This is a genomic window from Leptolyngbya sp. 7M, assembly GCF_018128485.1.
Window position 1 is genome coordinate 2,073,229 of the sequence record NZ_CP070897.1, and the last position, 57,671, is coordinate 2,130,899.

Consider the following 57,671-nt stretch of genomic DNA (forward strand, 5'->3'; position numbering starts at 1 on the left):
CCGTTGTACGTGTGCCCGAAGCATCTGATCCCGCTTGAGATTCAGTCAGTCCCCACGCCCCAAAGGACTCACCCTGTGCGAGCGGAACAAGGTAATCCTTCTTCTGCTGCTCTGTACCGAACATATAAATGTGGTTTGAACAAAGCGAATTATGCGCGGCGACGGAAAGCCCGACAGATCCACATACGCGGCCAAGCTCTTCGATGATAGTGGCATATTCCACATAACCCATCGCTGCGCCGCCATATTCCTCGGGAAAGATGATCCCCATCAGGCCGAGTTCGGCAAGCTTTGGCCGCAGCTCGATGGGGAAGTGCTGAGACTCGTCCCATTCCATCACGTTCGGGCGGATCTCGCTTTCCGCAAACTCTCTAATGCTGTATTTGATCTGCTGTTGTTCTTCCGATAGTTCAAAATTCATATGCATATAAGGAAATATTATGATTGCATAATGCCAGCTTTCAGAGCAAATTTCTTCTGCGAAATTGTTTCGCGGATCAGCGAACAGTTAGAATCACAAAATGCAGAAAATGGGAAGGGAACTTACATCCGACGATGAGATCCGCGGATTGCTTCATGCAACAAGGGAGATCGCGGTTCTTGGTATTAAGCCGGAAACGCACGCAACACAGCCGGCGTTTTATGTTTCAAAGTATATGCAGGATGCCGGATACAAAATTATACCGGTGCCGGTTTATTATCCAGAAGTTACCGAAATACTAGGAGCACCTGTATTTCGAGATCTCCGCGAAATTGATTCGGAGCTAGATATGGTAAACGTCTTCCGCCGTCCCAACGACATCGACAAGCATATTGATGAAATAATCGCGGCAAAACCAAGATCGGTCTGGTTTCAGTTGGGCATCAGGAATGAGGCTGCTGCAAATTCATTCATTGATGCTGGGATCAATGTTGTTCAAGATAGATGTCTTTTGGTTGAGCATAAGGCTCTAATGCGATGAATAGCTGGCTTTCTTTGACGGAAAAAGCGAACGGATCTCATCTTCTCTGAGCCTTCGGTAACGTCCGACCGGGAGTCTCGGGTCGTCGATCGAACCAATTCGAATACGGCGAAGCTTGACGACCGAATGGCCTATTGAATCGAACATTTTCCTTATCTGCTGATTGTGACCTTCGTAAAGCGTTACCTCATACCAACCATTCTTGTCGGTAGGCTTAAGAGTCTTGATCTCTGCTGGTGCAGTCTTAAATCCATCCTTTAACCTAACTCCTCTTGTGAGCTTTCGTATCGCTACATCGGACGGCAAACCCTTGACTTTTACGAGATAAACCTTCGGGATCTTTTTCGAAGATGCAACAGCATTCGTAAATTCACCATCGTTGGTCAAAATGATAAGCCCTTCGGTATTGAGATCCAGCCTGCCGACGGGGTGAAGTTTCCCTAAGCCTTTTACGAGATCCGTAACCACCTTTCGGCCTTCGGGATCGGCAACGCTTGAGAGGTAACCTTTAGGTTTGTTAAGCAAAATATATACATTTTCGCGATGCGCCAGGAGCGGATTGATGAGCTTGCCGCGGACCTTGATGTGGTCTTTTTCTGGATCGGCCTTTGTGCCGATTTCTCTGATGACCTCACCATTTACCGTCACGTCGCCGCAACGGATCAGTTCCTCAGCTGCGCGACGCGAAGCGATCCCGGCCTGTGAGATCAATTTCTGTAAACGTTCCATCTTATTCAAGGCTATCCGAATGATCTTCAGCTATACTCCGAAGACGTTGGATTTTTGGTGGTTTCGCTCGCGCTCCTTTTCACCGGCGTCGCTGGCGGAAAGGCGTGGTGGTGGGCAATGCTTTTTCCTTCATTCTTTGCATTTGCCAAAGGCATTTCTGAAGTGTTGAGATCGCGAAAAATGGAAAGTGCTATTGCAGTTGTCTCATCGCAAAGTTTTGCAAAGATCAGTAATGCACCCGAAACCTCAGCATTACCTCCCATCCGAACAAACTACATCGAGCCGGATTCTAGATATAAGACCGGCGATCTTGTCCCGCCGAGCGTTACGGAGACCACGACACGTCACCTTGAATTGGACCGCGAGAACGAAACGATGGCGTTGCCAAAGAATTGATACAGATCCTTATCGACGGATCAGCGCTCGGGCGTTTCCTATATTGCCGACCGAATCGAATACTCGCAGAGTAACGGAAATTTCCCGAGCCTCTCCTAGATCGAATTCGACCATATATCTTTCCTCCGGACTGTCAGAGATCCCGTCCTCCGCGGTCACGCTTTTCCACGAACCTCCGTTAATACTGTATTCAGCCTTTACTAAATAACCGGAAGCGTCACGTGCTGCGAAGGTTACACGTCCGCGTCCGCCGCTGACCTGCGGTGTTCCGATGAGCGAAACCACAGGCTGCGTGTTATCAATATCAAATGGCTCGCTAACTATTTCGCCTGAAAGACTTTGCCCGGCAGGGTTCGATGGCGAGTCTCTGGCAATGATCTTCAGTCTGTAACGTCCATCAGCGAGTGAGAGACCATCTAAAGTGATGAAGTTCTCCGATAGGCTTGATCTCAGGAGTTTGAACTCGGTATCATTTGCTTCCTTCAGATAAATATCAAACACTAAGGAATCACCGTTCCTGTCTTCGGCCACCCACTGAAATGCCCGTGCACCGCGTTGATAGGCGCGCCGCGGCGGGATCGGTTGGTTCGGGATGCCAAAGACCGCTGGGGCAATCCCGGAAAGTTCGATGTTCGGATCGATCGGGGCCGGCGGGTTTGGAAGCAAGCCAACGTTCGCCGGCAGGATCGATACACTGAGAAGTTCCGGAGCGAGATTCCTACCAGCAAATGCCAAGTTGACCTCATTCAAAACAGCCGCAGAGCTCCCGGGCCTCAAAACAGCACGCCACTGGATGAATCGCGAACTCGGAACGCCTACCCGTCCGCGCGTCCCGCTTGAGCTAACTTGGGTCCACGGGCTCCACGTTTCGTTTGGGACCTCGGTATTGCCGCTCCGTGTTTCGATGAGCACATTGCCCGCCGAACGCCACCACATGTCACCCCAGTTAGCCTGTGTCTTTGCGTCAAGCACGGCTGATCTGAACACGCCTTCTGCCGCCGATTCCGGCCCGATCGACATTAACATGCCTTGATTGCTGGTCGCTGCGTAGATCGTTGCATCGCGTCGAAATAGCCGGGATATCTGCGCGGCATCCGTTTGCAAAAGCAGTGTTTCACGCCCTTCATTAGAGATACTATAGAGCCTGCCCTTGTCTGATGTTCCAAGTAACACTCCGCCCCCATCGACCTTTGGTAGCAATGAGAATCCTACAACATTTGGGGATGACCACAGGAGATCATGCGAGCCGTCTGACAAGATTCTGTAAACCGCTGATTTTGCTCCGGAAAGATCATACTTGCTCTTTGCGGGTTGCGGTGGTGCGGCGAGAGAAGGACGTTCAACGGAGACCGTATTGTTCGCCGGCTTCTCATCAGAAGACTCAGCCGACTTTGCTGATGAGACCGAATCGGCTAGGGACAAAACATAGAGCGAGCCATCAGACGCGTAAACTAGGTCGCGTATTTCTCTTAGCGGAGAGTCCAAAAGAGCGAATGGTTTCCCATTCGCATCTATCCGTAGAACCAGCCCTCCGGGATCGGTTCCGGCATATATTTCTCCGTTGCGGCTTGCGGCAAGACGGAAGATATGCGTTTCGCTTGAATCAAGAATTAGTGAGGACTCCGGAGACGCATTCGCCGACCGAACGCGATAGAGCTTTCCCGCATCACCAGTTCCGACGGCCAAGCCTCCGTCCGCCATCACCGCAAGCGACCAAATGTACTTTTCCTTCGGGTCGAAATATACCTCAGCTTTCCCTGTGGAATCGATCTTATAAACCTTTCCGTCGGGTGAGGTCCCTGCGAAAAGCTCACCGCCGCGACCGATTACAAGAGCGGAAACGTTAAGTTCTGGTAGATCCGAAAAAAGTGTCCCGCTACCATTCGCTGCTACACGATAGATGCGGCCCTCGCTTCCTGTTCCGATAAAAATGTTTCCCGCCGCATCGATCGTTGTTGACCAAATATAGGGCTGCCCAGTCTCATAGGCCGTAGAAAGCTTAGGTGCGATCGATACGGCCCCGTTCTGATCGATAGAAACGCCCTCGGCATCACCTTTAAGAACATCAGCACGAGAATTTACTGACCATATAGCGGTTTGTCCGAAAACAGCGGTAAAACCAAAAAAGATGAGCAGGATCGAAGCAGAAAAAGTATTCTTCATGGGCTATTTGGATAAAGTCACTTGAATTCGATTTTAGATCATACATTACCAAAAGGCACACAGTAACTTCCGTTTGAAATTAAGAGCTTTCCTATATTTTTCAATATATGCTCAGGCCGCACACCGTGCCATCTACTATATTCATTTCAGCCGACGTAAAATATTCTTGTCGCCACTGTAGGGGTAGCCAATAATTGCTTAAGCCCAAAAACAGACATACAACATTCCACCTGCTCAAGCTTGTCTTTAATTCCAGCCTTGACTGCCATCTGCCTTATAGGTCTAACCAATGCGATCTGGATTCTTCGGCAAAAAAAAACGGGTCACCTGATCCCGTCTTTCAAAACAAATAGATTGGTGGCGGGGGGGAGGATCGAACTCCCGACCTTGGGGTTATGAATCCCACGCTCTAACCATCTGAGCTACCCAGCCACGAACATTTGATTATAGTTTCACCTCCGAAAAAATCAAGTTAATTGGGGTTTGGGGGCACTCTCCGCTATGCCGAGAAACCCGATCCAGACGCGGTACTCCGCTCGTACGCTTTGGTGTTTTGGAATTGTTAAACAGCGATTGCTAGAATATCACGTCACAGTTAGCATAACTGGACTTATCGTTATATGCCCGTAATATTTGCCGCCGCGGTCGAACACGCGAGCGTACTTCTTGCCTTGTTCCTGATGATCGCGGCCGCGAAGCTGATGGCCGAGATATTCGAACGTCTCCGTCAGCCCGCGGTCGTCGGTGAGATACTTGCCGGGGTCATAATCGGTCCCAGTGTTCTCGGATTAGTAAAACCGTCTGAATTAATAAGCATCGTTGCCGAGATCGGGGTGATCTTTTTGCTCTTTATGGTCGGGCTAGAAACGAAGCCCCAAAGCGTTTATCGGGTCGGGAAAAAGGCCTTGCTGGTTGGTACACTCGGTGTAATTCTGCCGTTCGTGGCTGGTTACTTCATCGCGATGGCATGGGACGGCTCGTTCGTCGAAGCGATGTTCATCGGTGCTGCAATGGTTGCGACGTCGGTCGGCATCACTGCCCGGGTGTTAGGCTCGATGGGTCTTTTGGATAGGGAAACGGCGAAGATAATCCTCGGTGCCGCAGTCATTGATGACATTCTTGGCTTGATAATACTTTCGATCGTTTCTGCTCTTAGCAGCGGAACGGTCAATTACTTGGAACTCGGTAAAACGGCCGCGATGGCGATATTCTTTGTTGTGTTGGTCGCGACCGTCGGATCGCATGTTATCAACAAACTGGCTCCGCGTGTAAGGCAGTTAAAGCTTAGCAAGCCATTCTTCAATCTTGGATTGATTTTGTGTTTGGGGCTTTCTGTGGCATCGATATACGTAGGTGTTGCCGCGATCATCGGTGCCTTCCTTGCCGGAATGGCATTGGCTGAGGCAACGGAAGGAAACCATAAGATGCATCAGCTAACCTCCGGCGTAACGGAATTCCTTGTTCCGTTCTTTCTGGTAAATATAGGGATGCAGTTGAACATCGCGGTGTTCAGGGATTGGTCCGTGGTGCTTTTGGCAGTGATCATCACAGTCGCTGCAGTTTTGACCAAATTTGTCGGCTGCGGACTCGGTGCGTGGGGAATGTCTCGCCGAGAGATGGCACAGGTCGGCGTAGGAATGGTGCCGCGCGGTGAGGTCGGCATCGTCGTCGCTCAGATCGGCCTGAGTCTTGCGGTCATAACAGAGACATTCTTTGCGGCTGTGCTGTTCATGGCCGTTGCGACAACGCTCATTGCGCCGCCTTTGATCAAGATGCTCTATTCAGAAGATAAGGATCAGGACGGTATAGACGACGTAATAGTAGAGACGGATATATCAGAGATGTATCCAAGGATCGGATAAACCCGCGAGTCTCCGGCTGCATCGATATAGTGTGGGAATGGTTCGCTTTCGCAAATCCTTTGTGGTCTTTGTGGCTGTATTCGCGTTGTTTTTGGCGGAAACAGATCTATTCGGTCAGGCGGCAGCCGGCCCATTGACCATAGTTTCGGAACCTAAGGCGTTGGTTTGGATCAATGATATCAAATTCGGCCAGACCGGCGATGACGGAAGATTCACTATCCCAAAACCTCCGCCAGGTCGCAAAACGATCCGCGTCAGAGCGTACGGTTTCAAAGAAGCGATAAGGAATCTTCTCCCGACGCAGATCGGTGAGATAACGATCGGCTTGACAAAGACCAATGACGAGGCCGAGCTTGCATTTCAGGATGGCGAACGCCACACCTCGATAGATCGAAACAAAGCTGCCGAATTTTATAGAAAAGCTATTGGTCTGCGCGCCAATTATCCCGAGGCATATCTTGGACTTGCCCGTGTAGAAGCAGACATTGGCAACATTGAAGAGGCGTTCAAGGCGGTTCGTTCGGCGCTTCGTTTAAGACCCATTTATCCGGAAGCTTCGGCAGTCGAAGGCCGGCTTCTGAAGGATACGGGCGATGAGCAGAAGGCGATCGCGGCTTTTCGCCGTGCGATCACTCAAGGAAGAGGCGTCCAGCCTGAAGCTCATACCGGTCTTGGAATGCTTTTTCAGGATCGCGCCGAACAGGCATTAGCCGATGGTGAGATAACCACGGCCGACGCCTCCTATGAAGAAGCCGCAAAGAATTTCTCGGCGGCGATAAGACAGCTTGGGTCGGCTCCCGATGCCGGAGTGCTTTACCAAATGCTTGGGCGCATTCTTGAGCAACAGCAAAAATACAAAGAAGCGATTGCTCTCTACGAGCGATTCTTGACTGACTTTCCTGATGCGGTGGAGTCTCCTGCCGTACGTTCGTTCATTGTTCAACTAAAGAAACAGCTTGAAGAAAAGCCTTAGATTTTACCCTTGTGCAGAGGCCACTCGCCACAATAGGAAAGGTCTGCTCGGCCGGTGATGAGCATCTCATCGTCGTCGCGCCAAAGAAATTCGGTCGTGCCGCCGACCGCGTGAACTGACACTTTTCGACCGGTGCGACCTGTAAAAGCTGCCAGGACTGCTGCACCGCTGGAACACGTTCCTGACGAAGATGTCTCGCCCGCGGCCCTTTCCCAGATCCGGATCTCAATGTTCTCGCGGTCAACCACCTTAACAAAAACGATGTTCGCTTTCTGCGGAAAGACCGAATGAATTCGGTCGTCCAGTTTTCTAGATCCAGGACTACTACATTTGCCGGGGCACGGCGCAGCTCTGCCAGCGTTTGGCAGGGCCGGACATTTTGAAATCCGCGAGCCTTTAAGCCTCGAAATTCTCTTGTGTCTTGGCTTAATTGAGGGAAGTGTTTGGCAGAGGAGGGTGTTCCAAGTGAGAGGAAGGTGAGGAGCGGCGGAGAGGGAGAGATGAGGCAGGAGGGTGTCCCAGGGAAGGGGGAGAAGGGGAAGAGCATCCATAGAAGTTTGACAGTGGAGAAACGGTTGCCATTCGGACAAGGTCTGCTGCTCTAGTTTAGTGGTCTCTTTGCTCTGGCTTGACTGTTTGAGAGAAAATGTTTATGCTATGAACACTTTTAACCCGTTTCAAGGATGTCTGCTGAACCTTGAAAACCGCATAACTCCGTTGACCTGCTTGAATCGCTCTCCAGGTCTGGGTTTGGGGTTTATTCTCCACTGGCCTATTAGAAGCGATTCTCATTTATTCAGCTGATCATCTGACCTCCTTGAAAATGTTGTCTAGGAGCTTTGCTACATAATCATTCTGGAGGGCGCTATGTTTGATTCCTTTCCCCGCAAGGGGACGGAAACGATTTCCTTATGGTTCTTAGGGTTTGCATGAGTATATGTTTGATTCCTTTCCCCGCAAGGGGACGGAAACCAATACGGCTCAAAGTCCCCTTTAGCCTCTTGGTAGTATGTTTGATTCCTTTCCCCGCAAGGGGACGGAAACACATTCTTCACCATATTCTTGACTGCCAGCGACTCTACAATGTTTGATTCCTTTCCCCGCAAGGGGACGGAAACACAACACTGTCTACAGTCTCTTGAAGCCTCTGTAAATCCTATGTTTGATTCCTTTCCCCGCAAGGGGACGGAAACTTCTACGTAAATAATAAAGGAATCGAACTCTGTGTTATGTTTGATTCCTTTCCCCGCAAGGGGACGGAAACCCGAAAACTGCTGATAAGCAATCCAGTATTAACGTCATGTTTGATTCCTTTCCCCGCAAGGGGACGGAAACATTGATCCTTTTTGTTTACGCGATAGCTTTCGCTGTTTATGTTTGATTCCTTTCCCCGCAAGGGGACGGAAACAAGGGATACGGGTAGTACTCCGGTAGCATGTAGAGATGTTTGATTCCTTTCCCCGCAAGGGGACGGAAACTCGTGAAGAATTTGGTTGACCAGAACCTTAAACGGATGTTTGATTCCTTTCCCCGCAAGGGGACGGAAACTCTGGGTTGTTCCAATCCAGAGGCTCTAGAGCCTTCAAGATGTTTGATTCCTTTCCCCGCAAGGGGACGGAAACTGGTGGATATGATGCCCAGTGGTACAGCTATTCTCTTTATGTTTGATTCCTTTCCCCGCAAGGGGACGGAAACTAAAGTAGCCTCTAACAAATCGTAGGCTAAGCTGTATGTTTGATTCCTTTCCCCGCAAGGGGACGGAAACAATCTGCTAGAAGCTCGTTAAACCGATCTGCGACTTCAGATGTTTGATTCCTTTCCCCGCAAGGGGACGGAAACATTCGAAAGGAATTGAAGTCAAAGGTAGTTCTTGGTTATGTTTGATTCCTTTCCCCGCAAGGGGACGGAAACATAGAGTAGATAGGGCCTGCACACTTCTGAGTTGTACCATGTTTGATTCCTTTCCCCGCAAGGGGACGGAAACAAACGAGCTGACTTGAATTTGGGATAGCCTGACTTGAGATGTTTGATTCCTTTCCCCGCAAGGGGACGGAAACAAGTCAGGTATGTCAGGCTTCGACGGCTCCTACTAATGTTTGATTCCTTTCCCCGCAAGGGGACGGAAACTAAATAGGCCCTGTCGTAGTCTTTTAAGGTTATTCGGTATGTTTGATTCCTTTCCCCGCAAGGGGACGGAAACTCTTCTTGACAAATAGTGCCTAGTTCATCGTGGACTATGTTTGATTCCTTTCCCCGCAAGGGGACGGAAACCCCTCTAGAACTAAGCCTAGGGTTTCTGCGTGGGGTATGTTTGATTCCTTTCCCCGCAAGGGGACGGAAACTCTTCGTGGCACTTCCTAACTAGCTGTTCAATTCATGTTTGATTCCTTTCCCCGCAAGGGGACGGAAACACTCCGAGGCCATGTACAGGTACCAATCTGCACCCTGATGTTTGATTCCTTTCCCCGCAAGGGGACGGAAACAAGTAGAACGTGTAGTCCACGTACCGTACCCCGGGATGTTTGATTCCTTTCCCCGCAAGGGGACGGAAACAACAAGCTAATTTTTGTTATTTGCGAGGCTTTAGATGTTTGATTCCTTTCCCCGCAAGCGATTATGTTGAAAGTCAAGAAATCAATGAATGATTAAGGGGTTGAACAAACGAATGCAAAAAATGTTTTAGAGCAGGATAAATGAGCGACTCAAGCAGACACATGAGCCACACTATCTCCAACATGATTGACGAATCAATTGAGATAAAGGCGAGGATTATCTCTCCATAACCTGGTGGATAAGAAACCTGGTGGATAAGATAACAACACTGACCCCCTGAACAAGGTGGGCGATCGCCCCTAATTAGGTAGAAACTTGCCAGGGTTGGCGATCGCGGATTATCGCATTGAGAATTCGCAGCAACTTGTGCATACAAGCCACCAATGCCACCTTCTTGGCTTTCCCCTGCTCCAGCAGACGGTCATAAAATGCCTTGATCTTGGGATTAAACCGCACCGCCGACAGCGTGGCCATGTAAAGCACCGATCGCACATTCGCCCGTCCTCCCCAGATCGTGCGATTACCGCGAAACTTGCCACTGTCGCGGTTAAACGGAGCCACCCCCACCAAGGCGCTGATCCGTTTATCACTGACGTTACCTAGTTCCGGCAACGCAGCGATTAAGGTCGTAGCCACCACCGAACCCACCCCAGGCACACCCTTCAGTAACGTCAGGTGCGATCGCCATTCGGCTTGTGCTTGAGCGAGTTGCTCAATCTCCTCCTCTAACTGTTGAATCTCCTCTTCTAGCCATTCAATGTGACGATCCACGTTCTCTCGCATCTTGCCCCGCAGACTGCTGCGACGATTTTTCTCCGCACTCATCATCTCCACCAGTTGATGGCGACGGGTCACTGCGTCTTGCAGCGCTCGGTCTTGATCACTGGCTAACACCGTAATCGGCGGTCGGAGCGCTTCTCCAAAGTGGGCTAACACGGCAGCATCAATGCGGTCGGTTTTGGCTAATTTGCCACTGGCTTTGGCAAAGTCTCGTCCTTGCCGAGGGTTGATGATGGAAATTGCTAGCCCTGCATCCTGGAGCGCTTGGGCAACTTCTAGCTCTAAGCCGCCTGTCGATTCCACAATCACCTGTCGAATCTCAAACGCTTGCAGCCGTTGCACCAACTCTGCGATCGCTGATGCTTGGTTAGACACCTGAAACTGTTCTCCACTGGGTCGTAGGTAAACCTCTAGGGTTGCTTGACTGACATCAATTCCAACCCACTGCGATTCGGCTTGATTCACACCCTGACCTCCGAATTAAATAAAACAAAATTAAGTAAAACAAATCGAAGACTGCACTCTCTCTGGCTCCATGCGGGCTTAAGCTCCAGGCGATTTTACGAGTTCTCAGCACTTCGAGCTGGTGTGGCGACCCAAGCTTGCGGACGGTTTTGGAAACCGGGGGGATTGCGGTCTGCCACTCTCTCAACATACCAGGGGAATTGTTGGGACAATGCTGTAGCCGAGAGTTTCTTTGGTACAGTGAAAACAGAATTAGTTCATCTACGAGATTTTGCCACAAGAGAAGACGCCAAGACGACAATAGTGGAATGGATAGAGGTATTCTACAACCGAGAGCGGTTGCAGTCGACGTTGAACTATCTTTCCCCGGTTCAGTTCGAGGAGCAGTATTGGTCATCCCTGCAACAATCCACCCAGGCCACAGCAGCTTAACTAAACTGTCCATTTTATTGGGGTAAGGTCATCTTCTGACTTGCGCTGCATAGTCGCCCTCTCAACCTGGCAGGTTCTCCCGCTTTTTTACTGTAAGCTTTTCTTCAGTCGCTTTAGGGTAGGAGATGAGGAGCGAACGATATGTTAGTAGACATGAATACTGTCGCCCAATGCATGGTCGTCTCCTCTGCCCTTTCTAGTGTGCGTCTCCCCATAATTCAAATGCAGCGGACAGTTGAAATCTACTGGTGCTGAGTTCAAGGTTGGTTGCCGCCGCTGATTTGAGGCGTTAGACCCCGCCAGCGGTTTCTAGTTTCTCTGCAGTCTATTTCTGGGTTTGTTGCTGAGTTTTAGTTTCAGGGTTTTTGGGGTGTGGCTGGTGTTTTTGTTGTGGGGGTGGTGGGGCGATCGCCTTTCACCCAGTCATCCAAAACCTCGGCACTGGCGGTATAATCTTCCTAGTTCAAGTTGCCTTGCTCTCTGTGTCTAACTACTCAGTGGAGCGGATGGACGAAACACACGGGTTGGTGGCTTATTTTTCTAGCCACTACTCACTTCGAGGACTTAGACATCACTAGGATAGAAAAAGCAATGATACAACATATTCAAAAATGGCTAGCTATCCGCAGTTATGCGAAGAATCTTGGCTCTAAACTCAGAAAGCGATATGGGGCATCCAGATACTACACTCCAGGGCAAGTTAAAACAACGGTTCGAGAAGCTGGCCTTGATCTAAAATTAGTACGTTATGCACTCTGCATGTATTGTGATCGCAGCAGCTTCATTCAATATCATATTGATCTAGGTGAAGCATATGATGATTATGATTCTATAAGGAATGAAATAGCAGCACAATTTTCTCGTAATCGTGTGTCATTTAATGAAGTTGTTTCTTCTTCAATGGTCATCAATCAAGCAATCTATGGGTATGATGGCGGTGGCCATTTTTCTGGTGGTAGTTGCGATAATGGAGGAACTTGTGACAGTTGAGTAGATGATTATTTTTCTGGCCACCGCTCCATTTGAGGCCGTTAGACCTCACCAGTAGGTTCTAATTTTTAATCCAGTTCATTTCTGGTTTTGTTGCTGAGTTTCAGTAGTGCGGTTTTTGGGTTGCGGCTATAGTTTTTGTGGTTGGGGTGGTGAGTGCGATCTCCTTTCACAAAGTCATCCAAAATATCGGTGCTGGCGGTACAATTGCGATAGCCTTTGATGTGCGAGCTTCCCTCTATCAGCTCATCGGCTTAGACCTGACTCAAATTCATGGGATAGGTCCCTACCTGTCGATTCGTTTGATTTCTGAGTGTGGCACTGACTTGAGTCGATGGCCTTCGGCTAAGCACTTCACCTCGTGGCTCAGGCTCTCGCCTGGCAGTAAAAAGTCCGGAGGCAAAGTGCTCTCGTCTCATACCGGCAAAACAACCAATCGGGTCACAGTCCATTTACGGCGAGCCACTGTCGCAGTGGGCAAAACCAATACTGCTCTGGGTGCTTTTTATCGCCGTCTGGCTGCACGTATTGGCAAGGCAAAGGCGGTGACCGCGACAGCCCGCAAGCTGGCGGTGCTCTTCTACAATGCGGTTCGCTACGGCATGGCTTATGTTGACCCGGGTGCGAACCACTATGAACAGCAATATCGTCAACGGGTCGTTAAAAACCTGCACCGTAAGGCGGCTGAATTTGGGTTTACCCTGCAACCAGTCATGTTATTTCCTGCGAAAGAGTCCTATGCTCCGCCGCCGCCCGCCGACGCAAAGATTCCTTCAATTCGTTCGGAACATATGCCCCGATAAAAACACCTTTTCGGTTTGCCATAATTTTTTCGGAAATGATCCTAAGATGAATAAAAGTGCCCAAGCTGCGGAGCAAGTCTATAAGCCGAATTTTGTTACAGCTTTCGCTGTCGGCGATCATTCATCTAGGCCGGACGTTACCGACCGACTCCAGCGATCTACCCGAAATGCTGTCGGCAATGCCAACTTTGGACGGGCCATCCATATCACATTTCCCTATTTGATCTTGCACCACGAGGAGTTTACCTGGCCACGCGTGTTGCCACACATGCCGGTGGGCTCTTACCCCACCCTTTCACCCTTTACCTCTTCTGAGGCAGGTCTGCTCTCTGTTGCACTTGTCGTCACCCGTCGCCGGGTGCCCGGATGTTATCCGGCTCGCTGCCCTACGGTGTTCGGACTTTCCTCTTCTTCAAAAGAAGCGACCGCCCAACCTGCTCCGCTGCATGGCTAGAGGATTATAACAAAAATTGTTGAACAGCAAAATGTTGTTTGTAACAGAATTGAAATATTTCGATCTATTTCACAAACGTAGCAAAAAAACTTTGCATTCTAAGTATTCATACTAATCGACCGCCCATATACTAATCTGAACGTTCAGGTGCGAAGTCTAGTTATGAGAAATGATCCCAAAGCGGCAAAAAGCAAAAGCGGGGCCCAGACCGCCACAGCCGGGTCAAGCATCCCGCTGGTGCCGAGTTGCTCCGAAAGCGTGGTAACGCCGAGAAATACTAGCCAGAGCGCTATAGCTAGGGCTACGCTCAATACTTTTCCCGTTCTTCTTAATGAGAGAGAAAATGGCGCGGTAAAAAGAGCGATTATAAATGGCAAAAAGATGGTCGAGTTGCGCTTTTGCAGAGCAATATCGTAAAGCCGTTCACCACTTTCGGAAACACCGATCCGATATTGCTCTCTAATCTCCGCTGAACTCATCTGGATCGGTTTTCGAATCGCTCCTCCCCTGGGATCGGCCACCTCAGGCAGAAAAGATGGAGCGTCCATTCCAATCTTCTCCTCACCGCTTTGTACATCAATGATTGATCGCCCCGGATCCAGAAACTCGATCCTTCCATCCATCCAATCACCGATAGCGGAACGGTACATCTTTTGCGAGTGCCCTTTATCCGCATCAAACTCAAAAATTATCAGGTCTATCATCATGGGTGGCTCAGGAAGCCGCGAAATTAATGAAGATCGAGATATTTCATTATCAGACGCTGTAACATTATTACTCGAACCTCTTGCTCTGAATGTATAAATTCGATCACCGATCCGAGCCCAATACCTTCCCGATACCTCCTTAGTCTCCCCTTTACCTCGAATAGCATTACGATACCTATCCTGGGCCCGATTGCTCATCGGGGCCACGCTCTCTTGAATATACCAGTTTATGGTACCTAGAAATAACATTAAGACAAAGCATGGAAGTAAAAGGCGATAAAGACTTTGGCCGGATGATATCCAAGTGATTATCTCATTCTGGCGCGATTTTATTACATACGTGGCAAGGATTGATATCAAAGCCGCCGAAGGTGCAAGGCTCAGATAAACGTAAGGGAGTAAAAAGAATATGTACTTCCCGAGAAGAACCTCTCCCCCATCGATCTTACCGGCAAATCGCCATAATTCGAATGCGGTAAAAATAATAAATATCGAACCTAGAAAGATAAGTGATAAAACATAATAGCGAATCAGCCCGATCAAAATATCAAAATCACGCAGGCCTGTCGTAAGATCTAGAAACACGCTAGAACGCTTCGGTGAGGTTCGGTCTGTCGCTTTCGGCATCCGCGACCAACCTAAAGACAATAGCCTTTCACCGAGTCCGAGCCTGGACCCGAATGCAAACCATATAGTTGCAGAGATCGCAGCTGATATAGGAAGCATCGATGCCACGATAATCGGAAACTTTCCTGTCCTAACGATCTGCTCACCAAGAAATGCGATCAAATAAAAACCTATTAGGGTCGCAAGAGCGAGGATTATTCCAAACCCCTTCCCACCTCGATTGAAACGCAATACGAGCACTGTACCCAGAACACAAAACATTAACGGAGCAATGGTAAGAACCAGACGGCGTTGCCATATTATACCTGCTTCAAGCCTAGTCTCGACATTATCACTCGTCGCCGCAGCTGAAAGCTCAGCAAGGCCAAGCTCCTCGATATTCAGTTCCCGTTTACCCAGTCTTTCTATTAACTCGTCACGCTCAGTCCGGATCGCAAGCCTCACCTCTCCCAGTGTTTCACGAATAGCTTTAGTACCTTTTTCACTTTTAGTTAGGGTCAACGATTCCGAATTACTCAGCACAAGTTCGGAATGCTTTTCAGATGCATCAACCCGACCCTCCCGACTCGTTATCAGACGCACAGTGCCGCTTTTCGGTTCCTCTGCAAATATGAAAATGTCTTTCCATTGCCCAGTCTCCCTATCACCACGCCCGACATATACCGTGTACCCCGATATATCTGCGTTGAAGGTTCCGGGCTCGATCGGTGATTCAAGCTTATGGATCGCTGCTTGTACAGCGACCGTTCGAACTACACTGGCCGCTAAAGGCAATCCGAATAAGTTCACAAGAAGAGCTACAAGAGAAAGTACTCCACCTACTAACGCGACAGGTAACGCTATCCCAAAGTTTCCTACGCCAGCTGCCCTGATCGCGGTCAATTCACCGTCACCCTGCATTTTTGAAAGACCGATTATTACGCCAACAAGTACGGCCATTGGGCCCGTAAACGAAACCACACTTGGCACAAGTGCCATTGCAAGTTGCCAAATAAATCTGGACGGGATCTGGGAATCAAGGAATATATCGCTAAACTTACCTGCTTGTTGTACAAATAGCACTACGGTCAGGAGTGCCCAGGACATCAGCACATACGGCACTACAGTCCGGAGAAGATAAAATGAGATACTTTTCCCGGTTCGGATCATCGAATCAAGCCATCTACCGCCACCGAACGCAATGTCGTTATAGATCTATCTAAGGCGCGTTCAATCACGGGAACAAGAAGTTGTGAAACCTCTTTAGCAGCATTTAGCTCATCAGAGATTGCTAAAACATCCGTCGGTGGCAGCTTTTCCACATTGTGGAAAACTTTGTACCATCCGTCAGGAGCAAACTCGGCCAAAGTCCGTTTGGGGCAGGCGGAGCAGACAAAACGCAGACCGGCCTCTACGTAGGGTCTTTCGTCCGGATAAAATTCGCGTTCACATTTATAACATTTGCGCCATTCAATTAAATATCCCGACAGACGAAGAAGCCAGATCTCAAAATATGTCTTTATCAGGCCGATCTCACATTCATTCAACTTACCAGATGCCATACAGGCTTTTGTCATTCGAAACACCAATGCATTAGGATCGTTAGGCGGGACAAGCGCAAGAAGAAGGTCAGCAAGATACGAATAGAGTTGGAGCATCTGAGGTTCTGCAGCGACCTGAAAATTCGATCTTAAAAGCTCACATTCCTGCAGAGATACTAATTCGCGTTCTTCTTTTTGAAAATAGGTCAGGCGGACATGATTGAATGGCCCTAGTGAACTGCCGTACCTGCTCTTCAATCGCTTTACGCCTTTTGCCACGGCTCTAACTATCCCGTGGTCTGGCGTTAAGACCACGACCACACGATCCGCCTCCGCAAGGTCATGGCACTTTAATACGATCCCTTCTGTTTCGATCAACGACATTTAGTTTCTGTTCGGGAAAGAGAGAAAGGCTCTGAGACATTGAACCGGCATCAAGCATTTACCATGGTATGAAGTATAAGATCCACGCTATGAGAAGACTGATTCCAACAAATTGAGCGAAGGTCTTCAAACCATACAAAAAACGGTCACGAACCGAGCCGTTGTTGAAGACAGCAAACATAACAGATACAAAGAATCCGAATCCGACCAGATAAAGGAAATGGCTCATTCTTTCCTCCCATAATGGATATCCAAAGCGTCGATAACCGCCAAATAATTCAACAATCCTGAGACCTCCAAGAAACGCCCCCCATATTCAAAACTCGCCCGTGCAGCAACCGTCGGATCAGGATTCACTGCAAAAACAAAGCTTAGAAGGTCGCCGAGGCCATTTCCGAAGGTGGCAAACATATTCAAGATGTAGAGTAACTGGCCATCCTTAAATTCGAAACCAGGATAATATGCTCCTCCACTTAGTATAGCGACAATAAACATCGACCATACCACGAATGCGACGACCGCCCCACGAACGGTCTGTCCTTGTACCAAATGCCCGGCCCCCGGTAGAAACCAGCCTGCGATGGCAATGACGAAAGGGTTATTCATAGCTTCTGCTGTCCAAATCAATTAAGAAGTTACTGTAAATGTCGGGATTACAACTTCTAGAATATGCTGCATACTCTATTACTTATCTGTTCAAATTAAACGGCTTACAACATTTCCTTAAGTACTTTCTAGATATCTCCTGCACATAAAGTAAATTCACAATCAACCTTAATGAGAACCCAATAACCTATGCAATTATTATTTTTATCTATATTCACATTTGCTAACGAACCGCCTGAACAATTTTGCTGAAAGATCCTCTCCCCGCCAATTTAGTTCCGGATGCCACTGAACGCCAACAAAAAATTCAGTAGGTTCGGTACTTTCAATCGCTTCGATAACCCCATCAGCTGTATGAGCAACGGCCTTCAAGCGATCTCCAACCTTCTTTACTGCCTGATGATGATGTGAATTGACTCTGGCATTTCTTACTTTACTACCCGCCAGCTCTGAGAGCAGAGAATCAGGTTCTATATTTATTTGATGCGAAAGCCTGTCAAGCGGAGTGCCCTGCTCATGGTTTATGGCTCCTTCCACCTGCGAGGAGATGTCCTGGATCAGACTTCCGCCACGGAATACATTCATTATCTGCATACCGTAACAGATCCCGAAGACAGGAAGTCCCTTTTTCTGACATTCCTCCAGAAGTAAAAGATCTGTCTTATCCTTCTCAGGAAATACCTTTCTCAGAGCTGGAGATGGCTCTTCGCTAAAAAGATATGGGTCAGGATCACAATCACTTCCTGGTAATAACACACCTTCAAGCCCGGCAACTAAAGTCGAAATAAGATCACGCTCCGGTATCAGTGGTATATGAACAGGAGCACCGCCCGCCGCCCAGACCGCCTCGCTGTAATCGCGACCGAGATAAAAACGCCTGCTCTCGTGCTCAATACGCATAGAGATGCCTATCCGAGGTCGTTTGTGCATAAAATTTAATGTTCGTGCAATTCGCTCAGGCTGTCAATTTGAGCATTTGAAATTAAAGACTTATGATTGGCCTTTTATGGGAAATGAACGCATCAGCGACAGGATCCGCTCAACCACAGTCATTCTCGTGCAACGAAATGGACGCGTTGCGATGGCGGGTGACGGACAAGTAACACTTGGGGAAACCGTAATAAAGGGAAGCGCCCGCAAGGTCAGGCGTCTTTCTGAGGGCAATATCCTGGCTGGGTTCGCCGGCTCGACGGCCGATGCCTTTGCTTTGCTTACGCGCTTTGAAAAGAAACTTGCGGAATATTGTAGAACCTGCCGTTGTTAGCATAGACACGAAAGGCCCCCTGCCCGAACTTACGACGCGCCGTCAGCCCGGAACCCAAACGCCACCAGAGGTTCCGGATGATATCCTTGAATTTCTTCGCAGGCAAATGCCCCGACGGGCTCCGCTCTCCGTCGGAAGCGGGTTCATTGTAGATAAAGCAGGATATATCATTACAAACGCCCATGTTGTTGACAGCGCTGTTCGAATAACAGTGAGACTTGATAATGGTGAAGAATATCTGGCAAAGGTGCTGGGAACCGATGCCGAAACGGACATCGCAGTTTTGAAGATCGATGTGGGCAGAGACCTCCCCTACGTCGCTCTCGGAGATTCTGACAAAATTCGCGTCGGCGAATGGGTATTGGCACTAGGTTCGCCGTTTGGCTTGGCACGTTCTGTAACTGCGGGAATCGTTTCCAACCGTCATCGTGAGACGCCAAATAGTTCTCCATTCCAGAAATTCATTCAGACCGATGCCGCGATAAACCGAGGAAATTCTGGAGGTCCCTTGGTGAATGCTCAGGGCGAAGTGATAGGTGTTAATTCACAGATCGCAACATCAACAGGTGATTACAACGGTGTCGGATTTGCTCTTCCATCAAACGAGGCGCGCTTTGTTTACGACCAGATACTTCAGCATGGCCGGGTGAAACGAGGATTTCTCGGCGTACTTCTTGACACTGTAAAGCCTGAATTTGCAAAAGTTTACAAGATGGGCGAGACGCGTGGGGCAATAATTACAGATGTTAGAGCCGCAGTCGGGCCTGCGGCAGCGGCCGGATTGCGAACCGGCGATATCGTAGTTGGTTTTGACGGAAAACCCGTTATAAGCGCTCAAGACCTCATCGCAAAGGTCGGCTCTACATCGCCAGATCACCCTGTCAGGATCGACATATTGCGTGAAAATGGCGATGAACTTGAGCGACGTACCATCGATCTGCGTCTCGGTGAACGGCCGATCCCGGCATCGGATACCGGACGTAACCCTGATCGTACGCGTTTGCCAGTCGATCGCACCAAGGAAGATGCGAAGCCATTCGGCCTTACTCTGGTCGAGTTGACACCGCAAATGGCAACTACCTACAAGATCGAAGGGCAAAAAGGTGTTGTTGTAAAGGAGATCAATCCCGAAAGCTTTATCGCCGATGTAAAGACGACTGGCGGTGCAGACGCTCTCGGTGAAGGCGATGTAATTGTTCGGATAAACCGCACCCCTGTAGGAAGTGAGAAGGCCTTTGCAGAAGCCGTTGCGAAACTTAAGAAAGGCGATCCAGTGGTGCTCCACGTCATGGCCTTCGACGCCCGGACAAGAACTTCGCAGCTAAAGATCGTGCAGTTCACGGTGCAGTAATATATCTTTTCTTTAAGTCTAGTCGATCGGAACCTGAGAGGTGCAAGCATCTTTCAAAGAAGTGACCTCTGCAAATTATGCAACTTTAATGTATGTTTCCATTCAAAACCTCTCTTCGCATCTCAATTTCAGAGGTATTTTTCTTTTCTGAGGAAGCATCCTCGCTTGCTTACAGGTAAGTCTCCTCTCCCGAACCCGCAGGTAACGCATCGCCAACCGGAGGAAACTCCGTAGATGCTTTGATTTTTCGTACCAGCAAACTAGACTAAAAGAATATGGCAAAGGCAAAACAGGCAAAAGAGAAGAAAGCACTGAAGTCGGCAAAGGCAACAACGAAAAGTTATCACAATTACATTGGTGGCGAGTGGGTGAGGAGCTCGTCGGGAGAATGGTTCGACAACGTAAATCCAGCAGATACAACAGATATAATAGGAAGATTTCCGAAGTCGAACGCTGAGGATGTCGATAAGGCGGTTGCGGCCGCAAAGGATGCGGCGAGTAAATGGCGGCAGACACCCGCACCGAAGCGTGCCGAGTTGTTATTCACGCTGGCGGAGATAATTCGTGACAACAAACATCGTTACACCGAGGAAATGACCCGCGAGATGGGTAAGGTGTTGAAAGAAGCGGGCGGTGACGTACAGGAAGCCATCGACTGCACGTATTACACAGCCGGCGAAGGCCGCCGATTGCATGGCTTTACGACGCCGGCAGAAATGAAAAACAAGTTCGCGATGTGCGTTCGCCAGCCGGTCGGCGTGTGCGGCCTGATCACGCCGTTCAATTTCCCGATGGCAATACCATCGTGGAAGCTGATCCCCGCGCTCGTTTGTGGCAATACTGTGATAATAAAGTCCGGCGAGGACGTGCCGCTTTCGGCACTGAACTTGGTCAAAGCTTGCGAAGAAGCAGGAATTCCTAGAGGCGTTGTCAATCTTGTTAATGGATTTGGCGAGCCCGGCGCGGCACTGGTCGATCACAAGGACGTTCGGCTTATCTCGTTCACCGGTTCCACCGAAACGGGACGCAAAATAGCTGAGACATGCGCCCGCGAAAACAAGATAGTTTCTTTAGAAATGGGCGGCAAGAACGCGATCATCGTGATGGACGATGCGGATATCGATAATGCGGTCGAGGGATCCGTTTGGGGAGCGTTTGGAACCAGCGGTCAGCGCTGCACGGCTTCATCACGGCTCGTAGTTCACAAAAAGATTTACAAGAAGTTCGTTACAAAATTTGTTGAAAGGGTCAAAGCCCTTCGGGTCGGAAACGGCTTAGATCCGAAAACAGAGGTTGGACCTGTCATTCACGAGGATGCAATGCAAAAGATCCTCGGTTATATCGAGATCGGCAAGAAAGTTGATAAAGCGACCCTTGCGACTGGCGGCAGTCGCATCACCAAAGGCGGCCTTGATAAAGGTTGGTTCATTGAGCCGACAGTGTTCACAGACGTCAAACCCGGAATGCGTATCGAGCAAGAAGAGATATTTGGTCCTGTCACGGCGATCATCCCGTTTGGTGCTCTTGATGAGGCTATTGAGATAGTGAACGGCGTGAAATATGGACTCTCGTCTGCTATCTATACTCAAGACGTAAACAAGGCGTTTTACGCAATGCAGGAACTATATACGGGCATCTGTTACGTGAATTCGGCAACGATCGGCGCTGAAGTTCACTTGCCATTCGGCGGAACAAAAGCGACTGGCAATGGTCACCGCGAAGCTGGAACACAAGTTCTCGACATCTTTAGCGAATGGAAAGCCCTTTATGTCGATTATTCCGGCAAACTGCAAAAAGCCCAGATCGATGAGGTAGAGATCTAGAGGTACTTGCTTGGGAACTATCCGAATTTGGCTGTACAATTTTGGCGTCAGAGGACGCCATTTTTTATGACTGCGGAGATAGGCATAGTTCTGGCCGCGCTGGCACTCGCGGTATTTCTTTTCGTAACTGAAAAGTTGCGTGTGGATGTAGTGGCTTTGTTGGTAATGGCATTGTTGCTCGTAAGCGGCATAATCACGCCATCTCAAGGTCTTTCAGGATTCAGTAACGCAGCGACGCTTACCGTTGGAGCGATGTTCGTCCTCAGTGCCGGGCTTTTCAAGACTGGTGCGGTAAGCTTTCTCGGAGAGCTTACAGGCCGTGTTTTCAAGAGCGGTTTTTGGTTCGGGATCATTGTTGTGATGCTGATCGTCGGCGTTCTGTCGGCTTTCATCAATAACACACCAGTCATCGCCATATTTCTTCCCATTCTGCTCGGCGTTGCCCGTGAAAATGGCATCAGCGCATCCAAGATACTGATGCCTGTCTCATTCGCCTCGATGTTCGGCGGGGTCTGCACGCTCATCGGCACTTCCACGAACATTCTTGTCAGCTCCATCGCACAGGAAAGCGGTTTGCGGCCCTTCACAATGTTCGAATTCACGCCGCTTGGACTGATAATGTTCGTCGTCGGGACCGCTTATATGTTGATCTTTGGGATCCGCCTCATTCCCGAACGCCGCGGCAGCGGCGACCTTGTCGAAGACTTTTCGCTAAATGAATACCTTACTGAGGTCGTGCTTCAACCCGATTCTATCTCCGTCGGAAAACACATTCGTGAAGCACCGCTTGTTAAAGACCTGGAGCTCTCCATCGTAAAGATCGAACGCGATGATAAAGTGATCCAGGTGCCTTCTCCGAACGAGATATTGCGGGCGTTTGATGTGCTTCTGGTTCGATGCGACATAGAGCAGATCCGTTCTCTCCAAGAACAGGAAGGGGTTCTTTTCAAGGCTCAGAACAAGTGGGGCGATGAAACCATTACCTCAGCTGATTATCGATTGATCGAAGCTGTTCTTTTGCCAACCTCGCGATTGGTCGGCAGTACGCTGATGAGGTCGAATTTCCGTGAGCGTTTCGACGCAACCGTTCTTGCCATACGGCATAAAGGGCGGCTATTGCGTCAAAAACTCTCTGATACGGAACTTAGTGCCGGCGACGTGCTCCTTGTCGAGATCAAACAAGATCGAATACCTAACTTCCGGCGAAGCGGTGATTTCATAATAACGTCCGAAATGGAAAGGACAGAATTCCGACGAAATAAGGCGCTTTTAGCGATCGCGATCGTTGCAGCGGTAGTTTTGGGCGCTACATTCGAACTAGCGCCTATAGTTGTTACCGCAATACTTGGCGCTATCGGACTTATACTTCTCGGTTGCATTTCAGTCGAGGAAGCTTACGAAGCCATCGAATGGAAGATCATATTTCTGCTTGCTGGCGTGCTTTCGTTAGGCGTTGCTCTGGAACAATCCGGGGCGGCGGCATTGCTTTCGTCAAACATACTGAAATACGTAGGCGTTTGGGGCCCGATTGCTTTAGTGTCTGCGTTCTATCTGCTTACCTCTATCTTGACGGAAACAATGTCGAATAACGCTACCGCGGCACTACTTGCTCCCATTGCCATCGCTACGGCAAAGACATTGGAATTGGACGCGACTCCCTTTTTAATGGCGATAACTTTCGCTGCCTCGGCAAGCTTTATGACCCCTGTCGGATATCAGACCAATACGATGATCTACGGTCCCGGTCAATACAAATTCGTTGATTTCGTAAAGATTGGATCTCCGCTCAACTTAATGTTTTGGATAATCGCTACCATAGCGATCCCGGTCATCTGGCCGTTCTGACAGAATAAAATACGCCATTTACCGTTGTTTTCGGATTGCCATAATGATACTTTGTTGGTTTGCGGTAAATACATAAATTTTCACTCTATATTTGGAGCATCAAAATGAAGATCGGACTGCCGAAAGAGATCAAGGACAATGAATATCGGGTCGGTTTAACACCGGCGGGCGTTCACGCGCTGGTTGGTGCGGGACATCAGGTTTTTGTACAGAAAACAGCGGGCGAAGGCTCCGGGTTTTCTGACGATCAGTACAAAGGAGCAGGTGCAACATTGGTTGAAACGGCGGACGACGCTTGGGGCGAAGGCGATATGGTCGTAAAGGTAAAGGAGCCGATCGCACCGGAATATCCGCGAATGCGCGAGAATCAATTGCTATTTACCTACCTGCACCTCGCACCCGAATTTGAACTTACTAAGCAAATGATGGAACGTAATGTGACAGGCGTCGCTTACGAAACTATCACAGACATGCACGGTAAGCTCCCACTGTTGACGCCGATGTCTGAGGTTGCAGGCCGAATGTCCGTTCAAGTTGGTGCCACGTATCTTGAAAAAATGAATGGCGGCCGAGGTATCTTGCTCTCGTCGATAGTGAGACAATCCTGTTCGTTGTGCCGCTGCCGACTTCCAGCGACTGTGCGGCCGGATCTAATTGACCAGAGCCGACCGCTTTCTCTACTATCTAGTGAAGAGATTAAAATAAAGCCGGGATTGTTTTCTGGTTTGTTTGAGCAACAAATTGAGTGCTAGGGATTTCACTCCAAGAATCCAACATCTTCTGATATAAAGTCGCCATTTCCCAAGCAGTTTGAGTGTAGATTTGCCCTTCATCTGAATCTTTTTCACACTGGGGGATCAGGTCCAGTCCCAGGGCAAGATGTTGCTGGTCAATTTCTTTATGAACCTGCCAGTAGTGTCCGACTGATAATCCTAGAGATTTCAGTTTCGGATTAACTGCTGAGAAGAAATCATAAGATACCCCTTCTGAGATAAGGTTCATAGCAATAACTTGGTGAGCATAAGATTCTCGCAGAACTGAGCGGAAACAATAAGCACTCACCAAACTTGTTTCTAGAGTTGGAAGCGTATGGGTCGGACTTTCGTTAGGAGCTAGAAAATTATGTTTACGCATCCAGGCTAGCAACTGATCGCAGTGATCCACTTCCTCCATTGCATGTTTAGCAAAGCAGCCTTGAAACCGAGGATCTTTGCACATGGCGTAGCGCATGGATAAAGCTGAGGTGAAATCGCGAGATTGATAGTAGAGCTGATGAATCCATCCCTTAACTTCTTCAGGCTTCTTGATCCTTTCCAATTCTCTAAAGAAGCGCCCTGAACGAATTCCTGCACGATATTCTTCAGCTAGGTTCAACAGCCATTCCATAAACAGACTCCTAGTATCTTGCTTTTACTGCTATCAAGTCCGTCATCCGTTAGTTAGAAAGGTACCAAACCAGTCATTTATGGTAGGGTGGGTTAAAAATACCACTCAAATAATATTTATAGCATCGATCTGGTGTTTGGGACAGCAACCCGCTCGAATGGTTAAGGGGTAGGATGAAGAGATAGCTCCCAGTAATGTTTGGAGTCAAAAACATCTGCTCAACCGTTCATCCTTCATTGCCTAATTCGTCATGTACGGTGCCAGTAACTGTTATCTGACAGAAGCGCCACTGCTTCAGGAAGCTATCTTAGTGGTAGACCGCCACCGCCGAATCGTTGGCTGGAATTATGAATTCGTTCAACTGTGGGGATTGGCTACCACTGTTTTCACTACTCTAGATGACCAGCAGGTACTGAAAACCGTAGCTGACCAATTTCTAGACTCGGTAACCTTCCGGTCCGAGATAGAAGGCATCTATGCTCAAGCCGAACTGGAATTTCATGATCTGGTTTTGCTTAGAGAAGAGCGTTACTTCCATCGCCACACCTATCCGCTGCGCTTGGGCAAGCTCATTGTTGGCAGAGTGTGGAAGTTTTACTATACAAACGGTATGGAGTATCATGCTAGGATGGTAATATAAGTGACAGACCGCAAGCTGGAAACCGTTGGACTCTAGTTTCGGCTTCAGCCCACCCTATTGCATATTGCCGCTTCGATAGAAGGGAATCAGTCCTTGAATACACTTGCTGCAACAACCTCTACAAATGCATTGCCTCGAGGTTTGCAGCCAACAGTTCTGTGAGCGCTCATAAAGACAATTAGATCGAAGTGCTTGTACCGGATCAATCTGGCTGGCTCTCAAGGCAGGTAAGAAACTTGCCCCGCCTCCCACAAGTAATGAAGACCCCAAGGCTAAAGTTGAAGCCTGGATTGGAAATTGGTAAGGCAAGTTGAAGCGATTGGTGAGCACGAGCGTTAATCCATGCACCGTTCCAGTGCTGGGCACAGCAGCGGTTAACGCAGCGTTGAAGCCAGTCTTCGGATGGTTTATCACGCGCGCACCCACTAGGGAAATCTTCTCCAACAGCAGCTTACCAAGCATGGCTTTGCAGTCTAGGTCGATGGGCTTACATTGCAAGTCTTCGACAAATTGACGACCATAATCCGGCATTTATAGTTTTGCTTGCCTTGTCGGGTCATGCCGTTTTTCGTAATGTCATCTGAGCCACAGCTAGGGGAAAGCAGGCAAGGTTTAATCGCTGACAATCTAAAGGCAAAACTCAACTATTGACTATTTTTCTCTATCCCTTACTAAAGGAAAATACCACTAAATTTAAGTCATCGTGGATTTCAAAGTCACTTTACGAATCAAGATATTTGCGCTATTATCCTATTTAGTTGGTATATTAATACCAGTCAAGTCAAACATAAAGAGGTAAACTATGGAAATTACGACTGAAAAGACGCAACGTAGCTGGGTTCCTCCCGTTATTGAGGAACTTGGTTCTGTCCAGGATCTAACCCGCCGCGGCTCTGCTTCAGGAAGCGATCGTACCCAAAACGGCTGTAGAAGCGGCACAATTTGTTAACGGATCTGATGCTGCTCAATGAGCAGCATCAATTTTTCTATTAAACAAGTCGAGATAATTCATGAAAACTGTACCTGAGATAAATAACCAATCTGAAGTTAAAGTGTCGGATTTGCTAACACCCATTCACGATAGTAGAATATACGAGGTATTAGAGCATAGATGGAAAACTTTAGTGGAACAGCAGCTTTTTGTAGCTGTCTCTATGCTGAAATGGAATTGTTTTGATCATGAAGAACTGTTTAGTGCAGTAGATTCATACTGGCACCTTTCTACTGAAGTTCGTCTCAATCTTGCCAGAGAGCCTCTGTTCTCATACGCAGTGAATAGGCTGCTACACTTTGCAAGCAACAAAGAATTGTTAGGCGATTCTAGATCTTGGTGCTACATCGAATCAATTATAGAGATTTTCAATGTAGAGATAGAATTCTTTTTTTGCTATCAAAATACTTCTTCAGTGCAAAGTACACTTGAGTATGATTTAGCACAACAGAAGAAGATCAAGATTCAAAAGGAAAAACAAAGATCAAAATTGGAATCTTTAGCACTTGATCTTCCTCATGCATCATTTCGTTTTGGTGAAGGTGATTATTATCGAGAAATTGGTGAACACTTTTTAGAAAAATATAGTAATAAGAACTCTGCTTTAAGTACACGATCAGCATTTTCAGATTTACATTGCCCCAATTTAAATAATCGTTTATACCAAAGTTTAAACTTGATTTTGATGCATCTTCCTGATTGGTACTTTGATCTTCAGTTTTTCACAAAAGTCATAGTCCCAATTGAAACTCCTTATGCTACAGGGTTTAGTGTTGATATATGCAGAGGATTGATATTTATCACAGTGGAAAATAATATTTTGGATACAGTTGACCACCTTATTCATGAGACCGCTCATAATAAACTTGACATGATAAACGATTTTTACTCAATTCTAGAACCAACACAGGGCAGTACTTTCATTTCACCTTGGCGTGAAGATTTACGCCCGATGGAAGGAATTTTACATGGAGCTTATGTTTTTACATGTGTCAGTCATGCTTTTGTTGATTTGCAAAATTCCATTAATGACTCTAATGGCTTTTTAAAAAATCGTATTAATTCCTATTATCACCAGGTTTCAGAAGCTCTTGCAACAATAGATCGGTATGCAAAGCTAACGAATGTTGGCAAAGAGTTTGTTGATGCATTGCATAAATGGCATAAAGCAATTCCTGTTTGATCTACAGCTTCTGCAAGATAAAGTCTGGCTCAATCATTGCAACTACTCATTCATAAATTTGTTGGTAATAGTAATTTAGTTTGAAAGTGCAAAGAAGGTAGATAAAGATAATTATGTCATACTCCTCACCCAAGTTTCTGCAAGCTTTCATTCACAGCATCAAATTGCTTATAGAAGCTGCACCCTTTGAATTCGGAAGCGTGACACTGCTGAATTTGGTCTTAGGTGCTGGTCCTGCAATTACTTTATTTTTAAGTAAAATTGTAATTGATGAAGTCACTGAATTTTTAGGTCAAAACAACACTGAAGGTTTCCTGACTATCATTTCCTACCAATCTAATCTTTTCTGGGCAGTTATAGGCTTGATCGTACTAAATTTCATCCTTGATTCTATTGAAACTGTAACTGGATTCGCACTCTCTTCATTACGCGATCGAGTTCAAGGTTCAGTTCAAGGTCGTATTCTTCATAAAATCGCCACATTTGATGATATCGCCTTGTTTGAAAGCCCTGAACTTCTTAACATTGTACAACTTGCTGAGCAGGGAGTAAGCCAGATGCAACGACTTGCTTCTGTCACTGGAAATCTTTTAACTGGTGTATTTACATTCATTCCAGTGTTCTTAATTTCTGCTTCTATTGGCTGGTGGATTCCGCTTGTATTGTTTCTTCTGACAGTTCCATCAATTTATACTCAGCTTCATTATGAAGAGCGAAGCTGGAGTGTTGAAAGTGCTCAAGCTGGTGTTGTTCGTGAAATGAACTTATACACAAAAGTTTTAAGTGAGGAATCCTACGCCAAAGAACTGCGACTATTTAAGCTACAATCCCTCTTGCTTGAGCGATGGAAAGCTTTATTTTGGAGTGCCTTTATTCAAATGCGACAAGTCCGAAAGCAAGGATTAGTAGTTATTCTAGCTTGTTCTATGCTAAGTGGCTTAGGGATAGCAATCCCCTATTTCTTTGTTCTTAAGGGAGTGTTAGATCGCACTTATACTCTAGGTGATCTAGCTCTTTACACTGGACTTATTTTTGAAATACGCCGTAGTCTTTTTATTCTGATTGGTAATACTGCTGACATTTATGATGTGGCTCTAAGTACTGCCCCAATATTTGCGTTATTAAACCTTCAGTCAAAGCTTCAATCAGGATCACGTCCCAACTTTGCAAACTTTGCGATTTATCAGAAAAATGAAATTTCAACAAGTTTGCATGCTGGCAGTTCAGTAATATCGGTTCAAAATGTTTCGTTTGCTTATCCTGGAAGTGAGAAAAAAGCTCTGAGTAATATCACCTTCAATATTCAGGCAGGGGAAACAGTTGCGCTAGTAGGAGAGAATGGTGCTGGTAAGACAACGCTAGCCAAATTATTATGTCGCCTGTATGATCCGGTAACAGGTTCTATTTGTTGGAATGGAAATGATTTGCAATCATTAGACCTCGACTATTGGCGAGAGTGCATTGCCGTTGTCATGCAAGATTTTGCTCGTTTCCCTGTTACTTTGCGTGAAAATATTGGTTTTGGATTATTGTCAAAGCTTGATGACGATAATGCTATTATTGATGCTGCTGTGCAAGCAGGACTTGCGTTAGTAGTCAACCGATTACCACAGGGTTTGGATACCCCCTTAGGAAAGCAATTAGAAGGGGGAGTTGATTTATCTGGTGGACAATGGCAACGAGTTGCTCTTGCTCGTGCCTTTATGCGGCTATCTCAAGCCAAGCTCCTAATCTTTGATGAACCTACGGCTGCCCTCGATCCAAAAATTGAGTATGAAGTTTATCAAATGCTTCAAGATATGGCGAAGCAGAAAACGACGGTAATTATTAGCCACCGTTTAGCACTTACCAAATTTGCAAATCGCCTACTGGTTTTAGAGAATGGAAGCATTCTTGAATCTGGAACTCATAAAGAGCTGATGGATCTTAAGGGAAGATACTATGAGATGTTTTCAAGACAGGTTGGTAAAATTCCCAACCCAGCCTGGCAATTTGTCTACGGCATCATGGCAACCTATGGTTTGAGGAATCACGAGGTATTTTTCTGTGACTACAGCGGGCTGGTGTCGGGTCAATCCGAGGCGGTGATTGAAGTGCTAGAGACTAGCAAAACTGGCAGCCACGCTGTTTGGCCGTTTTATCCAGAATGGGTTGAGCAATTCAATTTACGGCAGGTAACTCTACCCGCACTCAATACTGACCTGAGCCAAACCACGCTGCGGCGGATTGGGCAACAGGTTAACTGTCAGTTTCGCCGCTATCAAATTCCGTTCTCGCCCTACGATTTACGCCATGCTTGGGCAGTCCGAACGATCCATTTCGACCTTCCCGATGCGGTGGCTGCTCGCATGATGGGGCACTCGGTGGCGATTCATAACCGGACTTACCATCGCTGGATTACCCTGCGCGACCAGCAGCAAGCAGTAAAAACAGCCCTCAGCCGCAGCAATTTGCAAGCACCTCAACCGGAGGACAATTTGTCATAAAAGCAGGAAATAACTTGCCCCTCCTGAACAGAAAGCTGGGAAAAGCCTTAAAGTTGGTTATAAATACATAGAATCACTAGGATTTGTCAATTGTGGCAACAATTCTTAGAGAGTGGAGCTATCGCTACCCCTGGTTTTATGATGGGGTGATTCGATTGGCAGCCCTTACGGTAGGAGGAGAAATCAAATTTCGTCAGTTAGCTCTAGACGGATTAGAAATTACCCCCGATCTGCACCTCCTAGATTTGCGTTGCGGCGATGGTCAGGCCACGCGGTTTTTAGTAACACGCTCTGCCCATGTCATTGGGTTTGATGCCTCACCGATTGCAATTGAACGCGCCAACCAAAATGTGCCTGAAGCCAAGTATGTCAGAGGCTGGGCAGAAGCTATGCCATTTGAAGATCAGCAATTTGATCTGGTCCACGTCAGCCTTGGTCTACACGAAATGCGTCCAGTTCAGCTATGGCGAATCCTACAGGAAGTGCATCGGGTGCTGAAACCAGGAGGCGTTTTCACACTGATTGATTTTTATATTCCGGTGAATTGGTTATATAGCTTAGGATTAAATCTATTTTTGCTATTGTTTGAGACCGAGACAGCCTGGCAATTCATCAAAACCGATTTGTTAGATCTATCAGCAAGAGTGGGTTTTCAGGAAGCAGAACGCACCCTGTATGCTGGAGGAAGTTTGCAGGTTGTTCATGCTCGCAAAGGAACACAATAATGCAAAATACAGCCGAATATTATTGTGCCTATTGTGGTGAACCCAATTTAACGTTCATTGATTTCAGTGCGGGTGGTGATCAATCCTACGTCGAAGACTGCCAAATTTGTTGCCGTCCCAACATTCTCTACATCCACATTGACGAAGAGAGCTTAGACATTGAAATTAGCAGCGAGTATGAAGGATAGAAATCACAATGACTTTTTTAACCCTTGCTAGCATTCTGCTGTTTTTTGTACTGATTGTTAACAAGCTGCTTTTAGAGCCGCTTGAGTTTTTAGCTTCGTTTCATTTGCCTTCCTGGTTGATGCTTACCCTCAGCCTGAGCTTATTAGCTTGGCTGATTGGGGAATAATTAATCTGCACTAGCAATCCAAACGAAAATTGTCACGAATCATCTGTACTGGATGCTGATCGTTTTGCTCAATTAAACTGGGAAGAAAGCACATTGTTACTCCATAGCATTACAGGAACAAAGGCTGTTGGAGTAGGTTTAGTGGAGGTGGGCTGGTCTAAAAACTGCTAGTTGCAACAGAATACTATTAATTGATTGCGCATCGTAGCCACTATGGGAATTGAACCAGAATTACCATCCCATCCGCAGCCGCTTGCATCAGCGACTCAGTTGCCGATGCTCAATATCCTAGTGGTAGAAGATAATTTGACAAATCAGAAAGTAATTATGCGGCAATTGCAATTTTGTGGCTATCACCCCGATGCTGTTGCCACAGGTCAGGCAGCCCTAGATGCCATCGTCCAACGCTGCTACGACATTGTGTTTATGGATTGTTGTCTGCCTGAAATGAATGGTTATACCGCCACACGTCTGATTCGTCAGCGCGAACAGCAGCTCAACCGAAACAGAAGCATTATTATTGCTCTCACAGCCAGTGATGATCCTCGCATCAAAGAAGAGGCGATTGCAGCCGGAATGAATGATTTCTTGACTAAGCCCCTGCGCCGAGAGGTTCTAGCTGCGACTCTAAACCGCTGGAACCAATATCTGCGTCAAACCAGTTCTTCTGCCCAATCGCTGATGGCGGTCAACGAGGAGCAGCCGATGTTCCCCGACTATCGATCTGCGCTATGGGAGCTTCACTTCGACCTAATTCAACTTCATCAACTCTCCGATCACAATCCAGAATTTGAGCAAGAACTGTTGCAACTCTATCATGCAGATACCCAGGACCAGCTTCAGCAGCTCCAGCAGGCCCACAGTAAGCTGAACTTTCAGCATATTGAGCGAATTGCTCACCACATCAAAGGAGCTAGCGCCAGCGTTGGGGCCAAAATGTTAACCGAAATTGCTGAGCAATTGGAGCACCACGCTAAACAGCAGCAGTTAGATCAGGTCGATCACTCGATGCAGCAATTAAATCAAGCTTTCAATCAACTTCAAGCTCTTTTTAGTAGCTCCGATCAAAGCATTTTTAATAATTAAAATTAGGTCACCCATCTATTTGCTGAAAAGAGCTAGATTAAACCAGAATCTACCCCTAACCGCCAAAGATTCTACCGATCTAAGGTTCTTCTGCTATTGGGTCCAAACACTGCGCTGCTCAGGCAGTTTTGATTATGCCGGTGCTATCAACGAAATTCAAAAAACAAAAAAACCGACTAATGCTATTTTTAATAAATCAGGATGCCCGATTATGAATTGCCGTCTTGCTTGCTCTTAATCCTAGGGTAAGTAGTCAGTTTGAGTGGCAGATTTGTTTGAATGAACTGTTTGAAAGGGCTGATTGAAAGAATTGTTTGGCAAAACTGTTTAGCACCGCTCGATTTTTAAGATGTCTAGAATTCTTGTAATTGATGATGACCCAACTGTCTTAAAGATCATTCAGCGAGCGCTACAACATCAGGGGCATGAGGTGCTGGTAGCATCCAACGGTAGAGAAGGATTAGAGATGGCCTGCCAAAATCAGCCTGCCCTAATCATTTGCGACTGGATGATGCCCTATCTTGATGGGCTAGAAGTTTGCCGTCAGGTGAAAGCCAATCCCCACCTGTCCACTACCTTTTTTCTGCTTTTAACATCTCGAATTGGTCTGGATGACCGGATTGAAGGACTCAATACTGGCGCAGATGACTTTTTATCAAAACCGATTGAGATTGCTGAACTGCAAGCCCGAGTGCGGGCTGGCTTACGGCTACATCAGGTCAGCCAGGATTTGCAAACGCAGAAGGAAATTTTAGAAGCTGAATTGGCCGAGGCGGCTGCCTATGTCCGAGCACTTTTGCCTCCTCCCATGAGCGGTGAAGTCACGGTCGAGGCTCGCTTTATCCCCTCGCGGCAGTTAGGTGGCGACTGTTTTGACTATTTTTGGCTCGATCCCGACTACCTGGTTATGTATCTGCTGGATGTCTCAGGCCACGGTTTAGCCGCAGCTCTGCCTTCAATTCTGGTGCTGAATCTACTGCGCTCCCAATCGTTGCCCAACGTTAACTTTTATCAACCTCAAGATGTCTTGAAGGGGCTGAATGACACGTTTCAGATGAGCACCCAGAACGAAAAGTACTTCACCATCTGGTACGGGGTCTACAACCGAGTCAAGCGCCAGCTCACCTATGCCAGTGCGGGCCATCCACCCGCTGTGTTGATCACTCCAGAGCAACCTAGTCAACAGGTACAGCATTTGCGAACCCCATCGTTACCCATTGGCATGCTTCCAGACGTTGCCTTCACCTGCGAGCGCTGCACCATACCTGTGCATGGAACGCTTTATGTATTTAGTGACGGTGTCTATGAACTTAATCCAATAGGGCATCACAATTGGAGTTTAGATGACTTCATTCGGTTACTGACCCAGCTCGACCCTGATCTCGGTCCCGATGCCATTTTGCAGCAGGTGCAAGAAAACAATGCCGTTGGCACGTTTAATGACGATGTGTCGCTGCTTAAAATTCAGTTTGCCTAAGTACCTCGGCATAATTAAAAACCAGATTCAAAACCCTGTGCCGCCCGCGGCGCGGGCGGCACAGGGTTTTGGGTTTTATGTTTAATTATGCTCACCTACTTAGTAATTTTTGGCGCAATTTTTGGCGCAGTTCGTGCGCTAATTCAGGTTGGCGCTGCTCGTTACCTGACCATTGACTTTATAGAAATCGTTTTGATCTCGGAAGATCTCAAATATCCGATCCATGCTAGTTAGCTCGAACAGAATTCTCACTTGATCGTTCACTGAGCATACGCATAGCTTTCCTCCTTCCGACCGCACCGTTTTCAAAGCCGTCACCAAAGCGCCTAAGCCTGAGCTATCCATAAACGTCACGTCTTTGAGATCCACCAAGATGATCTTTGCTCCTTGTTCAATGCCTTGGTCAACCCGGTCGCGTAGTTCTTGGGTCTTAGTGCTATCTAGGATTCCGCTGAGTTGAATAACTTCGGTTGCCAACATAATGAATTTGAGTAAGTGAGCAGGTTATGTGCTGTATGAGAAAAGACGTGTAAGCGTCATGTGAGTAAGTGGTAAGCACCTAATTCAGGATAGAACGGCTGAGAAATCAGACCATGAGGGATAGAACGGTGAACAGATCGATTATAGGCAGCTGATTGTAAACTTCCCGTGAACTTAGGTTTAGAGTTTCCTCAGAAGCTGCCCCGAGTTGAACAACTTATTTGAACAACTCATCCTTAGTATTCCCAGACTAGAAATCGGGATGCTGAAAAAACTTAAAATTAAGCCCACTAGAAAAAGCCGCTGATTTCGTGCTCACCGCGGATTGGGGACGTTGCACCAATCGCAACCGGGATAATCAAACGGCTTAGCATGCGTCCGTCTTCTAGTTGATCCAGCATAAATTCTCCCCCCATGCGTCGGATCAAGGCTTGGCAAATGGCAAGATGCAGTCCGGGGGGTTCGTCAAGCAGCGATGGAACCAACAGGTCTCCACCTCGCCCAATGTTCATCTGCTCCAATAATTGGGGTTCAATCAAACCATTGTCAGTAATGGACATCTCTAGCCAGTGGTCATCCAGTTGCCGACACCAGACATCGAGCCGCCCGCCAATAGGAGAACGCAAGCAGGCCGCCATCAGGATTTCATGCACAATACACTCAATTTTGGCAATATTGCCGCCGATGCTGAGATTGGCTTCGTTATGCACCTGTGACCAGAGCTGCCGCTGTTTGATCAGGTGATCGAGCCGCTCTAGAGACCGCTTCATTAGGCTAGCGAGGGGAATGGTTTCATAGTCATCCTCAAATTGCCATTGTTCCTGTTTCAGCAGCGGGGTAGCAGCCGTCAATGTATTGCCTAGATGACGTAAAACTTGCTGGTAGCGCAGGCTCGATAGGGCATCTTTTTGGTGGCTTAATTCATAAAGCGTTTCGCGCCAGTTTGTGAACGGCGACATATTTTCAGCGACGGTCGGCATGGTCGTCGGAACTATTTCAAGATACCAAACTGCTCCGGTCGGATCGGTCTGATACCGCACCTCTTCACCACCTACTATCGCGGCTTCACGCATTGAATACAGTGAGGAACCAAACTGCCGAAATAGAAAAACATCAGGCCGGATGGTCAACGGACGATCCGTACGGCCGACGCGAAGAACAAGCTTTCCGTCAACCGAAGGGCGTGCCGAACCGGTCTGAAGCGTTGGCATCCACTTTTTGTTCTCAAGTATCTGGCGGATAAGACGTATCATCTCTGCGCGGGTAAAAGCGCGATTTGGCTGGAGCGTGAGGTTTGGCCGCAGCGTGAAAAGACCATCGCGCATCAGCATCGCTAGTTCTGCTCGATGGTTGGCCGGGATTTCGGAAGCGTCATCGAACGAAAGATGATAATTGATGTCTGAATTCGAGAGCAGTATATCAGACGTGCCCGGAGTGTAGGCGAGAGACGCGAGCACGCGGGCGAGTTCGAGCGGCTTTGCCGTATCCTTTGTTACGTTCGGAAATGGCTTTCCGAACCGAGCGGCAAGATTGTTCATCCAATTAGATATCTCACCAACGGTCGGATGTTCGTCGAGCCAATCATGGCTTATCTCATTGGTCGTCAGCGAATAGCCGTTGACCGCGAGGAGCGACATTATGCGGACCAGGTCGAGGCCGCTGTCGTCGCGAAGCCGGGCAGGTTTTCTAACAGTTTTGATAGTAAATGGTTCGAAATGACGTTTGCCTTCGAGCGAGCATTCAACGCCGCGCAGGTACGGCTCGGCGTGATCAAAAACGTTCTCGGAATTCTCGGTCCGTCCGCCGCAAGTAGATGTAAAATAAGCCATTATCGGCTTGCCGTTGTGCATCGCAACCATTCCGGCGGTCTCGCGGACTGCTTGCGTTCCCATTTTAGTTTCGATCGAAACGCCTTTGTAAACCTGCGACCAAACAGTCGGCACCATATCAAAGCCTTTTGTTCCGTATCCGCCGATGTTCGCGATCGCATATGTACGGGCGGCGACCGCCTGTGCCTTTTGGGCTTCGAGGCTTGGGAGCGAAAGTTCTGCCGGAACCACGCCGAGCAAATAGTCTTCGACCGGAACGACATTTACCACCGTAAGGGAACCGTTCGCATTAACAAAAACTTCGATCTTGCCGCGATATTCTTTTCCATTTAGCCGAACCGGAACCGCGCGTTCGTTGAGCGAACCAAAGGAAACGGCCTTTAGCGAGCCGTAACGCGAGGCCTCGGTCGCACCGTTTACCAAGACCTCACGAAGGTTTGTTGCGACAACGTCCGGGCCGACCGGCTGGCTTGAGGTTGTCGGCCGCACGATGCTCCGGACCTCCGATCTTCCGGCGGTTCGGATCTGCCGCGAAAGTGCGACCGCATCGTCCGAATGCACGGTTCTTTTTTCGAGCAGGATAACGACGTCCGGAAACCCTTTTTCATTCAACATCGCCTTGAACGCGTCCGCCTCTTCACGCGATGTTTTCGGCTCACCGATCCATATCCGCCAGGTGTTCTTTGCCGGATCGACGCTGACCAAAGCGGTCTCGCCGGTTTCCTGCCTGACCTGTTCGGCGATCTCATTTGCTTCAGTAGCAGTCGCGATGCCCTGTATCTCACAGATGAAATGATCCACAACGTCCGGCCGATACGCACGGGCCGTGACCGTTACGCGATTTGTTCCCAAGTAGCGCGAAGCCTCTTCAGGCGCAAAAGCGACAAGCTGCGAATCGGGCGTGGTGATCGTAACCGAACCCGAATTCGTCGAAAGCCCAATGCGGATCAATGGCTCCTTATCGAGCCGAAAATAGCCAAAACCGTTCCCGGCGAAAGAACTTGTTGCGAAAAAGATGAGAATAAATGCAGTGGCGATGAAGACCCGGTAAGACATGCCAATAGATTATACAATGCCAATCAACGCCTTATTGAATCGACTTAATTGCTCTTCTTTAAATTATATTATTTAAGGCCCAATCCCCGCGAGTTAAATCTTCACGCAACCAAACCACTATTTCTTTCGCCAGCAACTCACAACTCTAGCCGGAAAAGGGAAGTTTGCGTTGGGCAGGCTAAGCGTCGGGTAAAACCCAGCGTAGTCGCTCTGAAAAATAAAGACTGTAAATTACTTATTTGTAGCAGTTAGTCTCCTTCAAAAAAAAACGAGAGTGCAAATTCGGCTTGACACAACTCCAACCCTAACATTTTAAGCAACACTTGAACTAAGAATTATGTTTCCCGCATATCTCCTGCTTCGGTTTTCGGTTGAATCTGTTTCCCGTGGAAGCGACGGGCAGATTTGCAGAACCAACGGCCTGGAAGATAGCGGCACAAAGGAAAAGTTTCATATCGCTCAACAAGAAAAGCCCTGAAGGTTACTTGAGATAACTCTCAGGGCTTGCTTGTTTTTAACCGTCTCTTCTGTGTAGAGGACAACAGATGGGCGTCCAAAGCATCTCCATCCTAGCGTAAAACACGGCAGCGATACAATGCTTTATTAACTTCGAATACCGAAAAATTTTGCTTTGTCCGCAAATTTTTCGATTGTCGACCAAGTAATTGATTATGGAGCAAATAAAAATGACGAAATCTATAAGTTTTACGCGTTCAATTATCGTGCTTTGCGTCGCCTTATGTGTACTCGTTTCGGTGGGCTGTCCGCGACGGCAAACGACGACTGGAGAGGTTCAACATCCGCCTACCCGCGTTACTATTAGACAACCATCGAAGGGTTAGTCCCCGTAAGCGAACTGAATTCTCAGATCGCGAACGACATGGCCACAGGAATTCTGGATCTTGCGAATTCTTGGGAGCCAGACTCCATTTCAACCCCGAATGCAGTAGTAAAGGTACTACGTGCAGATAGGCAATTTGCTCAGGAAACATTTGCAATGGTGCTGACCTCAAGCACTGTGGCTCCTGTTGATAAAGACACTAAACCTTATTACTTCTCTGTTTCTGTTCAAGATGAACAAGCACTCGCCGACTTCATTAGCCAAGAATAAGCAGGTTTGACAGAAACGGAGATCGAAGTTGAGTTTGTATTTACGGTGGCTCAAGTTGACTGTGAGATTCCGAATGGGGATTATACAAGTTATTTGCGGTCTCTTGACAGTTCTGGGGTTACCTTCTTTAGTTCCATGACTTTCCAATATTCAGTTCCAGACAATGTTCAAGGTTCTGATAGATGTCTTCAAGCCGAAATAACCTTGAAGTAGTTTTCGATTGGATGGGAATTTGATGCAAATGGATTTCTTCAGAGTAAAACTAAGTATCAAATTCCCCATTAGCGCAATGAGTTATGCGTCGATTGTGTTATTTAAAGGTTCCAATTACTGGGCTTCTTTTTTTCTTACTTTCATGGGACGCTTCATCCCAAAATCTTAGTTCCACGGTTGTAGAATTCGATTCAAGTCGAATAAATGTAACAAAGATATCGGATGCAAACGAAAGGGTTATTGACATTACTGAGATGGCCAATAATTCTTTAAAGCGGACGCATCAGAAAAAAGGAAATGGTGGGAACGTAAAGGTCCGTTATCGCGAAGGTAATCCCGTTGCGATCGGTAATCTAGCGAATTCTGTATCAAAGGTTTACAACACAACGAAAAAATTACTTCATCCACTCAAGGTTCCGAATGTAGAAGTTTTTTTGATCAAATTAAGTGATAAGCCCTCAAACTACCGCATAACAAGCAATCGGCGCAATCGTTACTATCCGTTAGTGATTTATTATTCTGATGAAACAGAGATAGATCTAGGATGCGAAAGGTATTCCCAGATTTGCGATGAGGTCTTCGCTGTGCTTCCGCACGAACTAACGCACATTGCTTTAGCCGAGTTGATCGATCCAAACGATGACATCATCCGCTGGTTCGATGAGGGCGTTGCGAAATATGTGGAGACGATTATTTCAAAAAAGCATGCGAGGTCTGTTTTTGATCGTGACTATTGGAATACTTTTCCTGAGGTAAGTCTTAGTCGAAAAGAAATTCGCGAAGCACTGTGGAATTGGAAAATACCAGATGAAGAAGAAAAGTCCGGTTGCTTACCTTCGTGGAAGGCTCGTTGGAACACAATGTCTTTATATGGAGCATCCGGGCAACTTATCAGAGAATTAGTTGAAAACCGGACAAAAACTCCTGGACATACTTCATTAAATACGATCCTTGAGGAATTGCAAGCTTCAAAAGGAAGAGGGCTCCTTACATCAGAAAAAATATTGGCACAGCTTGGTCGAAAGTTTGACCTAAATCTTAAAGCTCTCGGACAATTGTCAGCAGAGAGTAAGACAAAGTTTACTGCTGATGCTGAAAGAATTCTTAATGAGATGGCAAATAACGGAACTGCTGTCGAAAATCGACCAAGAGTCTATTGGGCCTTGAGCGTACTGGCTTGTTTGGATAATGAACTTTCGAAACAGGCAATCGGGTCAACAATAGAGATATTGTTAGATAATAAACATCCAGCAATAATTCATCACCTTTCGGCAACCACACTTTTTAAGAGAGCTAACTCAAACGCACAGCAGCGAGACATCATTTATACCGAACTCAAAGAAAAAGACATTTCAATTGCAGAATTCGACTCTCTCTTAGTGAAGATGTCTTTTTAAACTCCGTCCATATGTGGGATACGATCACAAACGACTTTCGAAGATTCCATAATTCCGTGATCATTTTTCGAGAGCATTAAAAAAGAGCCTGAACGTTGCCCATGTCTGGCCGCGGTGCTGTGGGCGGAAGGCGAAAAGGGTGATGTGTCCTTTTCCGTGGTCGGTTTCGACCAACGCTGCCTTGCCTGCCATCCTGTCGGTGCCGAGCATCCAGCCTGAAAGAAGTGTGTTTTCGCGGGCGTAGCTTGCAACGATCCGGACCTTTGCCGAATCGGTCACTTCAAACGCCGCGCTGTTTATAAAATAAGCAGGCGTGGTTTCAGCGTAACCACTAGCTATGCGATGCTGCCGGTTCAGGTCAAGCTGAACGATCGAGCCGGGATTGTAAAATTCCGTTCGGGGCAGTCCATCGAGCACGTTCTTTATCGGAAGCCCAAATTGTTTTATCACCATGCCGCACGAAGCCGCCAAGCACACCAACCGCCCGCCATTTTCGACAAATTTCTTCAGGTTAGCCGCACCCTCAGTCCCAATGCCGCCAGCAAATTCGTCGGGATAACGGCTCGGACTTAAACCATTAATGATCGTGCTTTCATTGTCTGATGCCAGTACGATCACGTCGTAATTCAGGCGGTTCGCACGGATATCAGTGTTGCTTAGCGAAGAGAAAGGTATTTGATGGTTGTCAAAAACAAGCCGCGTCCAGCCTTCGTCCATCGATGAAGTGTAGGGCTTGTACATCGCGATGCGCGGCGCGGTTTTGAGCGGATTTGGCAGCTTCGGAAATGGCTCGTTCGCATCTTTAAGATCAAGCCGCTTGCGTATCTGATTCTGCGACTCGACCTTTTTTATGGTGTCGTTGTATTTTTCCCGTTCGCGAATGTCCCATCGGCCCACCGATAACAAATTTCCCGGTCGGGTTAATATGATATTTGGTTTCGTCGTCCAGAAGCTCTGCTGGGATGACAGGTTTAATAACATGCTCCAGCACGTCCCTGCGGATGTCTTCGATGTCCAGATCTGCGGTTTGTGTAGAGATGACGACCGCCTCAACCCTGTACGGACGTCCATCGCGATACTCGATCGATACCTGCGATTTACCATCTGGACGAAGATAGGGAATTGTCCCGTCGCGTCTCACCTGTGACAGCCTACGGGTAAGGTTATGAGCCAATTGGATAGGCATCGGCATCAGCTCCGGCGTTTCGTCACAGGCAAACCCAAACATCAAGCCTTGGTCACCGGCACCGCCAGTATCAACACCCTGGGCAATATCCGGAGATTGCTTGCCTATGGCATCGATAACAGCACAAGTGTTCGAATCAAAGCCGAATTCAGCGTCGTTATAGCCGATCTCATGAACTGTATCGCGAATTATCTTTTTGTAATCGACGTCAGCAGTTGTCGTGATCTCACCGGCAACTACAGCCATACCGGTAGTAACTAAAGTTTCACAGGCAACGCGAGCAGTTGGGTCCTGCTCGAGAATTGCATCCAAGATCGCATCAGAGATGTTGTCAGCTATCTTATCCGGATGCCCCTCAGTTACCGATTCCGATGTGAACAAAAAATTTCCGTTACTCAAAATACTAGAACTCCTTATGTGAAAATGGGCTTAGATCCAAATCCCCTTGTGATGGCAAACGAAAATCATACATTTAAGTAAGGTTTTATGTCAAAAGGGGTGGGTAATTATTTAGGCTTCGCAGTGATGCGATTAGCAAGATCGGTAGAGGGCCTGGCGAGGCAGGTCATTTCAAGTAACAATTCGAGAAATATTCTGCGTCTGATAATATAGATTATGTAAATTCTAGGAGCCGGTTTTCACAGAGTCAAATGCCGCCTTAAGCGCTTTGAGTATCTCAGGCCGTTTGTTATGTGCAGGGTCATTGAATATAACCGAGACCTTGAAGCCGTCGTCACTGTATTCAAAGGTGGCTTTTTCATTAACGGTTGGAATGGCTCCAGAACTTTTTCCCGATTCTTTTGCAACCTGCGGCCGACCCGATGCCGACTTTTCGGAGCGCTTTCCGATAAGGCGGTCGACGTGCGCGTGCATTTCTGCATCATCGAATTGACGTGCGATCTCCAAAAGTGTCGTCTTAGAGTTGATCTTATTCTCGTTACACCGTTTCCGTATATCCTCCGGAAGGCCTGCGATGGTCAAGAACTCAGTTACCGTTGAACGGCTTTTACTTATCTTTTGAGCGATCTGTTCTTGTGTATAACCGAACTTTTGCTGTAGGGCCAGCAATCCGTCTGCCTCTTCCCAAACGTTCAGGTCCTTTCTCTGAAGATTTTCGATCAGAGCGATCTCGGCGATCTCTTCTTCGTCAAGATCCATTTCAATGCACGGAACTTCGGTTAGTCCCGCAAGCTTGGATGAACGCCATCTACGCTCTCCTGCAATGATCATGTACTTGGCATCACCAAGTGGCTTGACCAAAAGCGGTTCTAAGACCCCTTTTTCGCGGATGGATGCAGTAAGTTCGGAAAGATCGCCTAATTCCCTCCGTGGCTGTTCAGGATTAGGTTCTAAGCGGTCGATCGGTATTGTTTTGCCGATAGATCTGCTTTGCGTCGCAAGAATATCAACATAATGAGAGTCATGCCGCATTTGCACGCCCGTTGGAAGCCCTCTTTTGGACACGTTTAAGCACCTCCTTTGCTAACTGTTCGTATTCGGCTGATCCTGAGGATTTCGGAGCAAATTCAAATATTGATTTTTTGTGGGCAGGCGCCTCTTCAAGCCGGACCGAACGCGTAATCACTGTATTAAATGCTTTGTTTCCAAATACTTGGCGTATATGAGCATCGACATCCCGAGACAGCGCTGTTCGTCGATCGAAGAGGGTTACCAAAACGCCTAAGAGCTCTAATTCAGGATTTGGGCGTGACCGGACCTTTTCGATCGTCTCCAGAAGATCATCAGTCCCTTCCAGCGCAAAATAGGAGGATTGGATCGGGACGATCACGTAATGGGCGGCAACAAGCGAGTTGACAGTTATCAGGCCCAGGGTCGGTGGCGTGTCGATTATGACCAGATCAAACTCGGATACGATACGCTGGAGCCGATCGCGTAATTTATATGCGGAATCAAAGTCGCCGATCAATTTTGCTTCGAGCTTGGCTAGATTGATTCGCGCGGGAATTATCGAAAGTCCAGGGACGTCGGTCTGGTAGATTATCTCCCTGGCATCTCGGTCTGGTTCTGTAAACAGCTCATAAGCGCCAGCATTGATCTCCTCCGGCTGAAGAAATGACAGAGTGGTATTGCTTTGCGGGTCAAGATCAATGAGCAGTGTACGCTTCTTCCTTCCGGCACACGCTGCTGCGAGATTGATCGCGGTCGTTGTTTTTCCGACACCGCCCTTTTGGTTTGCTATCGCGATAATCATTAGTAGATATGGCCATTACGGCCGATAACGAGCTAAAGTTAACATCACAGGATCAACCGATGAGTTCCGGCCATTCATCGACGCCGCCGGGGTCGCCGACGTCCTGATCCTGCTGCTGTTGCGTAGATGCCGCCGAAAGTTCCAGCACGTGTCTCTCCACATAAATAGGGCAATCTAATCGTAATGCGAGTGCGATCGCATCTGAAGGCCTTGCGTCAAGAGTTACAAGTTCTCCGTTCTCATCTGAAAGTTCTATCGAGGCATAGAATGTATTGTCCTTGAGGTCCGTCACGACAACCCTTACCGCGCTCAGCCCGAATTCGATGATCACGTTTCTCAAAAGATCATGCGTCATCGGTCTTTGCGGTACTATCTTCTCTATCTCGAGGGCGATGGCGTTTGCTTCGAACGCTCCAACCCAGATCGGAAGCACTGCCTCAGAACCCACGCCTTTAAGCACAACGATCGGAGTATTCGTGTTCGGATCCATTATAAGGGCTCCGATCTTGACCTCGATAAGATCTCTTGAATCATCTTTCGGCATTACTTTACTTCACCGAACAAGGAATTGGTTTTGACCCCAGTAACCGTGACGTCGATTATCTTTCCAAGCATATCATCGGATGCGGGAAAGTTCACAACTCTATGGCAGGTAGAATGTCCTGTGAGATGCTCCGATGATCGCGCCGAGTGTTTTTCCGCTAAAACGGAGATCGATCTGCCAAGATACCGCTGCATTCGACGGGACTGGATCGCTCTCTGAACCGCTTCCAGCGATCTGAAACGTCTGGTTTTTTCTTCATTCGGTACGTCGTCCGGCATCTCATATGCAGGCGTTCCCGGACGCGGCGAATATTTGAAAATATAGGCAGAATCAAACTCGCAATACTCGACCATTCTTACCGTGTTTTCAAAATCCTCTTCGGTTTCGCCTGGAAATCCGACAATTATGTCTGTGGTCAATGAAATATCCCGCGACGACGCCTTCAGCCGATCGATCCGTTTGAAATAACTTTCGATGGTGTGAAGCCGACGCATCGCTTTAAGCACTCGGTCGCTGCCGGACTGTACTGGCAGGTGTACCCAGTTGCAAAGATTCTCATTCTCCTCAATGGCATCAACAATATCCGGATGAAAATCCCGCGGAAAAGAAGTATTGAATTTGATCCTTTCGATGCCAGTCGCGGCAACCGCTCGAAGCAGCCTTGAGAACGGCGTTTTTCCTGAAAAGGATTCCAATCCAGATTCGGTCTTGGGGCGATAACTGTTAACATTCTGACCGATCAGGTGAATCTCCTTTACTCCGCTTCGTCGGTGCTCAAGTACCTGGCGAATTATTTCGGAAGCCGGAAGACTCACTTCCCTTCCGCGTGAAAAGGGAACGATGCAATAAGTGCAGAATTTATTGCACCCTTCGATGATGGGAATGAATGCGACATATGGCGAATGGCGTTGTTCTTCGGCGACTGTCCAGTCATATTCAGGATCACGTTCGCCAAGATCAGAGTATCCCGAACCGTAATCAAAGACATTTTCTATCGCCTCAGCTACACGACCTACCGCTCGCGTTCCGATGACCATATCAATGCCCTGTATCTTATTGAAAAGCGTCTCGCCCTCCAGCTGGGCTACACAGCCCATCACACCGACTACCGGCTTCTGTCGCTTCCCTGCCCTTACCTCACCTACACGCGTGTAGAGTTTTTGCTCGGCCTTCTCACGAACAGAGCAAGTATTGATCAAAATTATGTCCGCATTGTCTTCAGAATCAGCGATCTCGAAACCTTTTTGGGCTAGCGATGTAGCGACGCGCTCGGAATCCGAGACATTCATTTGACACCCAAAAGTTTCAAGATAAACTCTCTTCATAACCTACCGAACAAGGATGGAAAAAATGCAGTTCAAATCCCGAGATTTCGTCCACCTTCACCTGCACACGGATTATAGCTTGTTGCAAAGCACTATCCAACTAAAGCCGCTTGCAGCCCGCCTGAAAGAGTTGGAAATGAAGGCCTGTGCCATAACGGATTACGGTAATTTATACGGTGCGATCGGCTTTTATCTTGCAATGAAGGCTGCGGGAATTCGCCCGATAATCGGATATCACGCGTTTTTTACGCTGGGAAGTAGGTTTGATCGACATCTTTCTGTACCAGCCGGTGAGAAGCCTTTCTATGATCTGATCTTGCTTGCAAAGAATAACGAAGGTTACCAAAATCTGGTTTATATTGCATCTAAGGCATTCACTGAGGGACTTTATCATAAACCTCGAGTTGACCTTGAACTTCTAAAGACGCATTCAGCAGGGCTCATAGCGCTTTCCGGAGGGCCCGGCGGACCGCTGAATCATTATCTTCAAAATGCAAATGAAAATTCCGCTGTCGAGGTAGCCAACAAGCTACTGGATGTGTTCGACACCTCGAATTTCTATATTGAGATCCAGGAAAATTGGCAAGGAGCTGGCGGACAGATAAATCAGCAATTGGCCTCGTTCGCAAAACGACTTGGGTGTGGTCTGGTGGCAACGAACGATTCCCATTATTTGCATAGTGACGATGCACGGGCACGTCAGGCCTTGCTCTGTATCGGCGAGGGCCGCACGCTTAGCGGACATAACGGAGCCGACTTTACAGGAAAGCGTTATGTCCGAAGCGCAGCGGAAATGTGGGAGATCTTCGGCGATACGTACCCCGAGGCATTGACCAACACCCTAAAGATCGCCGAGGAATGCGCACTTGAAATAAAGACCGGACCGGACAATCTTCAGCTTCCCATATTTCCTATTCCCGACACTTCTAAAGCCAAAACCGTAGATGCTTACTTTGAAGAAGTAACCCGTGATGGTCTCGAAACACTAAAGACCGAGACATTGCAGCCGCTTGCTTCCGAAGGGCGGCTAAAATACCCATTGTCTGCCTACTATCAGCGGTTGGAACGGGAAATAGAGATTATCAAAGATATGCGTTACTCAGGGTACTTCCTGATAGTTTGGGAGTTCATCAAGTACGCTAAAGAACGTGGCATTCGTGGAAAGCTATGTGCACCGGATTGGCCGCACCGGACGCGCTGGTAAGGAAGGCACGGCGATTTCGCTGATTCATCCACTCGATAAGCGTAAACTGCGGGATATTGAACGCCATATTCGTCAGCGTTTAGAAATTGGCACCATCCCGACTCGTGCCCAAATCGAAGCTCGCCATCTGCAAAAGCTGCAAGATCAGCTCCGGGAAGCGCTGGCCGGAGAGCGAATTGCGTCGTTCGTGCCGATTGTGGCTCAGCTCAGCGAAGAGTTTGAACCCCATACAATTGCGGCGGCGGCCCTGCAAATGGCCTATGACCAAACCCGACCAAGCTGGATGCGGGTGGAGCATGGTTACACAGACGATCCGGCTGGAGACGAAACCAGAACCCGGCCAGGAGCACCGAAGCCGAAACCCGTGAAGCGGAAAGCGCCGGTATCGTCGCAGTAGTGAATGTGGAAGGTGAGGATTAAGATCCATATCTTTAATCCTCACCTTGCTTGCAAGGCAATAGTTCAAGATTCTTAGCTGCTACAATTTTTGCTCAACCCCAACTTAGAGTCCAACTTAGAGGTTTGAGATCAGCACTCTTGATGATTCTTTGACAAGGTTTTCTATTCGAGAAGACATTTCTTGAAGTTTCTGAAGTATTTCTACCTCTGAGAGAGAGGAGTAGTTAGTAATCAACTTGGCGTCTTCAAGACGGTTCAATTCAATCAAAAATAGTAGTGCTGTGGAACGTCTTTTTCCTTCTCGATTGGAAGGATTTAGAAATGTTAAACCTGAAGCAAGCAGTGTGGAAAGTAAGGCTAGACTCACAACTAATATTTTGCTGCCATCGAAGAACGTGAAGACTGCGCCAGCCGAAGAAGATAGAGCAGCTGATATTCCAAGTACAATATGTAGCTTTCCCCACCAGTTTGCAGCTAAGAGATTCTCATCGTAGCCTTTCTTAAGATCTCTAACCATTCCTTCATAGCGAGTTATCACTGCTTGTTTCAAGGCTTGTTTCAGGGGATCCATAAAACTGAGCTAGGTTCATTGATTTCTTGAAAGTGCTTTTTTAGAACTAAGCTGGTGGGATGTACATTTATAGTGGGATGTGTATTTACACTACCTAAATTAGGCATAAAAAATCCATATTTATTAGATTACTTACAGTAGAGGTAAAGCTGTATGTTTAGCGACGCAGTAAAAGCCTTTGAAACACAAATGAATAAACAGTCCAACTTTTTGACGCAATCTAATTTTGAGGCAGTGGCGTCGCGTTACGAGCAGGCTACAGCGTCATTGGAAGCAGCTAAATTACTCTCCAGCAATGCCGAACTCTTGATTGAGAATGCTGCACAAGCTGTTTATCAAAAATTTCCTTACACCACTCAACGACCAGGATCTCAGTATGCATCTACACCACAAGGTAAGGCTAAATGCTCTCGTGACATTGGCTATTACCTTCGGATAATCATTTACTGTTTGGTTGCAGGAAGTACGGGTCCAATCGATGATTATCTGCTTAATGGTCTAAACGAAATAAATAGAACATTTGAACTATCACCTAGCTGGTATGTAGAGGCTTTGAAGTACATTAAGGGCAATCATGGGTTAACTGGATTGGCTGCTTCAGAGACAAATAGATACATTGATTATGCAATCAATGCTCTCAGTTAAGTTGTTTAGTGCATTTTAGTGATTCTGCTCTTGAGTTCTGTGGCCGAATTGCCACTTCAATAAATGTTGAGTTTCTGTGCTATCCACTCAGCTTTTGACCTATTACCGCAATCTGAGCCAGCAGATGTTTACTGTTGTCGATCTGGAAACGACAGGTCGTCATGCTTGGCAGCATCGAGTGATGGAAGTGTCGGTCTTGCAGGCGACGCTAGCCGAAGGGGTGCTGGTGCAGCAAACAGATCTAATCAATCCGCTGACCCAAATTCCGCTGCGGCTGGCTCACTTCACGGGCATCAAGCAGCCGATGGTCGATGCGGCACCTCCGGCGGCTGAGGTGTTGCCCCCCTATCTGCCGTTGCTCAGTCGCGGTGTTTTGACTGCCCATAATCTGGAGTTTGACTATCCGTTTTTGCAGGCCGAGTTTGCCCGATTGGGCATTCAATTTGTCCGGCCTGAGACAGAACAACTCTGTACGGTCAAGCTGGCTCGGTTGATGCTGCCGGATCTGCCTTCACGGAAATTGCCCCATTTGGTTAGGCATTTTCAGTTTGAGGTGGGGCGGTCTCACCGAGCAGAGGCGGATACGCTGGCCTGCTGGATGCTAGCTGAGCGGCTGTTCACCGAACTGCTGAACGAAGAGGATGACGTGTTGCTGGCGCGGTTCGCTCGTCAGGTGATTCCGTTAAAGGAGGCAGCTAAGCTGCTGAATTGTTCGCCAGAAGAGGCCAAAGCCAAACTAGATGCGGCCGGCGCTTCCACGCGGTTTGTTGGGCGCAAACGGGACGGCACTTGGGTGTATCGCCGGGGTGAGGTCGAGCAGTTGGTGCTGGAAGTAGGTCAGAAAGCCTAGAGTTGCCGGACCTTCAACGTTCACAAGCTCAGGAACGAGATCAGAAACAGGTTACGCCATGTGCAACTATATTTGCCCTCACCTCCCCAGCCCTCCTCTCCCAAAGCTAGGAGAGGAGGGAGTTTGAGCAAATTCTTACCCCCTTCTCCCAACCTTGGGAGAAGGGCAGGGGATGAGGGCGATGCAGCACCGATCGGGGTTTTAAGTAAGTTGCACATCGCGTTTTGTTCGGTTGTTATGTCGCCTTCGTCCCCGTAAAGGCACCAGTTGAGAATTTGAATCTAGACATTGCAACTTGTCCGTTAAGTAGTGAGACGGCCTACTCTCTTCCGTTGGTCGATACTAAACGATCCCGGCTCAACGTTAAATGCGAAGTTCAAACGATCACCCAGACTGGCTCAACAGACTGTAGACTACCCTAGCGGCTCATTCACTGGGCTGTTCCGTCGCCGTGCGGGCTAACAGTCTGCTGTTGGAAATTAACGAAGTTGCAAGCTTCCGAATAGGTTCAAATTCTCTTTACCCTATCGCTCCTAACTGCTTCAAGGCATACACTACAGCCTCTGCACGAGTTTTTACAGCCAGCTTTGAATAGATATTCTCTAAATATTTCCTAACTGTCGCAACGCTCAAATCTAGAATTACGGCAATTTCTGCATTAGTTTTACCCCGCGTTACTTCAAACAGCACTTCTGCTTCACGCCTGGTTAACCCCAGTAATTCCAAAGATGCTGCAGATAGGTTTAATAGCTGTCGTTCTTCTAGCAACAGCAAATATCGCTCCCTTGGTTGCTCAATGACGAAGCGTACCACTAACTGTTTGCCATCCTGCTCTAGTTTTAGTGGCAGATGAGGTGACGGCACCTCATCAGTTTGCCTGGTTAGCGAGAGCTGATAGTTAACCCATCGCTGCAAATAGTCTGGCAGGTAATGGACTGCACCAATTAAGTCAGAGAAATATTGCTTCAACCATCGTCCAGCTTGTTGACTGACAAACTGAACTCGTCCATCGCTATTCAGTGCAATCACTCCCAATGTATCTAGAGTATGACGCTGTTGCATCCAGCCTTGGTGAATCTGAGTATACTGCTGTAGATTATTCTGGGCTTGCAGCACATGTGGACGGAGCAAATTAAAAATAAATCGATCACGCTCAGTGTAGATCTGATCTCCCATCAGCGTTACCGCAACAATATCCTCTTGGCCATAGCGTTGAGGTTTGTCAGCAAAAGTAATCGGTAGAGCAATTGCGATCAGATCCTTGATGCCTCTGGGCTGCATTAGTCTGCCGTATAAACCTTCCAGCCGATGTAGCTGCCGTTCGTTCAGGAAATCTGAAACCTTGTATGCTCGTCCGTCACGTGTACGCAGGTAGTTGCCGACCAGGGGATGCTCATAGAAATGCTGATAGGCGATTTGATCAAAATCTGCAATATCCATCGGATCAAATCCAGGAGCAGCCTGATAATTTACTGTATCTGACCGATGCATTTTGAAAGAGAGCACATTGTATGTGTAGTCAATCGCCGCAATCATTTTTGAGGTAATCGAAAGCAAACGGGATGGAAAATCAGATATGCTACAGATCTGATAGAGTTCGTGAAGACATTCAGAAAACTGTTGAAAATCATCCTGACTGAGATGTTGCATTGTTTTGAGATAGCCTACAGGCATCATTGGGGGAATGACTTGAATATGGGCAAACAGCCGCGAAATCAGTCGTGAAACTATGCGAATCTTCAGGGAAAACGATCGTCTATCTCTGTATCAACTTCTTAACAATCGCTTACGGCAAATGACGAGTTGAACTTCTATCTAGAATATGACATAAAGTTAGGTAGCTACATTAAATATTCATATAAGACTGGGAAGTATCCTGAGATGGTGCTTTTCTAGTTTTGAATGAAGCTTATAGGTTGGCATCGAAGAGAAAAATAGACAAATAAATGAGGATCGCGATTGCTTCAATTTCTATTGAGAAACAGCATTGACAATCATGCCTCAGATCCTAGCCGTTTACTAGTACCCTTATGGGTATCATTTCTCCAAGAACAATATTCTTAACGTTGATTAGAGTACTGTTCTCATCTTGAGATTTGGGAAAGCCAGCCGAACATAATCACAGCTTCGCGTCTAGTTTAAGTTGAAGTATAAGATATGACTCAATCGGTGCAAAAGCGTAAACGTCGAGGTGTAATACTTTCACCTTGGGGAGCGCAGCGGCTTCAGGAGGCTCAAGAACAATTAGCAATTCTGAAAAACGGCGGATTCGCCTACACTTTGGAGCAGATCAGCAGTCTGACGGGACTGAGCGTTCGTTCAATTGGACGGATTCGCAGCGGTAAAGTAGCCGTCGATCGCCAATCTCTGGAAGAGCTATTTTGCACTTTTAATCTGGCGCTCACCAAACAGGACTACATCCAGCCGGAGGATGCAGCCGAACCGCAGTCAACTGCCCAAGATTGGGGAGAAGCCCCCGATGTCTCTGTCTTTTACGGACGCACGACCGAACTGACGACGCTCAGCCAATGGATTCTGCAAGATCGCTGCCGCTTGATTGGCATTGTTGGGATTGGTGGAGTCGGCAAGACAGTTCTGTCGGTCAAGCTCGCAGAGCAGATGCAAGAGCATTTTACGCGGGTGATCTGGCGTTCGGTTCGTAACGCTCCGCTACTGGAAACCCTATTAGCAGAATTAGTTCCCTTCCTCTCAGACCAGCAAGAGACTCAGGCAGATTTGGGTACTTTGCTGCAATGTCTGCGCAACAGGCGCTGTTTGGTAATTCTCGACAACACAGAAGTCTTGCTTGAAACAGGCGATCGGGCTGGGCAATATCGTCCAGAATATGCAGCCTACAAAGAACTACTGCAAGCCGTTGCCGAAACCCGCCATCAGAGCTGCCTTGTAGTGACGGGTCGAGAGAAATGCGCTCAGTTTGCCCAGTTGGAAAGCAACCCGACCGTGCAGGGATTACCGCTGAGTGGCTCTCCAGAAGCTTCTGAAGCACTGCGTTCAAGTCCTTTCATCCGCATTGCCTAAAAGACATAGAAGACATCAACTTTTTGGTTAGAACTCTGGAAAACTCTTGAAATCCTCGTCGGGTGCTGGCTGCGCTATGCTTGTTGCTAGCCGAAATCTGAGCTAGCCGAAACCTGAATAGAAACAAGCGATGGTTCAAACAATTTCAGCCGATCGGTTAACGCTATATCAACTGGAGGCAGAGTTCGGTCTGCGGCAGGTTGAGTCTGCGTCTGCGTTTCTAGAATGGCAGCAGGAATTGCCAGCCCTGACGCCATCAGAGCAGCAGCGGCTAGACCGAGTTAGAGCAGCCTTTGCTAACTTAACCCAGCGATCGGTTTTGGAAAACACAGTCAAACTGGCTGTAGTGGCTCCTCTACTAGATCTGGCTGGTTTGTTTTTGCCGCCGTTCTATGTCAGCACGGAAGATGAGGTGGAACTGACGGCCCAAGAAGGGGAATTAACAATTCGGGGTCGGATGGATGTGCTGATGCTGAAAGAACAGTTTTGGCTCCTGGTGATTGAGTCTAAACGGGCAGAATTCTCGCTGAAGGTAGGAATCCCCCAAGTCTTATCCTATATGCTGACAACACCAGACCACGATCGCCCGCTCTATGGGCTAGTGACGAATGGCAGCAACTTTGTTTTTTTGAAGCTAGTCTGGCAAGCAAATCCTCGCTATGCTCGCTCTCAGGAGTTTGTGCTGGAAAATCCAGGAGATTTGGAACGGGTGCTTCAGGTGTTGAAACGACTCGCAGCAGTGGTAGGACAGTAATTTATGACGCCTTTAAAACATCTCCTATTGGTAGGATTTTGCTAAATTGGGCTGACACTACCGACTATTGCATGAGCATTTGGGTAAACAGATATAGGAACTTAACCTCACAGCAATTAGAGCATCACGGTATGAATTAGAATTGTCTGTCTAAATGCATTCGCCACCTAGTCTCATCTGCTGTGTTGATACTGCCATCACTCAGCAAATAGATGTTCTTTAAGATGAGATTAAGGAGACGATGAGAAAGGTCTCATAAACATTGAACATAAAATTAGTGGAGACTAAGCTAAGGAAGTAAGGACAACAAGCAAATGTTTGAAGCAAATGTTTGAACAAATGCTTGCGTAACTGTCCTTAAGTTGTTGATTGAAAGGAAGGGAGTTTTAGCAATGGCTAACAACTTATCCGAGCTGCAACCAATCGGTTCATCTCTACTATTTGGTTCAGAGAGTTTTTTGAGCGCGCTCTCTGAAGAAGATGAATCGGTGATTACTGGAGGTAGAGGTTCTAATAGTAGTCGTCCGCGGCGTCGCCCACGTCGTCGTCCGCGGCGGCGGCGTCCCGCTCGGAGTGTGAGCCGGACTTAGAGCCTGAGTCAATCCATTCAATTTAGTGATTGAATTGGTTCAAGCACAGCCAAAAAATGTTAAGTCAAATCGGCTGACTGTCAAGAAGCAGAGGGCAGAAATGGGGTTAAAAAAGCTTTAGATTCTGTGTCTCTGCTTCTAAAAAATTAGATGAAAACATCGCAAGTTAACCGCATCAAATTTTGCTGTTTTGTTGGGTCTAAGCAGGTGAGCATAATTAAACATAAAACCCAAAACCCCGCGCGGGCGGCGCAGGGTTTTGAATCTGGTTTTTAATTATGCCGAGGTACTTATTGCTTAAATTGAAAAATCAGAATTTCACTTAGGAAAATGGTGTTCTTACTCAGTAGCGAAAACGTATTTGAATATTTGGCAGCACGAGGAATTTGTGATGGAGAATCACAGTCAGATAGTCAAATAGAATCGAAAAGCTGTAAGAACTTTAATTTACTCGTTCATTTAGCTGATGAACGCCATTTTTTAATTAAACAAGAACCACATGATCAGAACGGCAGCGCCCATAAAGACCTATTGCATGAATGGCAAATACATCAACTTGTACAGCAATCAGAATTACAGTCTATTGGTCCGCTGCTCTCCAGGATGGTTGATTTCAACCTAGAGGATTCGATTGCTATTTTTGACTACCTAACCGAGTACTCTGATCTGGACGATTTTTATCACCGGCGGCAGAGTTTTCCAGTTATGGCAGCGGCAGCTTTAGGAGCGACGGTAGCAGCCGTGCATCAAGCTACTTTGGATCGGGAGGACTATCAGCGCTGTTTAGAACCAACGGTCACGAATCCCGACGGCGAAGCAGACGAGCAGGTTCCGGATTTGCTGTACGGATTAGAATACTTAACCTATCAACAGTTTGCGGCTGCCTCGACCGATGCGCTCAAATTTTATGAATTAGTGCAGCGCTACGAAAGTTTGATTCAGGCAATTGCCGAGTTAAACGACGCCTACGAGCCGTGCTGTCTGATCCACAATGACCTAAAGCTGAATAACATTTTGCTGTTGCATGACTGGGAAACGGCGGCTCCGGCTACTACCCTGCCATTGTCGCTCAACCTGAGTCAGCCCTTGATTCGCTTGATTGATTGGGAAAAGTCGGTTTGGGGCGATCCTGCCGCTGATTTAGGTGCATTGATTGCTAGCTACCTCAAACTGTGGCTAAAGAGTCTGACCGTCAAGGCAGGCATCGATTTGGATTTGGCTCTCCATTTGGCAACTACTCCGCTAGAAAAACTGCATCCTTCCCTATCAGCCCTTACCCAAGCCTATCTAGCGCAATTTCCTCAGGTGCTAGAGCGATTTCCCGATTTCTTGCCGCGAGTGACGCGGTTCGCAGGATTTGAGCTGATTGAGGCGATCCAGGCTAAACTGCATTATTACGAACCGTTTGGCAATATTGAAATTTGCATGCTTCAGGTTGCTAAAACGTTGTTGTGTATGCCAACTAAATCGATTCCAACCGTGTTTGGTCGCACTGCTGCCGAGCTACTGGCGACTGATCAGGTTGATCGAATTGATCAAGTTGAGCAACCGGAAGCGAATGCTTTAACCGATGAGCGAATGCTAGCTTCTGTTAACCCCCCCGTATCAATTTCACCGATTGAACCTATCGCTTTTAAGCCACCTTTACCGTTCGAGCGATCCTCTATTCTGGACGATCTGGTGAATCATATTCAAATTTACTCAAATGGCTGGATGGTTCATTCCAATTATGGCAATTCAGAGTTATTTGAATCGTCGATCTATCTTAATCAGCTTCCCGGCAACCTACAGCATCAGTATTTAAGAATGCAACTGCGCGATTACCTGTACGATCTCTACTTTAGTGGCGAACAGGTTGCTGTTTCTATTTCAGATAGCTTCACCAAACTAGAGAACAATACGCTGCGGGGGCTGCATTTGCCATTTTACCAGCAGCTAGAGGCCAGCAATCATGGCAAAGGCTATTTTGATCCAGCATGGCAAGTACTGAGGCAGAAAGCAAATGGCGGTTGGGTATTGCAGAAAGCAGGGCTAACCATTCACCTCCAGCCAGAGGACTGCGCTCATGTAGTGTCAGAGTCTTTACAGGATGCGGTCGCGCTGCGGCTGCCTGCCGGACGGGTCGAGGCCGAATTTTACATTGCCGTAGGCAATTGCGGCTGGGTGACGGAACCTGCTCTAGACCTCTACTTCAACGTGACATCAGCCGGAGCAATTCAACTAATGGATTGCTTCACCAAGCGACTCAATCACCTCGCCATTCCATTTAGCTTCAAAGTGTTGGCCAATCCGAATGCCTATGATCGGCTCGATGCGGCAGTTTTACAGATCGCGCAACATCAGTATGGGATGGTGTATCCGGTGCTGCAAGCGATCTATCCAAGCGTGCGCTCTCAGCTTCAGCCCGCCGTACCGCTGTTCACTAAACCGCTGGCACCGGGATTGGGATTGGCCGAGGAACCGGAAAGCGAACCTGCCGAGTTTGGCCTGAATCGGTTGCAGTGGGTGGCCGAAGCGCTGTTGTCTGTTTGGCGAACGGGAGATGAGTCGCCAGAGAACCGTTTACAAGCAATTCAACATCAGTTTGCGCAGCAGGGCATCGACTGGCAGCGGCCCTATCTCAACCCGCAGCGGCAGGATCTCTATACTGCGTTAGATGGACAGGAAGCAAAAACCTGATTTACTCATTATTTCTGGAGTTAGGACTTACGGAAGTCGAGAGTACGCCAAGGAGATGAACTATTCGCTTGTTTTGCAGCATAGCCAAGCCGATTGTGGAGCCGCCTGTTTAGCTTCAATTGCCAAACACTACGGACGCACTTTTACCCTGACCCGGACGCGAGAAGCGGTGGGCACTGGCCAGTTGGGCACAACCTTGCTGGGGCTGCGGCGCGGTTCAGAAGCGTTGGGATTCATGGCGCGGTCGGCAGTGGCTTCAAAAGAAATTTTGCATCACCTGAGTCAGATGCCGCTACCGGCGATCATTCACTGGCAAGGCAATCATTGGGTAGTGCTGTACGGCAAGCGGAAAGCCAAATACGTGATCGCCGATCCAGCTAGCGGTGTGCGGTATCTATCAGAAGATGAACTGCTGGCTGGCTGGGTGGATTGGGTGATTCTGTTGGTGCAGCCCGATCCGAATCGCTTTTATACTCAGGTCGATGATCCGATAGGCGGAATTGAGCAGGTGTGGCGGCGGGTTTGGCCCTATCGAGTCATGTTACTAGAAGCGGTGCTCTGCGTCACCCTAATTGGGTTACTGTCGTTAGCATCGCCGTTCTTTATTCAAGTTCTAACTGATAATGTGCTGATTCAGGGAGATACTCGTCTCCTCACCGGTATCGTCATCGCCATTATCATTTTGTATGTAATTCGCAGTGGTCTCTCGTTCGTAGCCGATCACCTGATTGCCCATTTTGCCCAGCGCCTTGAACTGGGTCTAGTTCTGGAATTTGGACAGCGAATTTTGCAATTGCCTCTGACCTATTACGAAACCCGACGCAGTGGAGAAGTGGTGAGCCGGTTGCGCGACATTGAAGAAATCAACCGGCTAGTTTCCCAAGTGATTGTTAGCTTGCCTAGTTCGGTGCTGATTGCGATTGCCTCCTTGGGGCTAATGCTGTTTTATAGCTGGAAATTGGCGTTAGTGGCGGTGCTGGTGGCGCTGATAATGGTGCTGTCAACGGTAGTGTTTCAGCCGATGTTACAACAAAAAACACGGCGAGCGATGGTGTTAGAAACGGAAAATCAGGGTGTGTTGGTAGAGGCATTTAAAGGTGCCCTGACGCTGAAGACCACCACAGCCGCGCCTCAGTTTTGGGATGAACTGCAAAGCCGCTTTGGTCGTCTGGCTCATTTACTGTTTAGCACGACCCAAATTGGTATTATCAACAGCAGCTTCAGCCGGTTAGTCTCCGATATTGGCAGTACGATTCTCTTGGGGCTGGGTGCCCTGCTTGTCATCAATCAAGAGCTGAGTATTGGCCAGCTTCTGGCCTTCACGACTCTCAACCGCAATGTAGCCGGCCTAATGGATGAACTGGTGGATTTAGTTGATGATTGGGTACGAGTGCGCACCGCCAACGCTCGCCTGCAAGAGGTCATTACAGCCTCAGCCAGTGCGAAGTACCCGACATTGCAGTATTGATATTTTTCGCCGACGCCGAAGAGCAAAGGAACAGGATAGGCGGTTTTTATCACATCGTGATCCGTTTGGATCCTAAAGGGGTCGAATCCGGGAGCTTCGCG

Annotated in this window: 50 protein-coding genes, 1 tRNA gene, 1 other RNA gene, 3 pseudogenes and 1 CRISPR repeat array (2 of these 56 only partly in view); of the genes and pseudogenes, 32 read left to right on the forward strand and 23 right to left on the reverse strand. The window is 47.7% G+C overall.

Annotated elements, in window-relative coordinates:
• Positions 1 to 421, reverse strand: partial view of an acyl-CoA dehydrogenase family protein gene (locus tag JVX88_RS09855; RefSeq protein WP_211627153.1) — the 5' portion only. Its footprint begins 725 nt before the window's first position; only the first 421 of its 1,146 coding nucleotides appear in the window; it begins with the start codon at positions 419 to 421; its stop codon lies beyond the left edge, outside the window.
• 109 nt (positions 422 to 530) lie between these two features.
• On the opposite strand from JVX88_RS09855, the gene JVX88_RS09860 reads away from it, so the two are divergent.
• Positions 531 to 962, forward strand: coding sequence for a CoA-binding protein (locus tag JVX88_RS09860; RefSeq protein WP_211627154.1), 432 nt, complete (start codon positions 531 to 533; stop codon positions 960 to 962).
• Here JVX88_RS09860 and JVX88_RS09865 read toward each other — a convergent pair.
• The gene (locus JVX88_RS09865) at positions 951 to 1,691 is read right to left on the reverse strand and encodes a pseudouridine synthase (protein WP_211627155.1); all 741 of its coding nucleotides are present in this window, start codon (positions 1,689 to 1,691) and stop codon (positions 951 to 953) included. The two genes, JVX88_RS09860 and JVX88_RS09865, sit on opposite strands and share 12 nt — an antisense overlap.
• A gap of 54 nt (positions 1,692 to 1,745) precedes the next feature.
• Between JVX88_RS09865 and JVX88_RS09870 the strand changes: the two genes are divergently transcribed.
• Complete coding sequence (locus JVX88_RS09870) at positions 1,746 to 2,087, forward strand: hypothetical protein (RefSeq protein ID WP_211627156.1); 342 nt, start codon at positions 1,746 to 1,748, stop codon at positions 2,085 to 2,087.
• Positions 2,088 to 2,096: 9 nt separating this feature from the next.
• Here JVX88_RS09870 and JVX88_RS09875 read toward each other — a convergent pair whose 3' ends face one another.
• Both JVX88_RS09875 and JVX88_RS09880 read right to left on the reverse strand, forming a co-directional pair.
• A complete protein-coding gene (locus tag JVX88_RS09875) occupies positions 2,097 to 4,250 on the reverse strand; it encodes a hypothetical protein (RefSeq protein ID WP_211627157.1) in 2,154 nt (717 codons plus the stop codon).
• A 355-nt stretch (positions 4,251 to 4,605) separates the two neighbouring features.
• Positions 4,606 to 4,682: transfer RNA gene (locus tag JVX88_RS09880), tRNA-Met, on the reverse strand.
• Between the two features lie 188 nt (positions 4,683 to 4,870).
• Here JVX88_RS09880 and JVX88_RS09885 point away from each other — a divergent pair.
• Both JVX88_RS09885 and JVX88_RS09890 read left to right on the forward strand, forming a co-directional pair.
• Positions 4,871 to 6,112, forward strand: coding sequence for a cation:proton antiporter (locus JVX88_RS09885; RefSeq protein WP_211627158.1), 1,242 nt, complete (start codon positions 4,871 to 4,873; stop codon positions 6,110 to 6,112).
• Positions 6,113 to 6,149: 37 nt separating this feature from the next.
• Positions 6,150 to 7,085 carry a tetratricopeptide repeat protein gene (locus JVX88_RS09890; RefSeq protein WP_211627159.1) on the forward strand — a complete coding sequence of 312 codons (936 nt, stop codon included), beginning with the start codon at positions 6,150 to 6,152 and terminating at the stop codon, positions 7,083 to 7,085.
• Here the strand turns inward: JVX88_RS09890 and JVX88_RS38190 are convergent.
• Together JVX88_RS38190 and JVX88_RS09900 are read right to left on the reverse strand one after the other, a co-directional pair.
• The gene (locus JVX88_RS38190; RefSeq protein WP_225931374.1) at positions 7,082 to 7,636 is read right to left on the reverse strand and encodes a hypothetical protein; all 555 of its coding nucleotides are present in this window, start codon (positions 7,634 to 7,636) and stop codon (positions 7,082 to 7,084) included. The genes JVX88_RS09890 and JVX88_RS38190 overlap by 4 nt on opposite strands.
• 315 nt (positions 7,637 to 7,951) lie before the next feature.
• A CRISPR array of direct repeats spans positions 7,952 to 9,638; the repeat unit is 36 nt; unit sequence TATGTTTGATTCCTTTCCCCGCAAGGGGACGGAAAC.
• Between the two features lie 303 nt (positions 9,639 to 9,941).
• Positions 9,942 to 10,883: an IS110 family transposase gene (locus JVX88_RS09900; RefSeq protein ID WP_211627161.1), complete on the reverse strand. Its 942-nt coding sequence runs from the start codon at positions 10,881 to 10,883 to the stop codon at positions 9,942 to 9,944.
• Positions 10,884 to 11,075: 192 nt separating this feature from the next.
• Between JVX88_RS09900 and JVX88_RS09905 the strand changes: the two are divergent.
• From JVX88_RS09905 to JVX88_RS09915, 3 genes and pseudogenes are all read left to right on the forward strand, one after another.
• Positions 11,076 to 11,315: pseudogene (locus JVX88_RS09905) on the forward strand (IS3 family transposase); the annotation flags it as partial.
• A gap of 591 nt (positions 11,316 to 11,906) precedes the next feature.
• Entirely contained in the window at positions 11,907 to 12,305 is a 399-nt protein-coding gene (locus tag JVX88_RS09910) for a DUF6559 family protein (protein ID WP_211627163.1), read from the forward strand.
• A gap of 152 nt (positions 12,306 to 12,457) precedes the next feature.
• Positions 12,458 to 13,108: a transposase gene (locus JVX88_RS09915; protein ID WP_211627164.1), complete on the forward strand. Its 651-nt coding sequence runs from the start codon at positions 12,458 to 12,460 to the stop codon at positions 13,106 to 13,108.
• A gap of 65 nt (positions 13,109 to 13,173) precedes the next feature.
• Here the strand turns inward: JVX88_RS09915 and rnpB are convergent.
• The 5 genes from rnpB to JVX88_RS09940 all read right to left on the reverse strand — a co-directional run bounded on the left by rnpB (position 13,174) and on the right by JVX88_RS09940 (position 18,306).
• Positions 13,174 to 13,549, reverse strand: an RNA gene (gene rnpB, locus JVX88_RS09920) — RNase P RNA component class A.
• A 156-nt stretch (positions 13,550 to 13,705) separates the two neighbouring features.
• Complete coding sequence (locus JVX88_RS09925) at positions 13,706 to 16,045, reverse strand: LptF/LptG family permease (RefSeq protein ID WP_211627165.1); 2,340 nt, start codon at positions 16,043 to 16,045, stop codon at positions 13,706 to 13,708.
• Complete coding sequence (gene recO, locus JVX88_RS09930) at positions 16,042 to 16,800, reverse strand: DNA repair protein RecO (protein WP_211627166.1); 759 nt, start codon at positions 16,798 to 16,800, stop codon at positions 16,042 to 16,044. The genes JVX88_RS09925 and recO overlap by 4 nt, the downstream gene beginning before the upstream one ends.
• A gap of 225 nt (positions 16,801 to 17,025) precedes the next feature.
• A complete protein-coding gene (locus JVX88_RS09935) occupies positions 17,026 to 17,406 on the reverse strand; it encodes a DUF6677 family protein (protein WP_211627167.1) in 381 nt (126 codons plus the stop codon).
• Positions 17,407 to 17,610: 204 nt separating this feature from the next.
• On the reverse strand, positions 17,611 to 18,306 hold the full coding sequence (locus JVX88_RS09940; RefSeq protein WP_211627168.1) for a gamma-glutamyl-gamma-aminobutyrate hydrolase family protein: 696 nt from the start codon (positions 18,304 to 18,306) through the stop codon (positions 17,611 to 17,613).
• A gap of 106 nt (positions 18,307 to 18,412) precedes the next feature.
• On the opposite strand from JVX88_RS09940, the gene JVX88_RS09945 reads away from it, so the two are divergent.
• The 5 genes from JVX88_RS09945 (at position 18,413) to JVX88_RS09965 (ending at position 24,441) form a co-directional block, all read left to right on the forward strand.
• Positions 18,413 to 18,670 carry a hypothetical protein gene (locus JVX88_RS09945; protein WP_211627169.1) on the forward strand — a complete coding sequence of 86 codons (258 nt, stop codon included), beginning with the start codon at positions 18,413 to 18,415 and terminating at the stop codon, positions 18,668 to 18,670.
• The gene (locus tag JVX88_RS09950) at positions 18,639 to 20,021 is read left to right on the forward strand and encodes a trypsin-like peptidase domain-containing protein (RefSeq protein WP_211627170.1); all 1,383 of its coding nucleotides are present in this window, start codon (positions 18,639 to 18,641) and stop codon (positions 20,019 to 20,021) included. The genes JVX88_RS09945 and JVX88_RS09950 overlap by 32 nt, the downstream gene beginning before the upstream one ends.
• Positions 20,022 to 20,296: 275 nt before the next feature.
• Positions 20,297 to 21,844, forward strand: a complete 1,548-nt coding sequence (locus JVX88_RS09955) for an aldehyde dehydrogenase family protein (RefSeq protein WP_211627171.1) — start codon at positions 20,297 to 20,299, stop codon at positions 21,842 to 21,844.
• 66 nt (positions 21,845 to 21,910) lie between these two features.
• A complete protein-coding gene (locus tag JVX88_RS09960) occupies positions 21,911 to 23,689 on the forward strand; it encodes an SLC13 family permease (protein WP_211627172.1) in 1,779 nt (592 codons plus the stop codon).
• A gap of 104 nt (positions 23,690 to 23,793) precedes the next feature.
• Entirely contained in the window at positions 23,794 to 24,441 is a 648-nt protein-coding gene (locus tag JVX88_RS09965) for an alanine dehydrogenase (protein ID WP_211627173.1), read from the forward strand.
• Here JVX88_RS09965 and JVX88_RS09970 read toward each other — a convergent pair.
• Entirely contained in the window at positions 24,386 to 25,075 is a 690-nt protein-coding gene (locus tag JVX88_RS09970) for an iron-containing redox enzyme family protein (RefSeq protein ID WP_211627174.1), read from the reverse strand. The genes JVX88_RS09965 and JVX88_RS09970 overlap by 56 nt on opposite strands.
• Before the next feature lie 250 nt (positions 25,076 to 25,325).
• Here JVX88_RS09970 and JVX88_RS09975 point away from each other — a divergent pair, with 250 nt between their 5' ends.
• The 9 genes from JVX88_RS09975 (at position 25,326) to JVX88_RS10020 (ending at position 34,018) form a co-directional block, all read left to right on the forward strand.
• On the forward strand, positions 25,326 to 25,715 hold the full coding sequence (locus tag JVX88_RS09975; RefSeq protein ID WP_211627175.1) for a hypothetical protein: 390 nt from the start codon (positions 25,326 to 25,328) through the stop codon (positions 25,713 to 25,715).
• A gap of 802 nt (positions 25,716 to 26,517) precedes the next feature.
• The gene (locus tag JVX88_RS43970; RefSeq protein ID WP_158673147.1) at positions 26,518 to 26,664 is read left to right on the forward strand and encodes a lasso RiPP family leader peptide-containing protein; all 147 of its coding nucleotides are present in this window, start codon (positions 26,518 to 26,520) and stop codon (positions 26,662 to 26,664) included.
• A gap of 61 nt (positions 26,665 to 26,725) precedes the next feature.
• On the forward strand, positions 26,726 to 27,889 hold the full coding sequence (locus JVX88_RS09985; protein ID WP_211627176.1) for an aKG-HExxH-type peptide beta-hydroxylase: 1,164 nt from the start codon (positions 26,726 to 26,728) through the stop codon (positions 27,887 to 27,889).
• A 113-nt stretch (positions 27,890 to 28,002) separates the two neighbouring features.
• Positions 28,003 to 30,375, forward strand: coding sequence for an ATP-binding cassette domain-containing protein (locus JVX88_RS09990; protein ID WP_225931375.1), 2,373 nt, complete (start codon positions 28,003 to 28,005; stop codon positions 30,373 to 30,375).
• 92 nt (positions 30,376 to 30,467) lie between these two features.
• Positions 30,468 to 31,100 (forward strand): class I SAM-dependent methyltransferase, encoded by a 633-nt coding sequence (locus JVX88_RS10000; protein ID WP_211627177.1) that lies wholly within the window; start codon positions 30,468 to 30,470, stop codon positions 31,098 to 31,100.
• Entirely contained in the window at positions 31,100 to 31,288 is a 189-nt protein-coding gene (locus tag JVX88_RS10005; protein WP_036005940.1) for a CPXCG motif-containing cysteine-rich protein, read from the forward strand. Before JVX88_RS10000 ends, JVX88_RS10005 begins: the two co-directional genes overlap by 1 nt.
• A gap of 8 nt (positions 31,289 to 31,296) precedes the next feature.
• Complete coding sequence (locus tag JVX88_RS10010) at positions 31,297 to 31,455, forward strand: hypothetical protein (RefSeq protein WP_211627178.1); 159 nt, start codon at positions 31,297 to 31,299, stop codon at positions 31,453 to 31,455.
• Positions 31,456 to 31,668: 213 nt separating this feature from the next.
• On the forward strand, positions 31,669 to 32,541 hold the full coding sequence (locus JVX88_RS10015) for a response regulator (protein WP_211627179.1): 873 nt from the start codon (positions 31,669 to 31,671) through the stop codon (positions 32,539 to 32,541).
• A 349-nt stretch (positions 32,542 to 32,890) separates the two neighbouring features.
• Entirely contained in the window at positions 32,891 to 34,018 is a 1,128-nt protein-coding gene (locus JVX88_RS10020) for a PP2C family protein-serine/threonine phosphatase (protein ID WP_211627180.1), read from the forward strand.
• A 138-nt stretch (positions 34,019 to 34,156) separates the two neighbouring features.
• On the opposite strand, the gene JVX88_RS10025 is transcribed toward JVX88_RS10020, so the two are convergent.
• Together JVX88_RS10025 and JVX88_RS10030 are read right to left on the reverse strand one after the other, a co-directional pair.
• A complete protein-coding gene (locus tag JVX88_RS10025; RefSeq protein WP_211627181.1) occupies positions 34,157 to 34,498 on the reverse strand; it encodes an STAS domain-containing protein in 342 nt (113 codons plus the stop codon).
• A 290-nt stretch (positions 34,499 to 34,788) separates the two neighbouring features.
• Positions 34,789 to 37,383, reverse strand: coding sequence for a SpoIID/LytB domain-containing protein (locus JVX88_RS10030; protein WP_211627182.1), 2,595 nt, complete (start codon positions 37,381 to 37,383; stop codon positions 34,789 to 34,791).
• A gap of 880 nt (positions 37,384 to 38,263) precedes the next feature.
• Between JVX88_RS10030 and JVX88_RS10035 the strand changes: the two genes are divergently transcribed.
• Complete coding sequence (locus JVX88_RS10035) at positions 38,264 to 38,494, forward strand: hypothetical protein (RefSeq protein WP_211627183.1); 231 nt, start codon at positions 38,264 to 38,266, stop codon at positions 38,492 to 38,494.
• A 467-nt stretch (positions 38,495 to 38,961) separates the two neighbouring features.
• Positions 38,962 to 40,104, forward strand: coding sequence for a hypothetical protein (locus tag JVX88_RS10040; protein ID WP_211627184.1), 1,143 nt, complete (start codon positions 38,962 to 38,964; stop codon positions 40,102 to 40,104).
• A gap of 60 nt (positions 40,105 to 40,164) precedes the next feature.
• On the opposite strand, the gene JVX88_RS10045 is transcribed toward JVX88_RS10040, so the two are convergent.
• From JVX88_RS10045 to miaB, 6 genes and pseudogenes are all read right to left on the reverse strand, one after another.
• Positions 40,165 to 41,001 (reverse strand): hypothetical protein, encoded by an 837-nt coding sequence (locus JVX88_RS10045; protein WP_211627185.1) that lies wholly within the window; start codon positions 40,999 to 41,001, stop codon positions 40,165 to 40,167.
• A pseudogene (gene metK / locus JVX88_RS10050) lies at positions 40,988 to 41,689 on the reverse strand (methionine adenosyltransferase); the annotation flags it as partial. The gene JVX88_RS10045 and the pseudogene metK, both read right to left, overlap by 14 nt.
• Positions 41,690 to 41,914: 225 nt before the next feature.
• Complete coding sequence (locus JVX88_RS10055) at positions 41,915 to 42,754, reverse strand: ParB/RepB/Spo0J family partition protein (RefSeq protein WP_211627187.1); 840 nt, start codon at positions 42,752 to 42,754, stop codon at positions 41,915 to 41,917.
• Positions 42,711 to 43,502: a ParA family protein gene (locus JVX88_RS10060; protein WP_211627188.1), complete on the reverse strand. Its 792-nt coding sequence runs from the start codon at positions 43,500 to 43,502 to the stop codon at positions 42,711 to 42,713. The genes JVX88_RS10055 and JVX88_RS10060 overlap by 44 nt, the downstream gene beginning before the upstream one ends.
• 52 nt (positions 43,503 to 43,554) lie before the next feature.
• Positions 43,555 to 44,046, reverse strand: a complete 492-nt coding sequence (locus tag JVX88_RS10065; protein ID WP_211627189.1) for a bifunctional nuclease family protein — start codon at positions 44,044 to 44,046, stop codon at positions 43,555 to 43,557.
• Positions 44,046 to 45,371 (reverse strand): tRNA (N6-isopentenyl adenosine(37)-C2)-methylthiotransferase MiaB, encoded by a 1,326-nt coding sequence (miaB, locus tag JVX88_RS10070; protein WP_225931376.1) that lies wholly within the window; start codon positions 45,369 to 45,371, stop codon positions 44,046 to 44,048. Before miaB ends, JVX88_RS10065 begins: the two co-directional genes overlap by 1 nt.
• A 25-nt stretch (positions 45,372 to 45,396) precedes the next feature.
• Here miaB and JVX88_RS10075 point away from each other — a divergent pair, with 25 nt between their 5' ends.
• Complete coding sequence (locus JVX88_RS10075) at positions 45,397 to 46,575, forward strand: PHP domain-containing protein (RefSeq protein WP_211627191.1); 1,179 nt, start codon at positions 45,397 to 45,399, stop codon at positions 46,573 to 46,575.
• Positions 46,520 to 46,972 (forward strand): DEAD/DEAH box helicase, encoded by a 453-nt coding sequence (locus JVX88_RS10080; RefSeq protein WP_225931877.1) that lies wholly within the window; start codon positions 46,520 to 46,522, stop codon positions 46,970 to 46,972. Before JVX88_RS10075 ends, JVX88_RS10080 begins: the two co-directional genes overlap by 56 nt.
• Before the next feature lie 117 nt (positions 46,973 to 47,089).
• Here JVX88_RS10080 and JVX88_RS10085 read toward each other — a convergent pair whose 3' ends face one another.
• Positions 47,090 to 47,545: a hypothetical protein gene (locus tag JVX88_RS10085; protein ID WP_211627192.1), complete on the reverse strand. Its 456-nt coding sequence runs from the start codon at positions 47,543 to 47,545 to the stop codon at positions 47,090 to 47,092.
• Between the two features lie 153 nt (positions 47,546 to 47,698).
• Between JVX88_RS10085 and JVX88_RS10090 the strand changes: the two genes are divergently transcribed.
• Together JVX88_RS10090 and JVX88_RS10095 are read left to right on the forward strand one after the other, a co-directional pair.
• Positions 47,699 to 48,190 (forward strand): phycocyanin subunit alpha, encoded by a 492-nt coding sequence (locus tag JVX88_RS10090; RefSeq protein WP_211627193.1) that lies wholly within the window; start codon positions 47,699 to 47,701, stop codon positions 48,188 to 48,190.
• Between the two features lie 76 nt (positions 48,191 to 48,266).
• Entirely contained in the window at positions 48,267 to 49,040 is a 774-nt protein-coding gene (locus JVX88_RS10095) for a PolC-type DNA polymerase III (RefSeq protein WP_225931377.1), read from the forward strand.
• A 519-nt stretch (positions 49,041 to 49,559) separates the two neighbouring features.
• Here the strand turns inward: JVX88_RS10095 and JVX88_RS10100 are convergent.
• Positions 49,560 to 50,690 carry a helix-turn-helix transcriptional regulator gene (locus JVX88_RS10100; RefSeq protein ID WP_211627194.1) on the reverse strand — a complete coding sequence of 377 codons (1,131 nt, stop codon included), beginning with the start codon at positions 50,688 to 50,690 and terminating at the stop codon, positions 49,560 to 49,562.
• A gap of 507 nt (positions 50,691 to 51,197) precedes the next feature.
• Here JVX88_RS10100 and JVX88_RS10105 point away from each other — a divergent pair.
• The 5 genes from JVX88_RS10105 to JVX88_RS10125 all read left to right on the forward strand — a co-directional run bounded on the left by JVX88_RS10105 (position 51,198) and on the right by JVX88_RS10125 (position 57,570).
• Positions 51,198 to 52,079 (forward strand): NB-ARC domain-containing protein, encoded by an 882-nt coding sequence (locus tag JVX88_RS10105; RefSeq protein ID WP_211627195.1) that lies wholly within the window; start codon positions 51,198 to 51,200, stop codon positions 52,077 to 52,079.
• 130 nt (positions 52,080 to 52,209) lie between these two features.
• Positions 52,210 to 52,833, forward strand: coding sequence for a restriction endonuclease subunit R (locus JVX88_RS10110; RefSeq protein WP_211627196.1), 624 nt, complete (start codon positions 52,210 to 52,212; stop codon positions 52,831 to 52,833).
• Between the two features lie 392 nt (positions 52,834 to 53,225).
• Positions 53,226 to 53,423: a hypothetical protein gene (locus JVX88_RS10115; protein ID WP_211627197.1), complete on the forward strand. Its 198-nt coding sequence runs from the start codon at positions 53,226 to 53,228 to the stop codon at positions 53,421 to 53,423.
• Between the two features lie 603 nt (positions 53,424 to 54,026).
• Entirely contained in the window at positions 54,027 to 56,102 is a 2,076-nt protein-coding gene (locus tag JVX88_RS10120) for a T3SS effector HopA1 family protein (RefSeq protein ID WP_211627198.1), read from the forward strand.
• Positions 56,080 to 57,570, forward strand: coding sequence for a peptidase domain-containing ABC transporter (locus JVX88_RS10125; RefSeq protein WP_317134618.1), 1,491 nt, complete (start codon positions 56,080 to 56,082; stop codon positions 57,568 to 57,570). The genes JVX88_RS10120 and JVX88_RS10125 overlap by 23 nt, the downstream gene beginning before the upstream one ends.
• Positions 57,571 to 57,590: 20 nt before the next feature.
• Here JVX88_RS10125 and JVX88_RS38200 read toward each other — a convergent pair.
• Positions 57,591 to 57,671 (reverse strand): annotated as a pseudogene (locus tag JVX88_RS38200) (serine hydrolase domain-containing protein) (its annotated part continues 426 nt past the right edge of the window); the annotation flags it as partial.

Coding starts and splice junctions, on each gene's coding strand:
- JVX88_RS10075 (WP_211627191.1), top strand. CDS start 45,397: ATGCAGTTCAAATCCCGAGATTTCGTCCACCTTCACCTGCACACGGAT.
- JVX88_RS10100 (WP_211627194.1), bottom strand. CDS start 50,690: ATGCAACATCTCAGTCAGGATGATTTTCAACAGTTTTCTGAATGTCTT.
- JVX88_RS09925 (WP_211627165.1), bottom strand. CDS start 16,045: ATGATCCGAACCGGGAAAAGTATCTCATTTTATCTTCTCCGGACTGTA.
- JVX88_RS09955 (WP_211627171.1), top strand. CDS start 20,297: ATGGCAAAGGCAAAACAGGCAAAAGAGAAGAAAGCACTGAAGTCGGCA.
- JVX88_RS09965 (WP_211627173.1), top strand. CDS start 23,794: ATGAAGATCGGACTGCCGAAAGAGATCAAGGACAATGAATATCGGGTC.
- recO (WP_211627166.1), bottom strand. CDS start 16,800: ATGTCGTTGATCGAAACAGAAGGGATCGTATTAAAGTGCCATGACCTT.
- JVX88_RS10025 (WP_211627181.1), bottom strand. CDS start 34,498: ATGTTGGCAACCGAAGTTATTCAACTCAGCGGAATCCTAGATAGCACT.
- JVX88_RS10035 (WP_211627183.1), top strand. CDS start 38,264: ATGGCCACAGGAATTCTGGATCTTGCGAATTCTTGGGAGCCAGACTCC.
- JVX88_RS10105 (WP_211627195.1), top strand. CDS start 51,198: ATGACTCAATCGGTGCAAAAGCGTAAACGTCGAGGTGTAATACTTTCA.
- JVX88_RS09935 (WP_211627167.1), bottom strand. CDS start 17,406: ATGAATAACCCTTTCGTCATTGCCATCGCAGGCTGGTTTCTACCGGGG.
- JVX88_RS10015 (WP_211627179.1), top strand. CDS start 31,669: ATGGGAATTGAACCAGAATTACCATCCCATCCGCAGCCGCTTGCATCA.
- JVX88_RS09945 (WP_211627169.1), top strand. CDS start 18,413: ATGGGAAATGAACGCATCAGCGACAGGATCCGCTCAACCACAGTCATT.
- JVX88_RS43970 (WP_158673147.1), top strand. CDS start 26,518: ATGGAAATTACGACTGAAAAGACGCAACGTAGCTGGGTTCCTCCCGTT.
- JVX88_RS10085 (WP_211627192.1), bottom strand. CDS start 47,545: ATGGATCCCCTGAAACAAGCCTTGAAACAAGCAGTGATAACTCGCTAT.
- JVX88_RS09970 (WP_211627174.1), bottom strand. CDS start 25,075: ATGGAATGGCTGTTGAACCTAGCTGAAGAATATCGTGCAGGAATTCGT.
- JVX88_RS10040 (WP_211627184.1), top strand. CDS start 38,962: ATGGCCAATAATTCTTTAAAGCGGACGCATCAGAAAAAAGGAAATGGT.
- JVX88_RS09910 (WP_211627163.1), top strand. CDS start 11,907: ATGATACAACATATTCAAAAATGGCTAGCTATCCGCAGTTATGCGAAG.
- JVX88_RS09975 (WP_211627175.1), top strand. CDS start 25,326: ATGTACGGTGCCAGTAACTGTTATCTGACAGAAGCGCCACTGCTTCAG.
- JVX88_RS38190 (WP_225931374.1), bottom strand. CDS start 7,636: ATGGATGCTCTTCCCCTTCTCCCCCTTCCCTGGGACACCCTCCTGCCT.
- JVX88_RS10065 (WP_211627189.1), bottom strand. CDS start 44,046: ATGCCGAAAGATGATTCAAGAGATCTTATCGAGGTCAAGATCGGAGCC.
- JVX88_RS10125 (WP_317134618.1), top strand. CDS start 56,080: ATGGACAGGAAGCAAAAACCTGATTTACTCATTATTTCTGGAGTTAGG.
- JVX88_RS09985 (WP_211627176.1), top strand. CDS start 26,726: ATGAAAACTGTACCTGAGATAAATAACCAATCTGAAGTTAAAGTGTCG.
- miaB (WP_225931376.1), bottom strand. CDS start 45,371: ATGAAGAGAGTTTATCTTGAAACTTTTGGGTGTCAAATGAATGTCTCG.
- JVX88_RS09940 (WP_211627168.1), bottom strand. CDS start 18,306: ATGCGTATTGAGCACGAGAGCAGGCGTTTTTATCTCGGTCGCGATTAC.
- JVX88_RS10090 (WP_211627193.1), top strand. CDS start 47,699: ATGTTTAGCGACGCAGTAAAAGCCTTTGAAACACAAATGAATAAACAG.
- JVX88_RS10115 (WP_211627197.1), top strand. CDS start 53,226: ATGGCTAACAACTTATCCGAGCTGCAACCAATCGGTTCATCTCTACTA.
- JVX88_RS09860 (WP_211627154.1), top strand. CDS start 531: ATGGGAAGGGAACTTACATCCGACGATGAGATCCGCGGATTGCTTCAT.
- JVX88_RS10020 (WP_211627180.1), top strand. CDS start 32,891: ATGTCTAGAATTCTTGTAATTGATGATGACCCAACTGTCTTAAAGATC.
- JVX88_RS09890 (WP_211627159.1), top strand. CDS start 6,150: ATGGTTCGCTTTCGCAAATCCTTTGTGGTCTTTGTGGCTGTATTCGCG.
- JVX88_RS09875 (WP_211627157.1), bottom strand. CDS start 4,250: ATGAAGAATACTTTTTCTGCTTCGATCCTGCTCATCTTTTTTGGTTTT.
- JVX88_RS09990 (WP_225931375.1), top strand. CDS start 28,003: ATGTCATACTCCTCACCCAAGTTTCTGCAAGCTTTCATTCACAGCATC.
- JVX88_RS10120 (WP_211627198.1), top strand. CDS start 54,027: ATGGTTGATTTCAACCTAGAGGATTCGATTGCTATTTTTGACTACCTA.
- JVX88_RS10110 (WP_211627196.1), top strand. CDS start 52,210: ATGGTTCAAACAATTTCAGCCGATCGGTTAACGCTATATCAACTGGAG.
- JVX88_RS09885 (WP_211627158.1), top strand. CDS start 4,871: ATGCCCGTAATATTTGCCGCCGCGGTCGAACACGCGAGCGTACTTCTT.
- JVX88_RS10030 (WP_211627182.1), bottom strand. CDS start 37,383: ATGTCTTACCGGGTCTTCATCGCCACTGCATTTATTCTCATCTTTTTC.
- JVX88_RS09960 (WP_211627172.1), top strand. CDS start 21,911: ATGACTGCGGAGATAGGCATAGTTCTGGCCGCGCTGGCACTCGCGGTA.
- JVX88_RS10005 (WP_036005940.1), top strand. CDS start 31,100: ATGCAAAATACAGCCGAATATTATTGTGCCTATTGTGGTGAACCCAAT.
- JVX88_RS10060 (WP_211627188.1), bottom strand. CDS start 43,502: ATGATTATCGCGATAGCAAACCAAAAGGGCGGTGTCGGAAAAACAACG.
- JVX88_RS10010 (WP_211627178.1), top strand. CDS start 31,297: ATGACTTTTTTAACCCTTGCTAGCATTCTGCTGTTTTTTGTACTGATT.
- JVX88_RS09865 (WP_211627155.1), bottom strand. CDS start 1,691: ATGGAACGTTTACAGAAATTGATCTCACAGGCCGGGATCGCTTCGCGT.